Source organism: Cupriavidus alkaliphilus, assembly GCF_014191175.1.
GTDB lineage: Bacteria > Pseudomonadota > Gammaproteobacteria > Burkholderiales > Burkholderiaceae > Cupriavidus > Cupriavidus alkaliphilus.
Genome location: NZ_JACHWE010000002.1, coordinates 450519 through 506489 on the forward strand (window position 1 = coordinate 450519; position 55971 = coordinate 506489).

A 55971-nucleotide genomic window follows, 5' to 3' on the forward strand; every position below is an offset into this window, starting at 1 on the left:
GCGGACATGGCGAGTCGCTCAGGGGCTGTCGGTGGCATCCGGTGCCAGCAGGTCGGCGGCGCGCGAGCGCCGTGCGTCGGCAGCGCGGAAATAGCGGACCACCGTCGATACGCTGGCATGGCCGGTCATGGCCATGGTTTCAGCCAGCGGCACTTGCTGTGCCGCCGCTTCCGTGACAAAGCCCGAACGCAGCGAATGCGCGGAATAATCGCCGTCCAGCCCCGCCAGCGCGCAACGCGCCTTGACGATGCGGCTGACCGCCGCGTCCGACAAGCCTTCTCCCACATGCCCACCGCGCCGGATGCGGCGAAACAGCGGACCGTGTTCGATCCCCGCGGCGGCCAGCCACGCCTCCAGCGCCTGGCCGGCGGCGCCGGTGACGGGCTTGGCGTTATCGGCGTGATCGCTGCCTGACTGGTTGGTCTTCGACCAGCCCAGCACATAGACAAAATCCCCAGGCCCCACGCGCGTAAGGTTGGCCATGGTGGCGCGCGCGACTTCGGAGCGGCGACGCCCGCCGCTGGCCCACGCGAACAGCAGCAGCGCGCGGTCGCGCAACCCGGCCAGCGAGCCATCGCAGGTATCGAGCAGGCGCAGCAGCGGCGCGCGCGTCAGGGCGGCCTTGCGTGCCTGGCGGTGGCCGCGGCGCGCATAGGCGCGCCGGATGCTGGCCATCAGTTCGCGCACGCCGGCATCGGCGCATGGGTTGGGCAGGCCTTGCAGCTGGTGGACCTTGGCGATGACCGCCAGCCGGTGGGTCAGCGTGGACAGCGCGGGCGGGCCGGGTCGTGCCTTGCATCCGTCAGCGACCAGCGCCTGGTCGATCGCCGCGGGCATCTCGCAGACAGGGCCTTGCGGCGTCTGGCGCGTGGCGTGGTCGACGATGAACTGGATAACGACGGCGGGCGCAAGCGGTAGCCGCACCGGCTGCCGATAGCGCAGGGCATACCAGGCAGACCAGTAGCGCAGTGCGGACCGGTAGCTTGCCACCGTGTTTCGGGATTCGCCTTCCTGGCGCAGCGCGTTGGCCGCCTGCTCGGCGAGAGGATCCAGTTGGGACGTGCGGAGCGGGGCCGGTAATTCGACATCGGAAGGAATCGGTGGGAAGTAGGCCTCGTGGGCGTCTCGGATTCTGATCATATTAAATATGATGTATGCTGTAATATATCATACGCAAATAAGGGATAACAACCGATAAGTCTCCATTATCGAACCTTATTTGTGATTTTTCAGGAACCGCTGGACCACACCCATGGAAACGCTCCGCAGCCGAGGCATCACCCGCGACGACGTCTGGCAAGCCGCCGACAGCCTGCTCAAGGCCGGCCAGCGGCCGACCATCGAACGCATCCGCCTGCATCTGGGGCGAGGTTCGCCGAACACGGTCAGCCCGCACCTGGATGCCTGGTTTGCTGCGCTGGGCGGGCGAATCCAGGATCCGCAGGGTTTTGCGCCCGCGCCAGGCTGCCCGGAGCCCGTCACGGAAGCCGCGCGCTACCTGTGGGAGGCGGCGCTGCAAAGCGCCAGCGCCTCGGCCGAGGCCGCGTTGGCGCAGCGGGAAGCCGCACTGGCGCAAGCCAGCAAGGCGCTGCAGCAGGAGCGAGAAGCGCTGGCGCAGGAACGACAGGTCATGCAGGCGCGGCTCGAAGGCGCAGAGGCTGCCATGGCGGAACTGACGCGGGCCCGCGACGACGCGGCCGAGCGCGCCGCGCGTGCCGAAGCCGCTGCAGCCGCGTGGCAGCAGCAAGCCGAAGCGCTGCGCGCCGAGCATGCCGCCGCGCTGGCCGCGCGCCAGGCCATGCAGAACGATTTCGATGCCCGGCGCGCGGCATGGGATCAGGAGCGCGAAACGCTGATGCAGCGCACCGCCGCCAATGAGCGCCGCATGGCGCTGGAACTCGATGCGGCGCGGGTGGCCACCAGGGAGGCGCAAAAGCTGATCGAGGCCGAACGCAAGGCGGCGGTCGAGCGCCTGAGCCGGGCCGCGGAGGCGGCGTCGCGCCAGGGCAGCGAGATGAGCCGGCTTGGTCAGGCGATTGCGGTGCTGGAAGAGCGGGTGCGCCAGCGGGAAAGCCTGCTCGCGGAGTACCGGGAGCAGGCCGGCGCGGCACCTGCTGAATCCACGGCCGCCACCGGGACGCCGTCACGGCGGAGCCGGCCGGCCCGCGTTGCATTGTCCGTCGGCAGGGGGCGACGGCGTGGCCGCGGGCGGTAGGCGCATTCCTTTGTGCCTTCCCAGCAAAAAGCGCAGTGCAGTTCACGTTGGGCGTAAATCAAGTGAGCTAAACTGAAAGCTCATTTGATTTGATGAGCTCTTGCCATGCCACGCATGCTCACGCCCAAGGGGCGTTATCCGCTCGCACCCGAACGCCGGCCCGCTCGCGAGCTCAGCGTCAACAGCTACTTGGCCGTCTACGAGGCCACGCTGTCGACCGAAGGGGCCATGGCGGTGATCCACGCCATCCGCGAGGGCGTGCCGGCTTCCGACCTCAGCCGGCTGGCCGAATCCATGGGTACGAGCAAGGAACAGCTGATGAAGACGCTGGACTTGCCGCGCGCCACCGTTGACCGCAAGGCGCGGGCGCACCAGAACCTGTCGAGCGAGCAGAGCGAGCGCGTGCTGGGCATGGTGCGGCTGATGGGCCAGGTGCAGGCGCTGGTGGAAAGCTCGGGCGATCCGCGCGGCTTCAATGCGCCACAATGGGTGGCGCAGTGGCTGGAGCAGCCGTCTCCGGCGCTGGGCGGGCAACGTCCCGCCGAGTTGATGGATACCGTCGCGGGCCAGCGCATCGTCTCCGACCTGGTGGCGAGGATGCAGAGCGGGGCCTACGCTTGAAGCCGGCCTGGCGCATCGCCACCGACACACCCCTCTACACCGCGGACGATGCCAGCGGCGCCGGTGCCAGGGCCACCGGAGGGCGCTGGAACCGGCAGGGAACGCCGCTGCTCTATGCGGCGTCCAGCATCGCGCTGGCTTGCCTGGAAACGCTGGTCCACCTGGGCTCGGCCGGGCTGCCGCTGAACCGCTACCTGGTCCGAATCGATATCCCTGATGACCTGTGGGCCGCGGCACGGCACCTGACGGCCGCCAGCGCGCCGGTCGGCTGGGATGCCATTCCCGCCGGCAAGACCAGTCTCGACACCGGCGAGGCCTGGGTCCGCGAGGGCGCCAGCGCCTTGCTGCTGGTGCCCTCGATCGTGATTCCCGAAGAGTTCAACGTGCTGGTCAATCCCTTGCACGCAGCTGCCCGGCGGCTGGCCTATACCAAGGTACGCCGCTGGCAGTACGACGCCCGCCTGGCCTGAGTCACGATCAGGCCGCGCCGCCCGCGCGCAGCAGGTGTTTCTGGATCTTGCCGCTGGTAGTCTTGGGCAGCGCTTCGACGAAATGGTAGCGGCGCGGGCGCTTGTAGGCGGCAAGCCGGTCGCCTTGCAGCAGGAAGGCATCGAGCTGTTCCGCGCTCAGTGCGGCCTCGCCGCGCGCCACCACGTAGGCGCCGACCACCTGGCCCCAGGTGGGATCGGGCTCGCCCAGCACCGCGACTTCCAGCACGCCGGGATGTTCGATCAGGGCGTCTTCCACCTCGCGCGGATAGACGTTCTCGGCGCCGGAATTGATCATGTAGTCGATGCGGTCGCGGATCCACAGGTAGCCGTCGGCATCCACGCTGCCGAGGTCGCCGGTGTGGTACCAGCCGTGCGCCAGCCCGCGCGCGTTGGCGTCCGGGCGGTTCAGGTAGCCCTGCATCATGCACGGTCCGCGCACCAGCACTTCGCCGACCTCGCCCGGCGCGCACGGCTGCGACGGGTCGGTCGGTGCGCCGTCCTCGCGCAGCCTTGCCACCACCAGCTCGTGGCCAAGCGCGGGCAGCCCGGCCGAGCCCGCGCGGCTCAGTTGTTCGTGCGGGTAGAGCACCGACATGCACGGTCCCATTTCCGTGGTGCCGTAGACCTGCACCAGCCCGGCGCCGACCTTGCGGTCCCATTCGCGGATCAGGTGCGGCGCCATCGATGCGCCGCCGTACTCCACCAGCCGCAGCGAGGACAGGTCACGGGTTGCTGCGTCCGGATGGTCGAGCAGCATGCCGACCATGGTCGGCGCGGCGAAGAAGTGCGTGACGCCCTCGGCTTCGACCAGCTGCCAGGCCTCGCCCGCATCGAAGCGGCGCTGCAGCACCTGGGTAGCGCCGACCTGCAGGCGCGGCAGGAAACTGGTGTGCAGCTCGGCGGCGCGATCGACAGGCCCACATCCTCGCGCGACAGCATCATGGCCTGGTGCATCATCGCGTTGTGCTGCAGCTTGCTGCGATGGGTATGCATGACGCCCTTGGGCCGGCCCGTGGTGCCGCTGGTGTACATCAGGATGCAGGGATCGTTCTCGCCGACCGTCACCGTCGGCGGCGTGTCGGGCTGCTCCGCCGCCAGCGTGTCGAGCCGGTGCGTGGCGAAGGCGGGCGCCGGGTCGGCGTCGGCATAGAGGCGCAACGCGGTGCCGGGCGCCAGTTCGGCGGCTTTTTCCACGACGGCCGCGCCTTCCCGTTCGAACAGCAGCGCCCTGGCCCCGCCGTCGTTCAGGATGTAGGCCAGCTCCTGCGCCGCCAGGCGATAGTTGACCGGGTTGAAGACCGCGCCCAGGCGGGCCGTGGCCAGCAGCGCAAAGACGAAAGCCGGTGTGTTATAGAGAAAGGCCCCCACCACGTCGCCCTTGCCGATGCCGAGCGACTGCAAGGCATGCGCGTGGCGGTTGACCTCGGCATCCAGCTGCGCAAAGGTCCACGCGCGCCGCCCGGTGCCGATGCCGCTGACCAGCGCGGTCTTGTGCGGCAGGTTGCGCGCGGGCCAGGTCAGGGTGTCGCCAAGGGTGATGCCACAGGTCAAGGTCGGGCTCCGGTCGTGTCCGCTGCCGGGCAGGCAGGCACTTGTTGTCTTGTCAGCCGGACAATATAGAGCGGCGCGTGGGGCACATGGAAATAACGATTTGCTCTTTCTTTATGCCCGTTGGGCGATAAGGGCGTTCCCCGGCCGGGGTGCTACTGTATATTTATACAGTTTTCGCTGTACCCATTGCCTGTGTCCGCCGTCATCGCGCCCCCTCCCGTCTTGCCCGCACCGCCCACTGCGCCAGCGCAGCCGACGTACGTCGTCGCCGTGCGCGCGCTGTGCGAGTTCACCGCCAAGGCGGGCGACCTGGACCTGCGTTTCGTGCCGACGCCGTCGGCGCAGGAAGGCGTGGCCGGCCATGGCGTCGTGACCGGCCGGCGCGGGGCGGGCTATCAGGCGGAAGTGGCGCTGTCCGCGGATTTCGGTCCGCTACATGTCCGTGGCCGTGCCGACGGTTACGATCCCGCCGCCAACCGGCTCGAGGAAATCAAGACGGTTCGCGGCGACGCCGCCGTGCCGGACAACCACCGCCACCTGCATTGGGCCCAGGCCAGGATCTATGGCTGCCTGCTGTGCCGCAAGCTGGGACTGCCCGGGCTCGAAATCGCGGTGGTCTATTTCGACATCGTCAGCCAGCGCGAGCACCCGGTGGTGGCGCACTTCGACGCGCCGGCACTCGAGGCGTTTTTTGTCCAGTCCTGCGAGCGCTTCCTGCACTGGGCCCGGGCCGAACTGGCGCACCGGCAGGCGCGCGATGCCGCGCTGGCGCAGCTGGCGTTTCCGCACCAGGGCTTTCGCCCGGGCCAGCGCGAACTGGCGCAGGCGGTCTACAACGCCAACCGCGCCGGGCGCCACCTGCTGGCGCAGGCACCCACCGGCATCGGCAAGTCGGTCGGGACGCTGTTCCCGGTGCTCAAGGCCATGCCGGGCCAGCGGCTCGACAAGGTGTTCTTCCTGTCGGCGCGTTCCACCGGGCGCGGGGTGGCGCTGCACGCCGCCCAAGCCTTGCGCAGCCACGGCGCGCAGCCGCTGCGCGTGCTCGAACTGACTGCGCGCGACAAGGCCTGCGAGCATCCGGAGCTGGCCTGCCATGGCGAATCGTGTCCGCTGGCGCGCGGCTTCTATGACCGCCTGCCGGCCGCGCGCGAAGCGGCACGCGCCGTGCCGGTGCGCGACCGCGCCGCGGTGCGCGAACTGGCGCGGGAACATGGCATCTGCCCTTACTACCTGGCCCAGGAGCTGGTGCGCTGGAGCGATGTGGTGGTGGCCGACTACAACTACTACTTCGACCGCAGCGCGATGCTGTATGCGCTGACCGTGGCCAATGGCTGGCGCGCCAGCGTGCTGGTGGACGAGGCCCACAACCTGGTCGAGCGCGGCCGCGCGATGTACACGGCGGAACTGGATCCGCAGGCGCTGCGCGAGCTGCGCCGCGGTGCCCCGGCGCCGCTATCCCGGCCGCTGGCCCGGCTGGCGCGGCAGTGGAGCGCCCTCGCGCGCCAGGGTGACGATGCCTACGAGGTCCTGCCGGAGGTGCCCGCGGCCTTTCGCCGCGCGCTGGACGAATGCTGTGCGGCGGCACTGGCCTACATGACCGAGCATCCGGGCGCGCACGATCCGGCGCTGCAGCGATTCTACTTTGACGCGCTGCATTTCGCCCGCCTGGCCGAACAGCTCGATGCGCATTCGCTGTTCGATATCCAGCGCACGCCGCGCCGGCGCGACCACCACGCCCGGCTTTGCCTTCGCAACGTCATCCCGGCCCCGTTCCTGCGCCCGCGGCTTGCCGCCGCGCATTCGGTCACGCTGTTTTCCGCGACCCTCGATCCCGCGGACTATTACCTGGACACGCTGGGCCTGCCGGCCGATTGCGCGCGCGTGCAAGTGCCATCGCCGTTTAGCGCCGCGCAGCTGTCGGTGCGGATTGCCTCGCGCATCTCCACCCGCTATGCGCGGCGCGAGCAGTCGCTGCCGGCCATCGTGGCGCTGATGGCGGACCAGTTCCGCGCGCGCCGCGGCAACTACCTGGCTTTCTTCAGCAGCCACGAATACCTGCAGCAGGCCGTCGCCCGCTTCGCCGGGTCGCATCCGGACATCCCGCATTGGGTCCAGGCGCGGGGCATGGACGAAGCCGCACAGGCGGCATTCCTCGAGGCTTTTACGGAAGGCGGCGCGGGCATCGGTTTCGCGGTGCTCGGTGGCGCCTTTGCCGAGGGCGTCGACCTGCCGGGCGAGCGCCTGATCGGCGCCTTCGTCGCGACGCTGGGGCTGCCGCAGTTCAACGCCGTCAACGAACAGTTCCGTGTACGCATGGAGCAGGCGTTCGGCCGGGGCTACGCCTATGCCTACCTGTATCCCGGGCTGCGCAAGGTGGTGCAGGCGGCGGGCCGGGTGATTCGCACGCAGCAGGACCAGGGCGTGCTGTATCTGATCGATGACCGCTTTGCCGCGGCGGAGGTGCGCGGCTTGCTGCCGCCATGGTGGGAAATCGCGCCGGCGGCGTAGAAATTACACGCTGGCGCCGCAAGTGCGGCATGCTGCGGCCATGGCTGGCTTCACGCTAGCCTCAGGCCGGCCTCGCGCCGTCCGCCTGGAACGAATCTGGCAGGCAGACCAGACGCGCCCATTGAAAGGAAAGACCATGCCGATGACCCAACACTACGCCGCCACCGAACCGACCCGCACCGAAGTGGATACGCTGTCCGGCGCCACCGTGCTCGAGTTCGGCGCGCCCTGGTGCGGCTACTGCCAGCGGGCCCAGCCGGCGCTGGCCGAGGCGTTTGCCGTCCATCCCGACTTGCGCCACCTGAAGATCGAAGACGGCAGCGGACGGCCGCTGGGCCGGTCGTTCCGCATCAAGCTGTGGCCGACGCTGGTATTCCTGCGCGACGGCCAGGAAGTGGCCAGGCTGGTGCGCCCGACGGAAGCGGAGCCCATCCGCGAAGCGATGCGCCGCATCGCCTGACCGCCGCGGGGGCCGGCTTATTTCGCGAATACCTGGTTCAGGTCGGCAAAGGCCTTGAACTCGAGCGCGTTGCCGGACGGGTCGAGGAAGAACATGGTGGCCTGTTCGCCGACCAGGCCCTTGAAGCGCACGTGCGGCTCGATCACGAACTGGGTGCCGGCCGCGCGCAGGCGTGCGGCCAGCGCCTCCCATTGGTCCATCGGCAGGATCGCGCCGAAATGGCGCACCGGCACGTCGTCGCCGTCGACGGCGCTGGTGGCACGGTGGCCGCATTCCTCGGGCGACAGGTGTGCCACCACCTGGTGGCCATAGAAGTTGAAATCCACCCACGCCTCGGAACTGCGGCCTTCCGGGCAGCCCAGCAACCCGCCATAGAAACGGCGCGCCTCGGCCAGGTCGCGCACGGGAAACGCCAGGTGGAACAGGGGGATGGTGAAAGTCGTGCTCATGGGGGCTTCTTATGCAGTGGGAGGTTCTGACCGGGCCGGGCACTGGCCTGCGCGTTGATTGTAGCCAGCACAACCCGTAATATGAAGCGAATCATTTTTGCCCTGAGCATCAAAGATTTCGATAGATGATCCGCTACTTCCAGACCTTCCTGACGGCTGCCGAAACCGGGTCGTTTTCGGCCGCGGCGGCACGGCTGGCGCTGACCCAGTCGGCCGTCAGCACGCAGATCCGGCGCCTTGAAGAGGACCTGGACTGCCGCCTGTTCGAGCGCACCGGCAAGTCGGTCGCGCTCAGCGAAGCCGGGCAGCGTTTGCTGCCGGAGGCGCGTCGCTTTGTCGAGCTCTATGCCGCGATGAAGGACCGTGCCGGCCCGCACGCCGAGGCCGCGCCGGTGGAGCTAGGCGCGGTGTCGACGGTGCAGGCCACCTTGCTGGCCGAGGCGATGCGGCACTTCCGCCAGCGCTTCCCGGATTCGCACGTCAACGTGGTGCCCGGCATGTCGACCCAGCTGCTGACGCAGGTCGATGCGCGCGAGCTCGACGTGGCCGTGCTGATCCGGCCGCGCCTGGGTTTGCCGCCGGACCTGAAGTGGGTGCCGCTGGTGCGCGAGCGCTTCGTCGGCATCGGGCCGGCCGGCTCGCCGCAGGAGCTGCGCGCGCTGGTGGAGGCGCTGCCGTTTATCCGCTACAACCGCCACAGCACCGGCGGCCAGCTGGTGGACCGCTACCTGAAGCGGCAGCGACTCTGGGTCAGGGAAGGGATGGAACTGGATGAGCCGGCGGTAATCCTGCAGATGGTGGCGGCGGGCCTGGGCTGCGCCATCATTCCGGCCGAGCTGGTGCCGCTGCGCGAGACGGCCGGCGTGGTGCAGGTGCCGCTGCCGGGCGGGCCGCTCTATCGCGAGGTCGGCGTGCTGGTGCGTGAAGCGGCGCTGCGCCGCGCGCCGGTGGCGGCGCTGATCGACGCCTTCGTGGCGGCGAGCGCGCGCTGGCAGCCGGGCGAGGTTTAGGGAAGGCTCAGAGGCTGCCCGGCAACACCATCGTCACCAGCACCGAGGCATCCGACACCGCCGTCACGTCGTAGCGCACGCAAGGCCCCAGGTACAGCAGGTCGCCCTGGTGCAACTGGCGTTCGGAGCCGTCCACGCGCACGCGGACCTCGCCTTCCAGACATTGCACGGTCATGGGTCCGTCCACCGCATGAGGGGGCACATGCTTGCCGGCCTTCAGCACCAGCCGCATCACTTCGAGGGGACCTTCCTTGAACAGGGCCTGGGTGGCGGTCTGGTCCAGCCGCACGCCCAGGGGCAGCACGCTGGCGATTTGTCCGGAAGCTAGATGGGGAAGGGACATGCGCGGCTCCTCGCGTCTGGTGGGGTGTCTAATCAGGCGCGCCGACGCCAGGCGGCGGCACGCCTTCTCAATCTAGCACCGGAGCGCGCACATCAGTAGCACGCAGCGTGGTGCCGCCGCCAGATCAGGCCGCGGCGGCGGCGCGTGCGCCGCGATGGGCCGGCGCCGCGGAGACGCCGCTGCGGTCCAGGCCTGCAACTTCCAGGCCGGTGGCGCGGTTGGCGCCGTCGGTGAACGGGTCACGCTGGTCGTTGACGCGCGCGCCATCGGTGAAGGGGTCGCGCTTGTCGTGGACACGCGCGCCGTCGGTGAACGGATCGCGCTTGCCGTTGTGCAGGGCGTACCCGTAGCGGTCACTGGCAACGCCGCGATCGTTCAGGCCTTGTGCCATGGCGGAGGTGGCGGCGCTGATTGCTGCGAGGGAGAGAGTCGTGGCAAGAAGGGCTTTGAGAGCGTTTTTATGCATGTCTGCTGATTTTTTCGTTTGGAGGACGGCTGGCCCGTGCAGGGCCGCGCAAGTCTGGCGGGTTTGCCCCCTGCGCCGTCCGGATTCGCCTTTTGGGCGGTGCCGCGCCTGGGTGTCTGCACGGCACGGGACGAAGTGTAGTCATGCGGCACTATTCCTGTGATGATTTAACTTTCCATCATTCAGTCGTTTTTTTCATTCATCGATCCGGATACGGCGGCCAGCTTGCGCGCGGTCTGCCAGCCGCCGCCGAGGGCCAGGAACAGGTCGACCTGCCGCATGGCAACCTGGCCCGCGGACACCGCCAGCGCGGCTTGCGCGGCGGCGAGATCGCGCTCGGCATCGAGATGCGCCAGATAGGGCAGGCGCCCCGCCTCCCATAGCCGGCGCTGCTGCCGCGCGGCTTGCGCTGCGTGTTCGCCGGCGGCGTGCAGGGCCGCGTGGCGTTCCAGTTCGCGGGTGTAGGCCGACAGCGCGGTCTCGGTTTCCTGCAGCGCGCGCAGCACCACGGCGTCGAAGCGCGCCAGGGCGGCATCCGCGTCGGCTTCCAGGCCATGGATGCGATGCCGCACGCCGTTGGTGGGCCAGGTCCAGCTCAGCAGCGGCCCCAGGCTCCAGCGCGCCGTGGGCCCGCTGCCAAGGTGGCTCAGCACGCCGGTCAGCCCGGCGCTGGCGCCGATGCGGATCGACGGATACAGGTCGGCCGTGGCCACGCCGATGCGCGCGGTGGCGGCCGCGAGTTCGCGCTCGGCCTGGCGGACATCGGGCCGCCGGCGCAGCAGCGCGGCGCCGTCGCCGACCGGCAGCGGCGCGCGCAGCGCGGGCTCGGCCTCGCAGGCCACGTCGGCCTCCGGCAGCGCCGCTGGCGCCTGGCCCAGCAACATCGCCAGCCGGTATCGCGCCGCACTGCGCGCGGCCTGCAGCGGGGGCAGCGTCGCGCGCAGCGCTTCGCTGCGGGCACGTTCGCGCGCCACCGCGGCCGGGCCGGCGCGGCCCGCGGCGTGCACGCGGCGGGTGGCATCCAGCGTGCGCTGCTGCACCGCCAATTGCTGCGTGGCGGCGTGCAGGTCATGCGTGGCGGCGCACCCTTGCACGTAAGCGCGCACGGTCTGCGCCGCCACGGTGACGCGCACCATGTCCAGGGTCGCCTGGCTGGCCTGCGCACCGGCCAGCGCGGCCTCGTCGGCGCGCGCCAGCTTGCCGAAGAAGTCGATCAGGTAGGACGCGCCCAGGCCCACGTCGCCCAGGTTGAACACCGGTGGCTGGGCTTGCTGCAAAAAGCTCTCCCCCGACAGCTGCGCGCGCGACACGCCCGCGCCGGCGCTGCCCTGCGGCAGGTTTTCGGCTTCCACTTCGTGCAGCAACGCCAGCCCGCGCCGCAGGTTGGCGCTGGCGGCGCGGATGTCGGTGTTTGCGGCCAGCGCCTTCGTGACGAGCCGGTCGAGCCGTTCGTCGTCATAGAGGCGCCACCAGTCGTCGGGCACGGGCGCGATCGCCACGTCCGGCGCCTGTGCGGACTGCAATGGGCCATTGGCCGCGGTCGCGCGTACTGCCGCTTGATCTGGCACGCGATAGTCCGGTCCCACCGTCGTGCAGGCACTCAGGCATGCGCACAGCCATGCCGCCCACGTACGGCGCGGCCTCACGATCGCGGCCCCGCGCGGCGCGCGGCGCCCTGGTCCGCGGCCGGCTCGCGCACCGCCACCGTGGCGGTGCGCCCCGAGACCAGGCGCACGTCGGCCGGCACGTCTTCCAGCACGATGCGCACCGGCACGCGCTGCGCCAGCCGCACCCAGTTGAAGGTGGGATTGACGTTGGGCAGCAGGTTGGAACCCGCGCTGCGGTCGCGGTCCTCGATGCCGGCGGCGATGCTGTGCACGTGGCCGCGCAAGTGGCGGGGCTCGCCCATGATATGCACGTCGACCGGGCTGCCGATGTGGATGCGGTGCAGCCTGGTTTCCTCGAAATAGCCTTCGACGTGGAAGGAGCCGGCGTCGACCATCGACAGCACCGGTCGCCCGGTCGACACGTAGTCGCCCAGCCGCGGCAGCCGGTCGTTGAGGTAGCCCGCCACCGGGCTGCGCACGCTGGTGCGTTGCAGGTTCAGCCGGGCCAGCCGCACCGCGGCTTCGGCCTGCGCCAGCGCGGCCTGGCCTTGCTCGACGCGCGCACGCCCTTGCTCGGCGACTTCGGCGGCGACCACGCCGTCCAGGCTGCGGTTGCGCGCGGCTTCGCGCCGCGCCTGCGCCAGCGCGGCACGCTGGGTCGCCAGCGTCGCCAGTGCCTGTTCCAGGGCGAGCGCGTAGCGGTCGCGGTCGATCTCGAACAGGACTGCGCCGGCCTGTACGTACTGGTTGTCGCGCGCCACCACGCGCGTGACCAGTCCGGATACGTCGGGCGCCACCTGGACGATGTCGGCACGTACGTGGCCGTCGCGGGTCCAGGGCGCGGCGGTGTAGTAGTCCCAGAGGTAACGCAGCACCAGCAGCGCGGCAATGGCGGCCAGCAGCGTCGGCAGCACGGGAAGCAAGGAGCGGAATCGGAAGGTCATGACGGTAGTCCGGGCACTACGGCAAATACGGCGGCCACGGCGCCCAGGACGATCACATAGAGGAAAAGGTTGAACAGCGAGCGGTGCCAGATATGGCAGTAGCAGCCCAGTGCCGCCAGCACCATGCGGATTGCCGCGGTCACGGCAAAGGCGAGTACGGCCAGCACCAGCACGCCGGGCACGAACACGCCGTAGAGGTCGATTTCACTAAGCATGAGGCGCAGCGCAGAGGACGTGGATCAGCGGGACAGCGACGAGGCCGGAGCCGGCAGCAGCGTGACCTGCAGCACCACCAGCGCGCCCAGTGTGCCGCGTTGGCCGGCGCGGCCACTGCCCGCCACCGCGGCCATGGCCTCGCCCACGGCGGCTGCCAGGCGCGCCGGTACCGGTACGCGCCGGCCCGCGCGCCCTTGGGCGCGGAAATGCCGCGCCACCGCGGCCAGCACCCGGCGCACCGGCTTGCGCGCCGGCGGCGGCAAGTCCGGCAGCGCCTTGTGCAGCGCCAGCGCGCAATAGCCGACCTGCAACGCATGGAAGCCGTCCGTGGACAAGGGATCGCCGGCGGCGCCAAGGCGCGGCACCAGTTGGCCCAGCCGGTCCAGCATGCGCGCGCCCAGCCGCGCATCGCCATCGCTGGTGCGCAGCGTGGCAGCCTGCGCCAGGTCGTGCCAGCTGGCGCGCACCAGCCGCCGTGCCGCCACGCGCGCGCCGAACGGGCGTGCCGCCACCGACCACAGCGGTGCGAACACCATGGCCGCGGCGCTGGCCAGGCAGGTATTGAAGAGGGCGAGGAAATCCGCGTCGAACACGGCCTGCACGTTGGCAAACGCGGCGGTGTTGACCGACAGCAGCATCGCGATCAGCTGGAACCCCGGCCGCGCCACCAGCAGGCCGATGCCGAGATAGGGCAGCGCCAGCAGCGCGGCCAGCGCTTCGAAGGTGTGCGCATGCGGCACCACCAGGAACAGGTAGCCGGACGAAATCAGCAGGCAGATCGCGCTCCAGCGCACGAAGGCCCCGGCCATGCGCCGCGGCTCGTCGACGGCGGCAAAGAAGCAGCACGCGATCGAAGCCACCACCACCGCGCCGGCGCCGTCCTCCCAGCCCGAGAAGATCCACAGCAGCCCGGCGCAGAACACCGCCAGTCCGCTGGACACCGCGCCGAACAGCAGCATGCCGTGGTCGTGGTGATGGCCGGCAGCTTGCGCCCCGCGTTCGCCGCGTGGCAGTGGCGTGGCGGCGCGGTGGTCGCCGATGCCTTGCTGCAACGCGCGGCATTCGCCGTACAGGGCGCACAGGCGCTGCAGCTGGTCGGCCGCGGTGGCGGCAAGCCGGTCATGCCAGCCGCTCGCGTCGGCTGGGGGCGCGGCCGCCCAGCCTTCGGGCGCTGCGCATGGCGCCGTGGCCGCGTTGTCGTCGAGCCATGCAGCCGTGGCAGCCAGCGCTGCGCGCAGGCCCGGCGGGATGCCGCCGGCGTGGCAACGCAGCGCCTGCAGCACGCTCTCCAGCGACGACAGCAGCGGCATCAGCATGGTCATGCGGCGGCGCAGCGCGCGCGCGTGGCGCAGCGTGTGGCTGCCTTCGGTGTCGTAGGCGAGCTGGCTGATGAGCTGGTCCAGTTGCAGGATGTCGGCGGCAAGCCGGTGGCGGCCGTGGTCGGCGCGCGGGCTGCCCAGCAGGAGGTCAGAGGCCCACGCCGCGGCGTCGGCCAGCCACGAATCGGCACGCGCGCGCAGCGCCGGCGCGACCTTTGCCGGGAACACCACCGAGCCCACCAGCCCGGCGCAGACGATGCCGATCACGATCTCCTCGATCCGTGCCACGGCGATGTCGAATATCTGCGCCGGCTGGCTGACCGCCGGCAAGGCCACGATCGGCAGCGTGTAGGCCGCCAGCAGGCACACGTAGCTGCGCGGCGTGCGCTGCAGCAGTGACAGGTACACCAGCACGCTGATCCACAGCGCGATCGCGCCCAGCAGCACGATCGGCATGTTGACCAGTTGCGGCACCGTCGCCACCGCGGCGGTGGCGCCCAGCACCGTGCCGGCAACGCGATACGCCGCCTTGGAGCGGGTCGCGCCGGTGAGCGGATGCGAGACGAAATACACCGTCGCCATGGCCCAGTACGGCCGCGCCAGCCCCAGCGCCAGCGCGATGTAGAGCGCGAGCATCGCGGCGGCGAATGCCTTCAGCGAGAACAGCCACTGTCGTGCATTCGGCCAGCTAGCCATGGAACGGGGTCTTGAAGGGGAGGTTGGGGGCGCTTGCCGCCGCCTGCCGCTCCGCGCTTCATCGGGGGCGCGGTTTGGGCAGGGGCGACATGTTGGGAGCGAAGTGTAGCCGCACCTTTCGCATTCCATTCATGATTTAATATTGGCTTTTCCATTCGTGATATTCATGGAGTCGCGAGCACCCCCGGTCGTCATCGCCGGCGCACGCACCGTCCACGCCACCATGCCCATCGATATCCGCGCGCTGCGCTATTTCGTCGAGACTGCGCGGCTGCGCAGCTTTACCCAGGCCGCCTCGTCGCTGTTCGTGACCCAGTCGACCATCAGCAAGATGGTGCGCCAGCTCGAGGACGAAGTCGGCCAGCCGCTGCTGATCCGCGAAGGCAAGAGCGTGCGCCTGACCGACGTCGGCCGCGTGGTCTACGAGCGCGGCCAGGAGGCGCTGGGCGTGGTGCACCGGCTGACGCTGGAGGTCGCCGACCTGTCTTCGCTGGGGCGGGGGCAGTTGACGGTCGGCATTCCGCCGATGGTCAACCTGTTCTTCTCGCCGGCGGTCAGCGCGTTCCGGCAGCGATATCCCAACCTGTCACTGACGCTGGACGAACACGGCGGGCAGGTGGTGGAGCAACTGGTGGCCAGCGGCGAGCTGGAGGTGGGAGCGACGGTGCTGCCGGGCGACAGCGGCCTGGCGCTGGAAACGCGCCAGTTCGGCCGCTATCCGATCTGGGCGGTGGGGCCGCGCAAGGCGGCCTGGGCACGCGGGCGCACCGTGTCGCTGGGGGCGCTGCGCGACGAGCCGCTGGTGATGCTGACCGAGGATTTCTCGCTGACGCGCAAGCTGCGGCAGGCCTTCGTGGAAGCCCGCATCGAGCCGCGGGTGGTGGCGCGCAGCGGGCACTGGGACTTCCTGGCGTCGATGGCGGCGGCGGGGCTGGGCACCACCTTCCTGCCCCAGCCGCTGGCCGAGCGCCTGCAGGCGCAGGACACGCTGGCCATGGCGCGCCTGACCGAACCCGCGGTGGACTGGACCATGGCCCATATCTGGTCGCCGGGGCGCTACCTGTCGCACGCGGCGCGGGCGTGGCTGGCGGTGTGCGAAGAGGTGCTGGGTAACGGGAACGGGCGGGCGGGCTGAATCCGTCGCCTCACTTGCCGCGGCACTGCTCGGGCGGGATGTCGAGCAGCACCAGCGGCTTCTGTCCGGCCGCATAGTGATAGCGCAGCCGGATCCCCAGCTTGCCCAGCACCGGCACGTCCGGATTGCGGCAGATGCCGCGTTCCAGAATCGGCTTGGCCGTGGCCATGAAATCACGGGTGTCGTCGCGGCTGGCATCGATGCCGGAGACTTTCAGGTGGAAGTCGACGATCTTGCCGGGCCGCGCCACGCAGCCGTCGAAACGCGTGGTGTCGTCGAGGTCGACCGGGCCCGCGCGCATCAGCTCCTGGCAGGCCAGGCGCAGTTGCCGGTCGGCGTCGCCGGTGGTCAGGCGCGTGACCCCGTGCATGCCGGTCGGCTTGCCGCGCACCGTGCCCAGCAGCAATGTGGCAAGCTCGGACAACGGCGGCGCGGACATGGTGGCTGCCTGCGTGGCGGGAACGGCAAGTGTCGTGGCCACCAACGACAAAGTCAAAAGCACAGCGGTACGGCGCCAGCGGCGATGATCAGCGGTGGGAACGGCGTGGACGGCGGCGGGATCAGGGGGCATGAGGCAAACAGGGCGGGGGCGGCGGTTGCGCTGCTACTTTAGCCCTGTGTCCTTGCGGCCGTTGTCAGGTTTTGTCCTACGTTGCAACGGCGCGCTTGCCGTGCCGGTGCCGGTATGCCAGCGGCAGCATCGCGGCTTGCCCGAAGCGCTCGCCGCAACGCCTCGCCATGTCCGTGCAGATCCGTCCCCGGGTACCTGCCTTCAACGCCACGGCCAGTGGCTGAAGCGCTTAAAGCTCCAGCACCAGCCGGCCGCCGCTGCAGGCGCGCGAGCAACACGCCATCATGCGGTGGTTGGCGTCGCGCTCGGCGCGCGTGAGCACCACGTCGCGGTGGTCGACCTGGCCGGCCAGCACGCGCACCTCGCACGAGCCGCACAGGCCTTCCTCGCAGTCGCTCTGCACGTCGATATTGGCGCCGCGCAGCGCGCCCAGCAGGGTCTGCCCCGCCGGCACTTCCAGCACCAGGCCGGAGTCCTTCAGTTCCACGGTAAAGGGCTGCTCCTTCGACGCATCCAGGGTGCCCAGCCTGGAGACGAAATGCTCCACGCGCAGCGCGTCTGCCGGCCACGCGGCGCAGCATCCGGCCAGCGCATCGAGCAGGCGCTGGGGCCCGCAGGCATAGATCTGTGTGTCCGCGTCAGGCTGCCCCAGCAGCTTGCCGAAGTCGGCGCGCCGGCCTTCGTCGCTGGCGTGGACGTGCAGCCGCGCGCCGTGCAGCGCCTGCAGTTCGTCCAGCATGGCCATGGCCTGGCGCGAACGCCCGCAGTAGTGGAAGGTGTAGTCGATGCCAAGCGCGCGGGCGCGCCGCGCCATCGCGCTCACCGGCGTGACGCCGATGCCGCCGGCGATAAAGATGGCCCGCCGGCATTGCTCGTCGAAGCGGAAATGGTTGCGTGGGCCGCGGATGCGCAGGCGGTCGCCGGCACTGACGCTGCCATGGACCCAGGCCGAGCCGCCGCGGCTGGCGGGATCGCGCAGCACCGCGATCTCCAGCGCCGCCGCATCGTCCGGATCGCCGCACAGCGAATACTGGCGCGACAGCCCGGTATCGCCGCATTCCACGTCGATATGCGAGCCGGGCGCCCAGCGCGGCAGCGGCTTGCCGTCGGGCGCCACCAGGCGCAGCCGGAGCACGCCGTCGGCGGCCGCGATGGCGCGCTCGACCACCACCGTGCGGGCGATGGTGTGCGCCGACGGCTCGCCGATGCGCACCGGCTGGCGCACCGCCAGCAGGGCCGGGTCGCGGCGCTCGGGGTTCTGGGCGGGATCCCATTCCACCAGCAGGTGCTCCGGCCCGCGGAACGAGGTGTTGGGCACGTAGGTAAAGGTCTGCGCGGCCAGGCGCATATGCGGCAGCCGGCGCGTCAGCTCTTCCAGGAAGACCTGCATCTCCATGCGCGCCAGGTTCTTGCCCATGCACTGGTGCGAGCCGTAGCCGAAGGTCAGCTGCTCGCTGGCGTTGTCGCGGCGGATGTCGAACAGGTCGGCATCGGCGAAATGGCGCTCGTCATGATTGGCCGACGAGGTCACGATCAGCAGCTTGCTGCCCGCCGGCAGGCGGATGCCGCCCACTTCGGTGTCGCGCGTGACCAGCCGGCGCCACGCTGCCACCGAGCCGTTATGGCGCAGGCATTCCTCGACCGCGTTGGGGATCAGCGCGGGGTCTTCGCAGAGCTCGCGCCACGCGTCGGGATGCTGCAGCAGCAGCTTGATGGCGTTGGCCGAGGCGTTGGCGGTGGTTTCGTGCGCGGCGACGATGCCGGCCATCATCATCGAATGCAGGTAGGAGTCGGTCACCACCTCGGGCAACTCCTTCTGCTTGCGCAGCCCGTACTGCATCCAGCCGGGACCGGACGGGTCTTCGCGCATCTTGTCGAGGATGCGCCCGGCCAGCTGCCAGAAGTTGCCGACGGCGTGCGCCACCGCCACTTGTTCCTCCGGCTTTGGCCGGCCCCAGGTGTTGACGGTATGGGCAATGGAGTACTGGCGCAGCAGGTCCATGTCCTCCTCGGGCACGCCCAGGAAATGCAGCGCCACCGTCAGCGGCACCTCCCACAGCATCTGGTCGACCAGGTCGGCGCGGCCATCGTCGATAAAGCGGTCGACATACTCGCGCGTCAGGCGCCGCACCAGCGGCTCGTGGTGGGCCAGTTCGGCGGGCGTGAACGGTGCCATCAGCGCACGACGGCGCGGCATGTGGGCGGGCTCGTCCTCGTTCACCAGCGTGCGGTTCATGGCGTAGCCGTAGCTGGCCAGCACGGCGTTGGCCTCGTCGCCGGTGGGGGTGATCTTCTCCAGCGCGATCGACGGGCTGAAGGTCAGGTTGTCGCGGAAGATGGCCTTGATGTCGTCGTAGCGCGTGACCACCCAGTAGCCCAGCTGCGGGCTGTAGAACACCGGCTCCTGCTCGCGCGACCAGCGCACGTATTCGGGCGGGTCCTGCTGGTAGCCGTCGCCGAAGGGATCGAACTGCGCCGCGTTGTGGCTGACCGGGCAGCCGTTGGGCGCGCTCAGCGTGCTGTGGTCGAGCGGGCAGCCGCCGCGCGCGGCGCCGGGGGAGGGGATGGTCATGCTACGTACTCCTGGCAGACATCGATGCCTGGCAAAAAGCGCTGCCGTCCGGGCGCGCCGGACGGCCCCGCGGTGTTGCGGCCGGACTCAGTTGTCCAGCGTGATCTTCAGGTCGCGGATCAGCCTGGTCCAGCGGCCGGACTCGCTGCGCAGCAGCTCGCTGAACTGCGCCGGCGTATTGCCCACGGGCTCTACGCCAAAGTCCACCAGCCGCTTGTTGACCGCCGGCTCGCGGATGGCCGCGACCACGTCCTTGTTCAGCGTGTTGATCACCTCCGGCGGCGTGCCGGCCGGCACCACCATGCCCACCAGCGCGGCGGCTTCGACGCGCGGGTAGCCCAGCTCGGCGAAGGTCGGCACGTCGGGCAGCTGCGGCAGGCGGGTGGCATTGGCCACTGCCAGCGGGCGCACCTTGCCGCCCTTGATGAAGCCGGCGCCGGCGGCGTAGTCCACCATCATCGCGCCGACCTGGCCGGCGGCCACGTCGGACAGCGCCGGCGCGGCGCCGCGGTATGGCGCATGGGTCATCGGCAGGCCGGCTTCCACCTTCAGCAATTCCATCGCCAGGTGGTGCGGGCTGCCCGCCCCGGCCGAGCCGTAGTTGATGCCGCCCTGCGTGGCCTTGGCCTGCGCGATGAATTCCTTGGCGGTCTTGGCCGGGCTGGCGGCGCCCACCACCAGGATCATCGGGAAGCGGCCCAGCAGCGTCACCGGGGCCAGGTCCCGGGCGGGATGGTAGGACAGCGACTTGTACAGCACGGGATTGAACACCAGCGTGCCGTTGTCGGCCGACAGCACGGTATAGCCGTCGGCAGCCGCGCGCGCGGTCTCGGCCGCGCCGATGGCGGTATTGCCCCCGGGCTTGTTGTCCACCACCACCGGTTGCCCCACCTTGGCCGACAGGCCCTGGCCGATGGTGCGTGCCAGGAAATCCGAACCGCCGCCCGCGGCATACGGGACGATCCAGCGGATCGGTTTGGCGGGATAGGCGTCGGCAGCGTGGGCTGGGCCGGCGGCCAGCACCGGCAGGGTCAGCGCGCCAAGGGCCAGGCGCACGGAAAGGGCAAAGCGGGGGCGGGGCATGGGTCTTTGTCTCCTGATGGGTGGACCGGTGTCCTGGCACCGGCGTTTTCTATTTTGCGTAAATCATATACGCATTGCGTAACAATTGAATACGGGTTAACCTTGAACCGGCCCCGCGTCACGGTGTGGCATCGTCCGCTGTCGCCGTGAAGCCCCGTACCCCGTCGCGCAGCTCCGTTCCGCCATGCCCCGATCCAAAGCTCCCGAACCCATCCCTGAAGCCACCCCGGCCCGCGCCCGTGAACGGCGCCAGCGCGTGCAGTCGGCCGTCACCGGCATGGCCGTATTGAAGGGCCTGGCGCGCCTGGGCGGGCGTGCCAGCCTGACCGCGCTGGCCGCGCATATCGACGAAAGCCCGGCCAAGGTCCACCGCTACCTGGTCAGCCTGGTGGAAGAAGACCTGGTGGCGCAGGAGCCGGGCACGCAGCAGTACCACCTTGGCTTCGAGGCCCTGCAGATCGGCATGGCGGCGATGCGCCAGGCCGACCCGATCCGGCTGGCCGAGGCGTCGCTGGTGCGCCTGCGCGAGACCCTGGAGGTGACCTGCTTCATCGCGGTGATGGGCAACAAGGGGCCGACCATCATGCGCTTCGAGGAACCGGGCCTGCCGGTGACGGTGAACGTGCGCGCGGGCTCGGTGATGCCGCTGCTGTGGTCGGCCACCGGGCGCGTATTCCTGGGCCTGCTCGATGAAAAAGGGATCCTGGCGCAGGCCCGGGAAGAGCTTGCGGCCGCCAGCCCGGCGCGGCTGGCGCAGCTCGATGCCAGCGACCCCATCGGCGCGTTGCGCCGCGCGGTGCAGGCCGATGACTGCGCCTGGGTGCGCGACACCAACCTGACCGGCATCAGCGCGGTGGCGGCGCCGGTGCGCGACTACACCGGGCGGGTGTGCGCGGTGCTGACCGCGCTGGGCGCCACCGGCGGCTTCGACCCCGCCATCGACGGACCCATCGGCAGCGCCGTGCGGCGCGAGGCGCGCGCGGTCAGCACGGCGCTGGGGTTCAACCCCGCGGCGTGACGCCGGGCGCCGGACGCTTGTCTGCGTCCGGGATTGCCGCAGAGGTACCCGCACGCAACGCCGGGCAGGCGCTTGCCACCTCCGCGTCGACGCGTTCCGGCCGGCCCAGCAGCGCGATCAGGCCGCACGCCAGCGTGCCGCGCCACTGCAGGTAGTCGTGCCCGCTGGCATGCTCGGCATGCACCACCGGATAGCCCTTGGCGACCAGCACGTCGCGCATATGCCGCGTGGTGGTCAGGATGTTGACGGCACCGCGGCCGTCCTCGAAACGCCCGGCTTCCAGGTAGAAGCGCAGCGGCAGCCGCGGGCTGGCGGCGTATTCCCGGATCAGCCATTGCGGCTGGCGCGGCGGCTGGTCCGGCGCGCCGCCGGGTCCCCACCAGAATGAGCCGGACTGGCTCAGCACCAGCCCGAAACGCTCCGGATGGCGCAGCCCCGCGTACGCCGCCGCCAGCCCGCCGTAGCTGGACCCGGCGACCACGGTGCGCTCGGCCGGTGCCGACAGCCCGAGCGCGGCGGCCCAGGGCATCAGCTCGTTGGCGAGGAAGTCTGCGAAGGCCGGGTTTGGCGGCAGTTGCGCGGCCCGCGCCGCGGCGCTCGGATTGGCCACGATCAGCGCGGCGACGGGCGGCAGCAGGCCCGCGTCGATCAGGTTGTCGAGCAGGGTGGGGGTGGGCACCAGCGACAGGTAGGCGTGGGCGTCGAACAGCACCAGCGTGGCCGTGGGCCGGGCGCGAGCCGGGCGGTAGACGTAGATGTCGCGTGCCTCGCCGAGGAGGCGGCTGTCGATGCGGTAGGGCGTGACCGTGCCCGCGGGCACGCCCGCGCGCGGCGCCAGCCACGGCTGTGGCGGGGCGGCCGGCAGCTCCAGCACGGACTTGAGCTGGAACGGATCCGCGCCTTGGTCCGGGAACGTGCGCGGATTGAGCGGATCGCGCTGCACCGTGGCCAGGATCGCGCGCCGGCGCTGCGGGGCAGGCTGGTCGAGCACGGGCACGTCCGGCGCCAGCTGGTAGCTCATGCGGGTGGTTGCCGGCACGCGGTAGCTGCGGTACCAGACGTCGCTGTCGCCCAGGCGCAGCAGCGCATCATGGTCGCCGGCGGGACTGCCGAGCAGGCGCACGTTCTCGCGCGCGCCGCGCCACAGGAAAGTCACGCGCACCATCGCTTCCTGCCCGCCGCCGGTTGCGGGCAGGGGCTCCACCAGGGGCGTGCCGCGCCGGGCCATGTCCTGCCAGAACGCCTCGGTGTTGCCACCGTCGGTGAGGGTCTGCGCCAGCTCGCGCAGGGCGAGGCTGTCGGGCAGGTCAGCGGGCGCGTGCTGGGCGGCTCGCGGCACGATCTCGTCGATGCGCAGCACGTAAGGCGCGCCGGGCAAGGGCCGCCCGCCGACCGCGCCGGGCACGTCGGCGTGGTCGCCGCTGACGGTGAGCCGGTACGCGCCGCTGCCGGGGGCCACGAACAGGAAGCTGCGCGACAGCGTGGTCGGCCCCAGCAGCCGGCGCACCGGCTTGCCGGCGGCATCGGCGAGGTCGAGCGTCGCCGCCGGTCCGTCGAGCAGTCCCCGCACCACGTCGCCTGCCTGAAGAGACAGCGTGTAGTGCAGCGGTGCGCCGGGCTGCCAGACGCCGTGCGCGGGCTGGCCCACGGCCAGGGCGGGAGCGGATGCGGCAGCCGGCGTGGCGATGGCGGCGAGCGACAGCATCAGGGACGCCGACAGCCAGGCGGCGCGGCGCCGGATCAGGACAGGGAAGCGCATCAGAAATCCACCGAGGTTGTGAACTTGAACAGGCGCGGCGCGTTCTGCGTGACGTAGCCGTCGTTGAACGAGCCCGCCCAGTAGCTCTGGTTGAACAGGTTCTCGACGCTGGCGTAGAAGCCCACGCGCTTGCCCTGGATTTTGGTCACGTAGCGCGCACCGATGTCGTAGCGGGTCCAGCTGTCGATCTTCTGCGTGTTGGCGGTGTTGACGTACTGCGAGCCGGTGTAGGTCACGCGGCCGCTGACGGTCAGCCCCGGTACCCAGGGCAGGTCCCACTCCGCCCCCAGGTTGCCGGACCAGGTGGGACTGCCGAACGCGGTGTTGCCGTCATAGGCGCCGTTGGCCGTTCGCGTCAGCACCGCGCGGGTATAGGCGATGCCGCCCAGCACGCGCACGCCGCGGCCGGCTTCGCCGTAGACGTTCCACTCCACGCCGCGATGCCGGCGCTCGCCGTCCGGGCCGTAGGTATTGGTGGCGCCATCCTTGATCAGCGTCGGACGCGTGATCTGGAACGCGCTGAGGGTCTGCGTCAGCCGCCCGCTGTCCCACTTCACGCCCAGCTCGCCCTGGCGGGTCTTGTAAGGCGCGAACACCTGCTGGTAGTTGCGCGCGGTCACGTCGGTCACGGTATCGCCCTGGCTCAGCCCTTCGACGTAGTTGCCGTAGAGCGCCAGCTGCGGCCCCCACGGCTTGAGCACCAGGCCCACCGAGGGCGTGACGGCGCTTTCGTCGTAGTCCGCGGTGCGCGCGCCGGTGGTCGCGCTGAAGCTCTGCGCCTGCACGCGCTGGTGGCGCAGGCCCAGGGTCAGCTGCACCTTGTCGTCGGCAAAGGCGAGCGTGTCGGCCAGCGCCAGGCTGGTCAGCGTGGTGTCGGCGGTCCTGGGCACGTTGCCGGGGGATGCCGCCAGGATCGGCGTGACCGGGGCGTAGATGTTGGACAGGAACGACCGGCTGGCCACGTTGACCGTGCCGCTGCGCAGGCCCAGGTAGGTGTAGCCCAGCACCAGGCGGTGCTCTACCGGTCCGGTACGCACGGTGCCGCGCACGCCGGCCTCGGCCGAGACGGTATCGGTGTAGCCCTTCTGGTTGTAGGTGATGCCGGTGTAGTCTCCGTTGGGCCGGACATTGTTGGCGCGCGTGCCGTTGATAAAACCGCTGTACTTGTAGTGCAGCGTGCCCAGGCCCGCGTACGCGGTCCAGTCGCGCGCGAGGTCGACCTCGCCGCGCGCGACCACGGCGTTGTTGTCGAGCCGGCCATGGGTGCCTGGCAGGATATTGGTGCCGGCCTTGGGCGGAGCCGGCACGGTGCTGGCGAACGAGGCCATCCAGGCGCTGCCGTTGCGCACTTCCTCTTCACTGGCGTAGGCGTCGAGCGAGGCCCGCACGCGCTCGCCGGCATAGTCCAGCGCCACCGCGCCCAATGCGCGGCGCCTGGATTGCCCGTCGAGGCCGGTGCGGCCATTGCCATAGGCGCCGTTCACGCGCACGCCGAAGGCATGGTCCGGACCGAAGCGGCGGCCGATATCGACGCTGGCGCCGGCATGGCCTTCGGACAGATAGTTGGCCGACAGCCGCGTCAGCGGCGTATCCGCGGCGCGCTTGGGCACCAGGTTGATGACGCCGCCAACCGCGCCGCTGGGTGCCATGCCGGTCAGCATGGCGGTGGGGCCGCGCAGCAGTTCGACGCGCTCGACGAATTCCGTGGGGGCATGCCCGTAGGGCGCCAGCCCATACATGCCGTTCAGGGCGAGGTCGCTGGACGAGATATCGAAGCCGCGCACGGTGCAGTTCTCGTACAAGTGCCCGGCCGAGGTGGTGAAGCGCACCGTCGGGTCGTTGGCCAGCACGTCGCCGATGGTGCGGGCCTGCTGGTCCTCGATGGCCTGGGCGGTATAGGCCGCGCTGCTGTAGGGCGAGTCCATGGCGTCGGCATTGCCCAGCAAGCCAAGCCGCGCCCCGCGTGCTACCTGCCCGCCCGCGTACGCCGGCGTCAGCGCTTCGGCGTCATGGCGGGCGGCGGTGACGGTCACCGCGGGCAGGGTGGCGCCGCTGGCTTCCGGGGTGGCGGCTCGCGCGGTTTTGACGGCAAAGCCGTTGGGTACGCGCACCGCGCGCAGGCCAGTGTTGCGCAGCAGGGCGGCCAGCGCGTCCTCGGGCGCGTAGCGGCCCTGCAGCCCCTCGGTGCGCCGGTCCGCCAGGTCGGCGGCGTCGTAAGACACCAGCACACCCGATTCCAGGCCAAAGCGCGTCAGCGCCGGCTGCAGCGCGCCGGCCGAGATCGCGTAGCTGCGTGCCGCGGCCGCCGGTGCCGGCACCGGTTCCGCGGCAAAGGCAGCGAGCGGCGCCGCGGCGGCCGTCAGGGCCAGCGCCTGGCCCACGGCCAGCACGCTGCGGCGGATGCGCAGCGCAGGGTGCCGGCGCGTGCCGGCGGGCGGAGATGGCAGATGAAGCTTGCCCATGAAACAGTCCTTTCAGATTGCGGCCGGAAATCAGCCTTTCCTCTGTCAGGCCACTTGAAACAGGCAAACCCCTCAGTTCAGCGCAACAAAAATTTCTATTGGCGATGCCGGCTGATAGATGTCCGGCCCGGACTCACGCCCTGCGCCGCACGCTGACCCAGTAGCGCGTCCAGCGCTCGACGCTCACTGGCAGCAGGTGGGGCAGGGCATCGAGCACGCGGTCGGAGTCGTCCAGCGGGAAGATGCCCGACACGCGCAGGTCCGCCGCATCGCCGCTGCAGCCCAGCCGGCCATGGCGGTAGCGTGCCAGTTGCGCCAGGAACCGGTCCAGGCGCATGTCGTGCACGGCCAGCATGCCCTGGGTCCAGGCGGTATCGGCAACGTCGCCGGCCTCGGGCGGATCGATCTGCGCGCGGCTGAAGCGGGTGCGTTCGCCGGCCTGCAGCACGCGCGGCGCCGCGGCCGGATCGGCCGGGCGAATCTCGACGGCGCCCACCTGCACTGCGACGGCGGTCGCATCGTCGTGGATCTGCACGGTGAAGCGGGTGCCCAGCGCGCGCAACGTTCCCTGCGCGGTGCCGATGCGGAAAGGCCTGGCCAGCACGTCCGTCCCGGTTGCCACGGCGATGGCGCCGCGCAGCAGCGTGACCCGGCGCTCGGCGGCGCCGTAGTGCACGGCAATGGCACTGTCCGTATCCAGGTCGATCTCCGTGCCGTCCTGCAGCGTCACGCGCCGGCGCTCGCCGATGCCGGTGGCATGGTCGGCCCGCCATGCCAGCAGCGCACCGCCGCGCTGCCATTGCCAGGAGCCGGCGGCAACCGCGGTGACGGCCATCAGCGCGATCGCACGGCGCCGGCCGCGCCGCGGGGGCGGGCTTGCCAGCGCTGCCCGCGCCACGCCGCGCGGCATCGAAGCCAGGGCGGCGCTGCAGTCGTGCAGGTGTTGCCACGCGCGCTCATGGTCGGGATGCTCGGCACGCCAGCGGGCGCAGCCGGCGCGGCTGGCCGGCGAGGCCTCGGGCGACTGCAGCGTTAGCCACCACTGCGTGGCGCGCAGCGTGATGGCGGCATCGATCGGCGGGTACGGTGCACCGGGTAACGACATGCGGCGCGGCTCAGGCGGAAAAACAGCACTGGTGCAGCGCCTTGACGATATGGCGCTGCACCGTGGCCACCGACACGCGCAGTTCGCCGGCGATGGCCGCCTGCGGCATGCCGTCGAGCTGGAACAGCAGGAAGGCGCGGCGCACCGCCGCGGGCAGGGTGTTCAGGCGCCGGTCGAGCTCGGCCAGGGTCTCGAGCAGCAGCGCACGCGTTTCCGGGTCCGGGGCCTCGGCTTCGGGCAGCGCCGCCAGTGCCTGCTGGTAGGCGGCCTCCAGTGCTTGGCGGCGATGGAAATTCGCCACCAGCCCGCGCGCCACCGTGGCCAGGAAAGCGCGCGGCTCGCGCGCGGCGATCGGCGCCTCGCGCGCCAGCAGCCGCACGAAGGTGTCGTGCGCCAGGTCGGCCGCGTGCCCCGCTTGCCCCGCGCTCGCCAGGCGCCGGCGCAACCAGCCATGGAGCCAGCCGTGATGGTCTAGGTACAGCGTGCGGACTTCATCGTTGAGCGTAGGCTCGGCGGCGGGCATGGCGCGGAAAACTCGGGCACGGACAAACAGCCTCGCATTGTATGCTCAAATGATAATGATTCGCAATACGAGGCAAACTCGATGGCCGCGCCCGGCCCGCTCATGCCACCTCGCGCAGCACCGTCCGGCGCGGCACGGCCGCATCGCCGGCGGGCCGCAGCGACGGATAACCCGCCGCAAACACCAGCCGCCCGCGCGACCACGTGTGCGTGACCATCGGCTGGCCCGCCACCTCGGACACCGCAATCACGTCGGCGCGCAGGCCCGGCGCCAGGCGACCGCGGTCGGCCAGCTGGCAGGCATCGGCGGGGTGGGCGGTGACCAGCGCCAGCGCCTGGTTCAGCGGCAGGCCGGCCTGGCGACCGGCGGCATACGCGGCGGCGATCAGGGTGGAGGGCTGGTAGTCCGAGCACAGGATGGTGCCGGCGCCGGCCCGGATCGCGTCGATGGCGCGCATCGATCCGCTCTGGCTCTTGCCGCGCAGCACGTTGGGCGCGCCCAGGATGGTCGGCAGCGCACGGGCGCAGGCGGCCTGCGCGGTCTCCAGGTTGATCGGGAACTCGCTCATGCGCACGCCCAGCGCGTGCATGGCGGCGATGCGCTGCGGCGAATCGTCGTCGTGGCTGGCGGTGGGAATGCCCAGCGCGTGCGCCGCGGCCACCAGCCGGTCGATGCGCTCGTGCGCGCCCTCCAGCGCGGCGGCCTTCTGGCGCGCGGCATCGGCGGCGGCGTCGCGGCTCATGCCGTGGTTGCCCATCATGTAGGCCAGGTAGGCGTCCATGGTCTTGAACTGGCCCTGGCCGGGCGAGTGGTCCATCACCGAGAGCAGGTCGACCACGCCTTCGGCCATCAGCGCTTCCAGCACCGGCACGGCACCGGCGTCGGTGACCTCGTAGCGGCAATGGATGCGGTTGTCGACCAGGCTGTGCTGCCGGTAGGCGGCGATCGTGCGCACCACCGTGGCGGCGGTGTCGACGTTGCGCACGCCGAACTGGTTGCCGGCGAACGACAGCGCGTGATAGGGCGTGGTGATGCCGGCCGCGGCGTTGCGGCGATCGACCTGCGCCACCGCGAAGTCCAGCGGGAACAGCACGCTGGCGCGCGGCTCCACCTCTTTCTCGATGGCGTCGCAATGCACGTCCACCAGGCCGGGCATTACGGTGTGGCCATGCAGTTCGACCACGGCGGCATGCGCGGGCACGGCCCCGGGTGCCGGCTCGATCGCCGCGATGCGGCCATCCTCGATCAGCAGCGCGCTGTCATGCAGCACGCGGTCCGGCAGCACCAGGGTGGCATGGGTCAGGTAGGTCGCAGGCATGTCTGGCTCCGTTCTGGGCGGTTCGGTTCAGGCGAGGGCGGTAGCGGGGTGCAGCGGCAGCAGGCGCGTGGCCACCGCATCGCGCACGGCTTCGTCGTGGAAAATGCCGACCAGCGCGCGGCCCTCGGCCAGCGCTTCGCGGATCAGCGCGACCACCACGGCGCGGTTTTCAGGGTCCAGCGAGGCGGTGGGCTCGTCCAGCAGCAGGACGGGATGACCGCCGATCAGGCCGCGCGCGATATTGACGCGCTGTTGCTCGCCGCCCGAAAAGGTGGCGGGCGGCAGGTCCCACAGCCGGCGCGGCAGGTTCAGCCGCGCCAGCAGTTCAGCCGCGCGGGCGCGTGCCTCGTCCTCGCCGGCGCCGCGCTGCCGCAGCGGATCGGCCACCACGTCGAGCGCGCCCACGCGCGGGATGGCGCGCAGGAACTGGCTGACATAGCCGATCACGTCGCGGCGCAGCTGCAGCACGCGCTGCTCGCTGGCGTGGCCCAGCTCGACCCACGGCGCGCCGTCGGCGCTGGTGTCGCGCAGCCGGATGCTGCCTTCGGTGGCAAGGTAATTGCCGTACAGGCAGCGCAGCAGCGTGCTCTTGCCGGTGCCGGACGGCCCGGACAGGACCAGGCATTCGCCGCGCGCGGCATCGAAATCGATCGCGCGCAAGACCGGCAGGCGGATGCCGCCCTGGTTGTGCAACGTAAACATCTTGCCGAGGCCGCGCACCTCGACCAGCTTCTGTGGTTGTTCTGCGTGCATCGTGCTCAGCCCTGCAGGATGGAAGAAACCAGCAACTGCGTGTACGGATGCTGGGGATCGTCGAGGATCTGGTCGGTCAGGCCCTGCTCGACCACGCGCCCGCCCTGCATCACCAGGGTGCGGTGCGCCAGCAGCCTGGCGACGGCCAGGTCGTGCGTGACCAGCACCGCGGCCAGGTCCAGGTCCGCCACCAGGCGGCGCAGCAGGTCCAGCAGGCGGGCCTGCACCGACACATCGAGCGACGCCGTGGGCTCGTCCATGAACACCAGGCGCGGATGCGTGACCAGGTTGCGCGCAATCTGCAGCCGCTGCTGCATGCCGCCGGAAAAGGTGCCGGGCACGTCGTCCAGCCGCGCCAGGTCGATCTCCATCTTCTCCAGCCAGCTGCCGGCGACTTCGCGCAGGTTGCCGTAGTGGCGCTCGCCCACGGCCATCAGCCGTTCGGCGATATTGGCGCCGGCGCTGACCTGCATGCGCAGGCCGTCGCGCGCGTGCTGGCGCACGAAGCCCCAGTCGGTGCGCGCCAGCAGCCGCAGGCGCGCGCTGGACAAGGTGGCGAGGTCGGTCAGGCCGGACTCGCGCATGGCGTAGCTGACCGTGCCGCGCTGCGCCGGCGCCTGCATCGACAGTGCCTGCAGCAGCGTACTCTTGCCCGAGCCCGATTCGCCCACCACGCACAGCACTTCGCCGGGATACAGGTCGAAGCTGACGTCATGGCAGCCGTGCAGGCCGTCCCAGGTGCGCGTCAGGTTGCGCACCGACAGCAGCGGGGCGGCGCTCATTGCGCACCTCCGGCAGCGCTCTCGACGGCTTGCGCGGCCTGGCGGCCGGCGCAGTACTCGGTATCCGAGCACACGAACCGCCGCGTGCCGGCGTCGTCGGTGATGATCTCGTCCAGGTAGCTGTCGGTGGCGCCGCACTGCGCGCAGCAGTTAGACCATGACTCCACCGTGAACGGATGGTCGGCAAAGTCCAGGCTCTTGACAGCGGTGTACGGCGGCACCGCATAGACGCGCTTTTCCCGGCCCGCGCCGAACAGCATCAGCGCCGGGCTGCGGTCCAGCTTGGGGTTGTCGAACTTGGGGATCGGCGAAGGCCGCATCATGTAGCGCTGGTTGACGATCACGGGGTAGTCGTAGGTGGTGGCGATGTGGCCGTGGCGGGCGATGTCCTCGTACAGCTTGACGTGCATCGCCCCGTATTCCGCCAGCGCGTGCATGGTGCGGGTCTCGCCTTCGCTCGGCTCCAGCCAGCGCAGCGGCTCGGGAATCGGCACCTGGAACACCACCGTCTGCCCCGCGCGCAGCGGGGTCTCCGGGATCCGGTGGCGGGTCTGGATAATGCTGGCCTCGGTGGTGCGCTCGGTGGTCGGCACGCCGGTGACGCGGGCGAAGAAGCGGCGGATATTGATGGCGTTGGTGGTGTCGTCCGAGCCCTGGTCGATCACCTTGAGCACATCGTCCTTGCCGATGATCGCGGCGGTCACCTGGATGCCGCCGGTGCCCCATCCGTACGGCAGGGGCATCTCGCGGCTGCCGAACGGGACCTGGTAGCCCGGGATCGCCACCGCCTTGAGCAAGGCGCGGCGCAGCATGCGCTTGGTCGATTCGTCGAGATAGCCGAAGTTGTAGTGTTCGTCGCGGGCGATGCCCGCGGCCAGGGTGGTGTCGGCGGCGCTCATGCCAGCGTCTCCTCTTGCGGCTGTGGCTGGGGTTGCGGCTGCGGAGGTGCCGCCGCTGTCGCAGGCATGGCGCTGTCCGGCGCATGGGCGCCCTCCGCGCGCAGCCGGCGCAGCAGCTCCAGGTTGGCCTGGAAGTCCACGTAGTGCGGCAGCTTCAGGTGCTGCACGAAGCCCGAGGCCTCGACGTTGTCGCTGTGGTACAGCATGAATTCGATGTCGTTGGCCGGCGCGTCGGCGGCCTCGCCGAGCGCTTCGGCGCGCATGGCGCGGTCGGCCAGTGCCATCGACATCGCCTTGCGCTCGTTGTAGCCGAACACCAGCCCATAGCCGCGCGTAAAGCGCGGCGCCTCGTCGGCATTGCCGGCAAACTGGCTCACCATCTGGCATTCGGTCAGCTCGATCTCGCCAATGGTGACGGCAAAGCCGAGCTCTTCGACGAACAGCTCCACCTCGGCCGTGCCGTAGCGGATCTCGGCCGCGAACGGGTGCGAATTGCCGTAGCCGCGCTGGGTCGAGTAGCCCATCGACAGCAGGAAGCCCTCGTCGGCACGCGCCAGGTTCTGCAGGCGCGCGGCGCGGCCGGCGGGGAAGGTCAGCGGCTCGCGCGTCAGGTCGGGCGGCGCGGGGTCGCCGGCGGGAATCTCGTCGGCCTCGACCAGTTCGTCCGCTTCCAGCAGGCTGGTCACGCGCGGCATGGTGTCGGACAGCGGTTCCAGCTCAGGGGGCAGCGGCTGGGGCGCGCGGCCGGCTTCGAGCGAGAAGTCCAGCAGCCGCTGGGTGTAGTCGTAGGTGGGCCCCAGCACCTGGCCGCCGGGCACATCCTTGAAGGTCGACGAGATCCGGCGCTGCAGGCGCATCGCGCCGGTATCGAGCGGCTGCGTATAGCCGAAGCGCGCCAGCGTGGTGCGGTACGCGCGCAGCAGGAAGATCGCCTCGATCTGGTCGCCGGCGGCCTGCTTGAGCGCCAGCGCCGCCAGGTGCGGGTCGTACAGCGAGCCCTCGGCCATGACGCGCGCCACCGCCAGCGGCATCTGCTCGCGGATCTGTGCCAGCGTGAGTTCCGGCACCGCGGTGTCGCCGCGGCGATAGGCGTCGAGCATCCGGTAGGAATTGAGGATGGCGCGTTCGCCTCCTTTGACGGCTACGTACATGTCAGTCCTCCACGATGGTGGTGCGCGTCAGCGCGCAGAACCGGTCGCCGCTGCACAGCAGCAGGTCCACGCCGAGCGGGAAGCCGGCGTTGTTGGCGCGCCAGGCCGCGCGAAAGTCCGCGGGCAAGCCGGTAACGCGCAGCACTTGGGTGTGCTCGATGCCGGGACCGCGCAGCGTCAGGGTGTCGCCGTCGGCGAGCGAGGCCACTTCCACCAGCACCGTGGCCGAGCGGTCAGGGAAGGCCGGGTCGCCCTGCGCGCAGTCCGTGAGCGCCGGCATGGCATGGCCGGCCGGCACGCAGACGAAGGCCGCGGCGCCGGGATCATCCGTCAGCCGGCAGCCGCAGTGAAAGCGCAGGAAGGCACGCGCCGCGGCCGGCACGGCGGCGGGCAGCCAGACCGGCGTATCGGCATCGGCCAGCGTCAGCAGCAGCGCCGCCAGCGCCGACGACAGGCCCTCGGGCAAGCCGCTGCGGGCCGGCAGTGCCTGCAGCTGGCCCGGGTGGGCAAACGCCTGCAGCGCGGCACGGAACACCTGCTGGGCATCGTCGACCGGATCGTCGAAGCCGGGCAGCAGCGCGGCGGCCGGCGTGGATGGCATCGGTTGGGTGGTGTTCATCTCAGTCTTCTCCGCGGACCATGGTGAAGAACTCGACGCGCGTCTGCGCGGCCGTGGCCGCCGCGTGCGCGGCGCGGCGGGCGTGGGCCTCGGCCAGCGGCGCGAGCACCAGGTCCTGCACGCGCTGGTGCCAGGCCGGACGCTGCAGCAGCGCGTCCAGCACCGCGGCCTGCTCGGCATGGCGCTCGCTGCGGCCCTGGACATAGGCAATGCCCGCGGCAGCAGCTCCGGCAACATCGGCGCCGTCAGCCTCGAGCACGACCGCGCAGCGCGTCACCGTGATTTCCCCAAGATTGAACTGGGCCCCGGTGCCGCCGGCACGGCCCCGCACCATGGCCATGCCGGCCTCGGGCTTGCGCAGCAGCCGGTAGGGGGGCAGGGCCTGCGCTTGCGCAAGCCGTTGGTAGGCGCCGTCGAGTGCTTCGTCTGGCGCGGTCGCCAGGATCCGCAGCCAGGCGGCGCGGGCAGCATGGGCTGCGGGCGCATCGGGCAGCGCGTTTTCGCTTTGCATCATCACCCCTATACGTCTATACGTTTAGATGTCGTTGCTGGAACACGCAGCTACTAGACCACAGCCAAATGAATGTTTCATGACGGGGCAGGGGATTGCTCGGGCACGCTGCCAGCGCGGCATGACTCAGGCACAATCGCACGGCATGGGTTAACGCTTGATGACAAGAGGACAGCGCAAGATGTCTGATCGAGAAGTGGAACGGGGTTCGGGCGTCGCGGTGTGGCGCCAGATTGGCGAGGCGCTGGCGGACGACATCCGCAAGAAGCTGTACCTGCCGGGCGAGCAATTGCCGCCGGAGCCGGAGCTCGCCAACCGCTTCGCCGTGAACCGCCACACCATCCGCCGCGCCATGGGCGAGCTGGAACTGAGCGGGCTGGTGCGCATCGAGCAGGGCCGCGGCACCTTCGTGCAGGAGCACGCGATCGACTACGCCATCGGGCGCCGCACGCGCTTCTCGCAGAACCTGGCGGCGCAGGGCGTGCGCGGCCATACCGAAGTCGTCGCCAGCCAGGTGGTGCGCGCGCCGGACGTGGCCAGGCAGCTGGGGCTGGCACGCACCGCCGAGCTGCTCCATGCGCAGATGATCGGCAAGGCCGAGGACCGCACCATCGACGTGGCCGAGCACTACTTCGACCTCAAGCGCTTTCCCGGCATCGACGAGGTGCTGCGCGCCAGGCAATCCGTATCGCGCGCGTTGGCGCACTACGGCATTGCCGATTACACGCGCAAGTGGTCGCGCATTACCGCGGCGATGCCAAGCGCGCCGGTGGCGCGGATGCTGAACCAGCCCAAGACGCGCCCGGTGCTGCAGGTCGAGGCGCTGAACGTCGATATCGACGGCAACCCGGTGCAGTACAGCGTGGTGCGTTTCGCCGGCGACTGGGTGCAGCTGACGGTGTCCGACCGTGACTGAGGCGGCCGCGCGGGATTGGTCTAGACATCCGGCTGTCATCTGCCTGCGCTACTGTCTGCGGTCAACCCCACCAAACCGGGGCAGCCTGCGCCTGCGCGCGCGTGATGCCGCTGGTAACCTTGCCGCATGACTCAAGCTGCGTACCGCTACGCCATCTACCTGTCGCCATCCGGCCCGCTGGGCACCTTCGGCAAACATTGGCTGGGGCGCGACGCCGACACCGGCGCCACGCTGCCTCCGCCCGGCGACATGCCCGCCGCGCCGGCGGATTGGATCAAGGCGCCGGCCCACTACGGCCTGCATGCCACTCTGAAGCCGCCGTTCAGGCTTGCCGACGGCGCCAGTGGGGCGATGGTCGATGCCGCCGCGCGGGAGCTTGCGCGTCGGCAAACGCCGTTCGATGCAGCGCTGGCGCTGCGCGCGCTGCGGGGTTTTATCGCGTGGACGCTCGCGGATGGCGGCTCGCCGCCGATGCAGGCGCTGGCCGATGCCTGCGTGCTGGCTTTCGATCCCCTGCGCGCGCCGCCTTCGGCACAGGACCTGGCCAGGCGCGCGCCGGACCAGTTGAGCGATGAAGAGCGCCGCATGCTCGACGCATGGGGCTATCCGTATGTGTTCGGCACCTTCGTGTTCCATATCACCCTGACCGGCATGCTCGACGTCGCCAGCCAGCGCGCCGCGATCGCGCAACTGGAAGCAGCCAGCGGCAAGCTGCTGCAATCGCCATTGCATGTGGACCGCGTCAGCGTCTTCGTGCAGCCCGCCGCGGGCGAGGATTTTGTCGTCGCCCGCCATTACGGCTTCGACGGCAGCACCGTGGACGGCGCCGGCGCGGCGTACCTGGGCACATGAGCGCCGCGACCGTGGCCGACGGAGACGGCCTGTTCTACCTGATGGGACCGTCCGGCAGCGGCAAGGACTCGCTGCTGCGCGCGCTGCGCGAGCGCCTGTGCGCCGATCACCGCATCGTCATCGCGCATCGCTACATCACCCGCGCCGCCGACGCCAACGAGGCCTCGGTGGCGCTGACGCCCGAGGAATTCCACCGCCGCCGGGCGCTGGGCTGCCTGGCGCTGGACTGGCACAGCCACGGCCTGCACTACGGCATCGGCATCGAGATCGAGCAGTGGCTGGCGCGCGGCCTGACGGTGATCGTCAACGGCTCGCGCGAGTACCTGCCCCAGGCGGTGGCACGCTACCCCAGGCTGTGCGCGGTGCACGTACGGGTGCAGCCCGAGGTGCTGGCCGCGCGGCTGCGCCAGCGCGGACGCGAAGCGGAAGACGCGATTGCCAGACGGCTGGCCCGCGCGCGGCAGGCGTTCGCCGTGCCGGCGGGATGCCGGCTGGTCGAGATCGACAACAGCGGCGGGCTGGAGAGCGCGGTGGCGGCGCTGGCGCAACTGGTGGGTGCGGCACCGGGCGCCTCACCTGCAGCGGCACGCCAGGCCTGATTCAGAGCGCGATGCTGAAGCTGATGCCGTGCTCGGTAAAGCCGAGCTGGCGATAGAACTGGTGGGCGCGCAGGCGTCGCGCATTGGATGACAGCGCCAGCTTGGCCGCACCGGCCTCGCGCGCCAGGCGCATCGCCTCGCGCATCATGGCCTTGCCGATGCCCATGCCGCGCGCGGCCGGTGCCACCACCACCGCTTCGACAATCGCCTCGGGGCGCCCGTCGTGGACCATCACCGGGAACACCAGCAGGCTGAAGGTGCCCAGTGGCACCTCATCGGCGCCCACCATCATGTAGCAGCGGTAGTCAGGATAGCGTCGCATGGTCGCATAGCGCTCGCGCATGGTGGCGAGCGGCAGCGGCGCCTCGCCGTCCATCGCGGCCAGCAGCGCGGACAGGTGCAGCAGCTCGGCGTCGGAGCCGCGCACTTCGCGCAGCGCCAGCGAGACTTCGGTGGTCGGCATGGTGTTCAGACCAGCACCTTGCGGATCTGGGCCGACAGGATGTCGATGGCCGAGACGAACACGATGATGATGATCATCACGGCACAGGTCTGCCCGTACTGGAAGCTGCGGATGATTTCCCACAGCACGGTGCCGATGCCGCCGGCGCCGACGATGCCCACCACCGACGCCGAGCGCACGTTGGACTCGAAGCGGTACAGCGCGAACGACAGCCACAGCGGCAGCACCTGCGGAATCACGCCGTAGACGATCTCCGCGACCGGGCCCGCGCCGGTGGCGCGCACGCCTTCGACCGGGCGCGGGTCGATGGCTTCGACGGCTTCGGCAAACAGCTTGGCCAGCACGCCGGTGGTATGGATCCAGATCGCCAGCACGCCGGCGAACGGGCCCAGCCCGACGGCGACGATGAACAGCATGGCGAACACCATTTCATTGATGGCGCGGCACGCGTCCATGACGCGGCGCGCGGGCTGGTAGACCCAGGCCGGCACGATGTTGGCCGAGCACAGCAGCCCCAGCGGCACCGCCATCACCACGGCCAGGGCCGTGCCCCACAGCGCGATCTGCACGGTGACCAGCATCTCGTCCAGGTAGTGGCGCCAGTCGCGGAAATCGGGCGGGAAGAAATCCGCCGCGAACCTGGCCATGTTGTCGGAATCGCGCAGCAGGTCGAGCGGACGCATGTCGGCGCCTTGCCACGAGAGGGCCAGCATGGCCAGCAGCACTGCCCAGGTCAGCGGCACGGCAAGGGATGTGCGCGGCGGGCGCACATGGCTTCGGGGCGAGGGAGGGAGGCCAGGCGTGGCGGTGACTGTCATGGAACGGTCCGGATGCAACGGGGAATGGGAATGCGGGGGCGAGGCGGGCGGCGACGGGCCCCCGGCCTCGGTGAGACAGGATGAACAGTGTGGCAGCGGCGATCGGATTACTGCGTGCTGCTGGCGCTGCCGGCGGCCTTGTCCAGCTCAGCCAGGCGGCGGGTCACGTCGGACAGGCGTTTTTCCTTGTCGGCGGCGGCCAGCGTGGTATCCGATTCGATCTTGGCCTTTTCGCGTGCCAGCTCGATCTGGCGGATCGGCACCAGCTGCGCATCGCTCGAGGCGCGGAAGCCCTGGTAAGTCAGGCCCGCCAGCACCTGCTTCTCGCGCGCCGCGTCGGTGCCCTTGCCGTAGTTGACGAAGAAGGTCTGGATCTTCTTCTTCAGTTCGGGCGCCAGGTCCTTGCGGTAAACCATCGGGTCGGCCGGGATCAGCGGCGACTTCCACAGCACGCGCACCTGGTCATAGGCGTTCTTGCCCGTGTTGATGCGGTAGCGCTCCATGTTCTCGGTGTTGTTGACGGCCACGTCGACCTGCTTGTTCAGCACCGACAGCAGGTTGGTCTCATGGTTGCCGATGCGCACGGCCTTGAACAGCGTCTTCGGCTCGACCTTGTTGGCGTTCCACAGGTAGAAGCCCGGCACCGCCGTGCCCGAGGTGGAGTTGGGGTCGCCGGCGCCGTAGGTCAGGTCCTTGCCGCGCTTGATCACGTCCTCGACGCTCTTCAGGTCGCTGTCCTTGTTGACCACCAGCACCGACCAGTAGCCCGGGTTGCCGTCCTTGTCGATCACCGACGCAAAGACCTCGCCGCTGGCGCGGTCCACCGCCTCCATGGCCGACTTGTTGCCGAACCAGGCGATCTGCACCTTGTTGAAGCGCATGCCTTCGATGATGCCGGCATAGTCGGAGGCGAAGAACGGCTTGATGGGCACGCCCAGGGTCTTGCTCAGGTCGTCGATCAGCGGCTGCCAGGCGGTCTTCAGGTTCGACGACGATTCGGTCGAGATAAAGCCGATGCTCAGGCTCCTGGCCTCCTGGGCAAAGGCGGGCAGGGCGGGGAGGGCAACCGCGGCCGAGGCCGCGACGGCGATGAAAATTCTGCGAAGCATGGGCAACTCCCGGTGGAATGCGGTTTGGGGTGAATGGGTCTGCGGCAACCGCTCAGGCGGCGGCCAGGTTCATCGTGACCAGCGCCGGCGCCGGCATGGGCGCGGTGGCGTCGTCGTCTTCCGGCACGGCATCGCGCAGCAGTTCGTCGGCTTCGGTGCCGTAGAGGTCGCGCAGCATGGCCGGCGTCAGCGCCGCCGACGGGCCGTCATAGACCACCTTGCCGTGGCGCAGCGCGACCACGCGCGGGCAGTAGCGCATGGCCACGTCCACCTGGTGCAGCGACACCACCACCGCCACCTTGCGGGTGCGGTTGATCTGCCTGAGCAGCGACATCACGCGGCGCGACGATTCCGGGTCGAGCGAGGCGATCGGCTCGTCGGCCAGGATCACGCTGGCGTTCTGCACCAGCGTGCGCGCAATCGCGGCGCGCTGCTGCTGGCCGCCCGACAGCGTCGAAGCCCGCTGAAAGGCATAGTCGTCTATACCAACTTGCGCAAGGGCATCGAGCCCGCTGCGGATTTCATCGGCCTTGAACACGCGCAGCAGGCCGCGCCACTTCGGTACGCGCGACAGCATGCCGACCAGCACATTGGTGATCACCGGCAGGCGGCCCACCAGGTTGAACTGCTGGAACACGAAACCGATCTCGCGCCGCACCTGGCGTACGTTGCCCGCCAGCCGGCCGTTGCGCTGCACGTGGCGGCCGTTGACCAGGATCTCGCCGGCGCCGGCGTCGCCGGTGACGAAGCCGGCCACGTGGCGCAGCAGCGTAGACTTGCCGGATCCGGACGCGCCCAGCAGGGCGACCATCTCGCCCGGTGCGACCTGCAGCGTGACATCGTCAAGCGCCTTGCGGTCCGCACGGAACGATTTGCTCAGCCCGCGGACTTCAATTGCGTGCGTCATGTCGACTCCCCTGACTTGAATGACCTGCGCATTCTGGCGGGGGTGGATGACAGAACGATGACTGGCGGACCGATCGGGAGCGGTCATCGGACACCGATTTCCCCGGGGCCAGGCCAGGGACCCGGTAAAGTCTCGTTTATTTCGCTGCGCTGGCTACGCTGGTTTGCCGGCACACCACGGTCTCGACGATCTGATATGAACAAAACTCTTCAAAGGGCAATGCAGGGCATTGCCGCCGCTGCGGCGCTGCTTTGCGGCGCCAGTGCCCATGCTGGCGTCGATGCCGGCGCGCTCAAGCGTGTCGTCGACGCGGCGGTCCAGCCGGTGATGCAGGCGCATGACGTGCCGGGCATGGCCGTGGCCGTCACGGTTGGCGGCAAGCAGTACGACTTCCACTACGGCGTGGCCGACAAATCCGATGGCCGCAAGGTCGACGCCGACACGCTGTTCGAGATCGGCTCGGTCAGCAAGACCTTCACCGCGACGCTGGCCGCCTATGCGCAGGCCCGCGGCGACCTGTCGCTGGCCGACAATGCGGCGAAGTACCTGCCGGAACTCGCCGGCAGCAGCGTGGGCGCGACCAGCCTGCTGCACCTGGGCACCTATGCGGCCGGCGGGCTGCCGCTGCAGTTTCCGGCGGCCGTCACCGATACCGGCAAGATGGTCGACTATTTCCGCAACTGGCGCCCCCGCTACGCCCCGGGGACCTACCGGCAATACTCGAATCCCAGCATCGGCCTGTTCGGCTTCCTGGCCGCGCGCAGCATGGGGCAGCCGTTCGACGTACTGATGGAGACGACCCTGTTCCCCGCGCTGGGGCTGCGCAGCACCTACATCACGGTGCCGAAAGCGCGCATGGGTGACTATGCCTATGGCTACGCCAGGGACGGCAAGCCGACCCGCGTGACGCCCGGCGTGCTGGATGCCGAGGCCTACGGTGTGAAGACCACCTCGGCCGACATGATGCGCTTCGTCAGGGCCAACATCGACAGCACCGGGCTCGACGAGACCCTGCGGCGCGCGCTGGCCGCGACCCGCACCGGCTACTTCCAGGTCGGCGACATGGTGCAGGGGCTGGCCTGGGAAATGTACGCCTGGCCGGCGCAGCGCGACAGCGTGCTGGCCGGCAGTTCGCAGCAGGTGGTGTTCGAGGCCAATCCGGTGGCGCGGCTGGAGCCGCCGCAGGCCGCGCGCAGCGGCATGCTGGTCAACAAGACCGGCTCGACCAATGGCTTTGGCGCCTATGTCGCCTACGTGCCGTCGCAACGCATCGGCATCGTGATGCTGGCGAACAAGAACTACCCGGTCGCGGAACGGGTGAAGGCGGCGTTCCAGGTGCTGACATACCTGGACGGCCAGGCCGCGGGGGAGCGGAAGCCTTGACAGAGGCTTGCCAATAGCGGCCCAGGCTCCGCAACGCCGGAAGAATTTTTTGGTGGGGGCGGAATAATCGTGGCGTCCAGCGTGTATACGCAGATAACCGCCCGGGCCCAGGCACACGCCAGGCCCGGCCAACCGGAGACCCGCGATGCAACGGAGTTCCTCACGCCATGGCGCCGCCACCGCGGCACGCGCCCTGGCGGCGCTGTGCCTGTCGGCCGCCAGCTTTGCCGTGCCGGCCGAGAATGCCCACCAGCACCCCGCCCACGCGGCGGCATCGCCGCCCTTTGTGGCCAGCACCGCAAAGCCCTACGCCGGCCTGATCGATGACGCCATGGGCGTGATGCACCACGGCATGACCCAGGCGCCGACCAATGGCGTGCCGGACCATGACTTCGTGGCCATGATGATCCCCCACCACCAGGGCGCCATCGACATGGCCAAGGCGTTGCTGCTGTACGGCAAGGATCCGGCGCTGCGCAACCTGGCCCAGGCCATCATTACCGAGCAGCAGAACGAGATACGGCTGATGCAGGCGTGGTTGCAGCGCCACCAGGCGCAGCCGCCCCAGGCCACGCCGCGCTGACCACGCCAATCCCGCCACCGAGCCAACCGCATCCAGTTCCATGACCGCCATGAAGAAGAAAACGCTTGTCGCCCTGGCCATCTCGCTCGGCGCGCCGCTGGCCGGCGCCGCCCCGCAACCGCAGGACCGCGTGTACACCGCGGACCAGAACAGCAACACCGTGTCGGTGATCGACCCCGCCGGCAACCGGCTGCTGGGCCAGATCCGGCTGGGCAATGCACGGCCCGACGTGCTGTCGCCGCTGTACAAGGGCGAACTCAACGTACACGGCCTGGGGTTCTCGCCGGACCACCGGACGCTGATCGCCATCTCCAATGGCTCCAACTCGGTCGCGTTCATCGATACCGCCACCAACCGGGTCAAGGGCATCGCGTATATCGGCCGCTCTCCGCATGAGGGCTTCTTTACCGCCGACGGCAAGGAGGTATGGGTGGTGGTGCGCGGCGAAGACTACATCTCGGTCATCGATCCCGCCACGTTCCGTGAAACCCGCCGCATCCCGACCACGGCGGGGCCGGGCATGGTGCTGTTCCATCCGGCGGGCAAGCTTGCTTTCGTCGTGTCCAGCTTCAATCCGGTGGTCGACGTGATCGACGTCAGGGCCCGCAAGGTGGTGAAGCGGCTGGACGTGGCCAGCCCGTTCTCGCCGTTCCTGCAATTTACGCCGGACTTCAAGGAGGTCTGGATGACGCACAAGGACGTGGGCAAGGTCACGCGCATCGACACCGACAAGCTGGCCGTCAAGGGCGTGTTCGACACCGGCTTCATCACCAACCACGTGGCCTTTGCCCGCACCGCCCGCGGCACGCTCGCCTACGTGACGGTGGGCGGCGAGAACGTGGTCAAGGTGTTCACCACCGACGCCACGCCCACGCTGGCCGCGACCATCCCGGTCGGCGCGCTGCCGCATGGCATCTGGGCCGCCGATGACGGCTCGCGGATCTATGTCGGCCTCGAGAACGGCGACGCGGTGGACGTGATCGACACCGCGGCCAACCGCGTCACGGCGCGCGTGCCGGTGGGCCAGGCGCCACAGGCGCTGGTCTATGTCAGCAATGCGGTGCCCGCCGGAGCCGGCACCGACAACCTTGTGCCGCGGGCGAACAGCGAACCCGTCAACGTTGCGCTCAGGCCGCCCCGCGGCGAGGCCAAGGGTTTCGTGGTGGCGCGTAACCTGGGCGTGGTCGACGCGCTGGAGGTTTCGCTGTTCAAGCTGAAGCCGGAAACCAGCTACAGCGTCTATGTGGGCGCGCAGAAGGCGCCGGTGGCCAGCTTCAGGACCAACCCGGCCGGCATGGCCAATGGCACCGCCATCGGTCCGCTGCGCGAGGTGGTGTCGACGCTGTCGCCACAGGCGCCGTCACCGGTGCAACTGATGGTGATGGAGGGCAACGCGCCGCCGGACCCGGCCGCGGCGGTGCTGCTCAGCGCGCCGTAACGGCTGGCGGCACTGCGCCGCCTGCGGGCAGCCGGGCAGGGCGCTCAGGGGACATTGCTCTGGGTGAAATCGAACGGCTTGCCGGGCACGTCATAGGCGCCGCCAAACTCGAACGGCGCATTGCCCGACTTGCCGACGCCCATTTGCAGCGGCGTATTGCCGCCTTGCAATGAGATCGGCGCGTAGCGGTAGTTCATCACCTGCCTGCCGGTGTAGTCCGTAATGGTGATCACGCTGGTCAGCAAGGGGTTCTGCTGGGTCTCGTCCACCGCGATGGGATCGACGATGCGCGAGTCCTGCAGCGTCTTTTCCACGGTCAGGCCGACCATGTCGACCAGCTGGATCTTCTGCGCGCCGCGCGAGACCACCCACAGCCGGGTGTTGGAATTGCCCAGCCCCACGTTGACATGGTGCTTCATGCTGGTGGGATTCTTGCCGACCTGCACGCTCAGCATCTCCTCGATCAGCCTGGGGTCCGGATTGCGGCCGGACTGCAGCCCCGCCACGGAGAACGCGCGGATCTTGCCTTCCTCTGTCGCTACCCAGGCGCGGCCGGGAAGCGGCAGGATCGAGATCCTGACCGCCGTGGGCTTTTGCGGCAGGCGGACTGACTTGACGATGGTCGGCGCGTAGTTGTCGACGGCAAACACTGGCGGCCACTGTGCATCGCCAAGGCCGGTGTTGGCCAGCGTCGATTGCAGCGCAGCATGGCTGGCTTCGAAGTAGGTCCGGTTGACCTTGTCGAACAGCGGCTTCAGGTCCAGGAAAACCACCTTCTTCTCGGACTTCGAGATCACCGCGGCCACGCCCGCGCGTGACACCAGCTTGCCGTTGATGCCGGCACGCGTGAAGCTCCTCTGGTTCACGCTGCTGGTGGCGGGGTTTACCTCGGTCATGGTCAGGCTGGCACCGCGGCGGCCGACCGGGTCGATCAGCCAGCCCTGCGTGCTGTTGTCCTGCATCACGGCAAAATCCGTCACCGCCGAGACCTCCGTCGGCGCCACCATCCCGGGCAGGTCGACAAAGCCCAGCAGCTTGATAAAGACAAAGTTGGATATGTTGCGCAGGCCGGGGTAAAGGCCTGGCCACGAGCCCGCGCTGGGGTCATAGGGCCCGCCCACCTTGCTGCCATCGGCCAGGCTGCCCAGCGCCAGCACGGCCACCTGGCCCTTGAAGCTTACGGTATCCCATACCGTGACCAGCGCGAATTCCGAATTGGTCGTGATCGCAATCGCCGTTGGCACCTTGCCCGCAGGCAATTTCACCGCGGCGGAGTGCGAGGCGGTGTTGCTGCCGACCGAGGCAATCAGGCCGTTCTGGAAAGCGATCAGGGCCTGGGCGCAATCGTGCTCGCTGCAGCGCCCCATGGCGATCGGGCGCCGGGGCAATACGCCGCCATTGGCCGCAACATGATTGTTCAGCTGGGGGTCGGTCGCGACATGCCCGTAAACCCACGGCAGTTGCGGCTTTTCGGCAATCGTCCCGGCACTCAGGGCCAGCGTCAGCAGCGAGGTGACTCCAGGGTCCGACGCCGCATCGGCGCGATAAATGACATCCCCCATATTGCTGCCGTAATCATTGCGCGCGCAATCCAGCTGGCCCAGCTGATAGATGACCTTCAGGTTGTAATCCGGCTCCGCCTTCGGAAATTCCTTCTGGTAGCAGGGATTGGCGTGCGGATAGAAGGTCTTGTCGTTCGGCTGCCAGTGAGTTGGCGCCGTCGCCACCGGCCTGGTATTGGCCGCGCCATAACGATAGGCGATGGCCTCGTCGCTGCTGTAATCGGAGGCAATGGCCAAGTAGGCTTCCCGCACCAGCTTGCCTTCGGCGTCCAGGATGTCGTCGAACCATGGCCGCGGCGGTGCTGCCGGGACTGGCGGTGCGGGTGGCGCCTGTTCGGTGGGCACCTGCGCGGGCACCGGCCTGGTCGCCGCCGCCACCGATGCGGTGCCCGTTGGCACCGGCGCCGTGGCGCGGCGGTCGGCTTCCCGTTCGCAGCCGGCCGTCGCCAGCACGACGGCGCAGGCAGCCAACGTCAGGTTCACGGCCCGGCGCGTGGCAGTGTCGGGCGATGGCAAGCGTTTTCCAGGCATGAGTCTCTGTGCGGCGCAACGGAAAATCGTGGGGGCGCAAACATCCGCCCGGTGGACTTTGGCAGCTTTCCGGCCGCGGCTTAGTACGCCAGCACATATTTCCAGTGTATTTCCTCGCGCGCGCGGCCCATGTCTGCATTGTTATCGGTAGTCGCCCCAATCGACGTTTTGTCGCGCTTGCATCCTGGGCAGCGTGCTCCGGCACGCTGCTTGCTTTTTGCCATAAAACGTCATAGGTTTCCTCATGCATATCGGTTGAGCCCATCCGTTCGCCGGCTGCATCAGGGGTCGAGAAACCACCCGGCAAAGCGCGGCACCAGAACGCGCGTACGAGGCGGTTTCGATAAATCGAATTGGGAGGAATCGATTTGTCGTGGCGGCGTCGGCGTTCTCGCCAGCGCCGCTTCGGTGTTTCGTCGGCGGCCTTGCAGTCGGTACGCCAGCCCGAGTATGACCGGCTCCCCTGGGCCCCCGCGATGATCCAATTGCCCCCGCGCGTGCAAAGCGTGACGATCCGCATGAGAACGGTTGCCCTGGCGGCCGCCTTCATGCTGGTGGTCTTTCTGTTGGTAACCTGGGCGGTCTCGTACCAGATGGTCAGCCATGCCCGGCAGGACCGCAAACAGGTCCAGGCCGTCTACGTGGCCAGCAAGGAAAAGGAGCTGCGCCACTACGTCGAACTCGGCCATGCCACGCTGGCGCGCATCGCGCAGGGCAGCGGCGAGGAAACTGCGCTGCAGCAGCAGGTGCTTGCCGCACTCTCGCGCATGCATTTCGGCAATGACGGCTACTTCTTTGTCTACGATCGCTTCGGCAACGTGCTGCTGAACCCGGGCAGCATGGGGATCGACGGGGTGGACTTCTGCGATCCGGCCGATACCGGCAGCGACCAGGCCAGGATGCTGATCAACCAGGCGCACGCCGGCGGCGGCATTGTCCGATACAACTGGATCAAGCCGTCCTCCCGGGCCGAGGCGCCGAAGATGTCGTATGTGAAGACGGCCGACAGTTGGGGATGGATCATCGGCGCCGGCCTGTACATGGACGACATCGAGCGTGAGCTGGCCGCCTTCGATGCCAATGCCGCGCGCACGCTGCGCGATACGCAGATACGGCTTACCGCCTTCGCGATCGGCTCGGTCATGCTGATCAGCCTGGCCGGGCTGGCCTGGAACCTGCGCAACTCCCGCATCTCCGGCGAAAAACTGCGGCGCCTGGCACGGCGCGTGGTGAGTTCGCAGGAAGAGGAGCGCGCGCGCGTGGCACGCGAGCTGCATGACGGCGTGGTGCAGGTGCTGGTGTCGTCCAAGTACCTGCTTGAGACCGCTCAGGTGCATCTGGAACAGGACACGGAAAAGGCCCGGCAGCAAGACCAGGCGAAAGACCACCCGCCGTCGCGCCGCCACGCCCCGCAGGCACTGCTGGCGCAGGGCCTGGGCCGCCTGCAGGAGGCCCTGGTCGAGATCCGGCGCGTCTCGCACGGCCTGCATCCGGTCTTGCTGACCGACCTGGGACTGGCGGCCGCACTGCGCATGCTGGTCGAGCAGTTGCGGCCGCAGCGTGCCGTCGACCTGCGCTTCACCGAGCAGGGCGCCATGCCGGCGCTGTCGCAGGCCCAGCGCACCGCGTTGTTCCGGGTCGCGCAGGAGGCCTTGAACAATGCCCTCACGCACGCGCAGGCCGGCTGGGTGCAGGTCACGCTCGCCGGCGGCGCCCATCATGTTGCGCTGACGATCGAGGACAACGGCCATGGCTTCGACCTGAACAAGGTCCGCGCCGACGGCAAGGGCGGTATCGGCCTGCGCAATATGCGCGAGCGCATCGAAAGCCTGGAAGGCAGCGACTTTGCGGTGCATAGCGGCACCGACGGCACGCGTGTCGAAGCACGGCTGCGCCTGCCGCCGCCAGAGCCCGAAGTACCAGTCAGGACCCGGCCAGAACGCGGCCTGGGCCATCATTCCCCCGCAAGGAGGCCTGCCGCATGACCCCAACCCTTCGTGTGCTGCTGGTCGATGACCATCCGTTTGTGCTGGACGGCGTCCGCCTGCGCCTGGAGGCCACCGGGGAAATGACGGTGGTGGGCCAGGCGGCGAGCGTGGAAGAAGCCGTCGTCCTGGCCGGACAGCATGGCCCGGACCTGGTGGTATCCGACATCCACATGCCCGATGCCAACGGCCTGCAGCTTGCCACGCGCTTTGCCGAACGCTTCCCGTCGGTGCGCGTGATCGCGCTGTCGATGCACAAGGATCCGGAATACGTGCGGCGCGCCTTTGCCCTCGGCGTCGCCGCCTACGTCCTCAAGGAAGCCCCCGCGAGTGAGTTGGTGACCGCGATCCGCACCGTCGCGGCCGGCGGCACCTACCTCAACGCCGAACTGCAAGCCTTCCTGCAGACCGATGAGCCCCCGCCGTCTTCGCGCCGCACGCTCACGCCGAAGGAAGCCACGGTGCTGAAGCTGCTGGCCGAGGGCCGCTCCAACAAGGAGATCGCCGAGCGGCTCGGCACCTCGGTGCGCACCGTCGAAACGCACCGGCTGCACCTGCGCCGCAAGCTGCAGGTGGGCGGCCGCGCCGAGCTGGTGAAGTACGCGGTCCATTTCTCCGACCTGCACGCGATCCAGCTGGCCGACGCCGCACTGGCCGCGGACTGCTGACTGCCCTTTAGCCGTGCGATGTGTTCATGCCTGGTGCGCCTGCACCGCGGCAGGGCGGTGGTGCGCACCATCATCGCCGCGCAAAACGGGCTCTCTGTATTACTGCGTAGGGGAAAGTCGTGCTGCTGTTGCCGCGGTTGTTTGCATAGACTTTTCCCCAGAACAGGCGACAGGCATGCGGGCATGCTGGCCGGCCGATGCGCCGAACGTAGGACACAACGGGAGAGCACCATGGACGAGCTGAAGCAAAAGCAGAGAGCGGCTGTCGCGACGCCACCGCATCCGGAAGAGCTGGCGACGTGGACGCCCAAGCGGCGCGATTTCCTGCGCATGCTGGCCTACGGCGCCGGCTCGCTGGCGCTGGCGCCGCTGATCAGCGCCTGTTCGGACGACGCCTCGGCGGCATCGTCTGACCTGCGTTCGCAGCTGGCGCAGGACGAAGCCTTCTGGAACGAGGTGCAGGGCATGTTCGTGCTCAAGCCCGAGAAGGTCTACATGAACATCGGCACCGGCGGCTCGATGCCCAAGGTGGTGCTCGACGTCTTCAGCCAGGAAAACCTGGCCAAGGCCGCGGATTCATCGAGCGGCTACGGCAACCTGGCCGACCTGCGCGCGGCCGTGGCTAAGGGCTTCGGCGTCGACGGCGACGAAGTGGCATTCTCCGGCAATACCTCGTCGGGCATGTGCCATGCGATTCTCGGCATCAAGTGGGAGCCGGGCGATGTGGTGGTCACCACCAATCACGAACACGGCGGCGGCCTGACCCCGCTTAATATCGCCGTGGACCGCTACGGCATCGAGGTCTCGACCATTGCGCTGCCGGTGGGCAACAACCAGACTGCAAGCACCTATGTCCAGCTGTTCGACGAGCGCATCCGCGCGCTCAAGGGGCAGGGCAAGCGGGTGCGCGCGATGATGTGGTCGTCGCCAACCTACAAGACCGGCACCATGCTGCCGATCGCCGACCTGATGCAGGTGGTGAAGGCCCACAGCCTGATCAGCATCGTCGACGGCGCCCACCTGCCTGGCATGATGGCGTACGACTACGGCGCGCTGGGCATGGACTTCATGTCGGGGGCCGGCCACAAGTGGCAGTGCGGCCCGGGTTCCACCGGCATCCTGGTGATCCGCAACAAGATGCGCCCGTCCAATCCGCTGCCGCTCCCGGAATGGTATCCGATCCATACCAGTTCCTATGTCCGGCAGGCGCGCGGTGCCTATGACATCGCCGCCACGGTGACGTCCTGCGGCAGCCTTCACGTGCCGATGTTCCGTGCGCTGGCCCGCGCCTGCGAGATGTGGGACACCATCGGCAGGAAGAAGATCGAGACCTACGACCTGACGCTGTCGTCGTACCTGAAGGAGAAGATCGTCGAGCGCTGGGGCGTCGAATCGCTGTATTCGCCCAAGGACGATCCGAAGCTGCTGTCCGCGCTGACCTGCTTCAACCCGTTCCGCAATCGCGACGATGCCATGAACCAGCAAAAGGCCACGCTGTTCGTCAACCGCATGCTGAGCGACTTCGCCCCGGGCTTCGTGATCCGCTCGGTGAACTTCGAGGTCATCGGGGCGCCGGCCCAGCACTACGGCATCCGCATTTCCACGCACCTGTGGCACGACGCGAACGACATCGACCGGCTGGTCGATTCGATGTGGACCCTGTCCGGCGCCATGGCGTAACCGGTCCCGTTTCAACACGACAAGAGTCAAGCCCATGAAACGATCTATTGCTCTGATGGCCGCGGCGCTGTGCGGCGTGGCATCGCTCTCGGCCTGCGCCCAGCACGGCGGCACGCTGCGCGCCGTCGCCTCGGCCGATGCCCCCAAGGCCATCGGCCCATACTCCCAGGCCGTCCGCGCCGGCAACGTTCTGTACCTTGCCGGCCAGATCCCGATCCATCCGAAGACCGGCGAACTGCTCAAGGATGCCCCCATCGAAGCCCAGACCCGGCTGGTGCTCGATAACCTGAAGGCCGTGCTGGCAGCCGACGGCATGACCATGGCAGACGTCGTTTCCACCACCGTCTACATGAAGGACCTGAACGACTTCGCCAAGATGAACGAGGTCTACGGGACCTACTTCACCGGCGTCGCCCCCGCACGGGCAACGGTGCAGGTCGCGCGCCTGCCGCGCGACGTTGCCGTGGAGATCGGGGCGATCGCGGTCAAGCCCTGAGGTTTTTTTGGGGGGAAGAGGGCAGCGGGGTACGGTTTTGGCCGTCCCCGCTGTTGGTGTTGGGATTGCATCGCGGTGGCAAGGGCGCGCGCGGAGCCAGGATGTGCGTCACCTTTACAATGTCGCAAGCCGCATCCATTGCCTTGCGAGAACACCAGCAGGCGTGGATGCGCCCGCACGAATGGCGGTGGCGCCAGGAGACCTTCAGATCGGAGCAAGGATGCAGCCGGGTATCGAAACATCAGACCGCGCTGCGGCATCGGCATCGGCTTCGGACAAGCCAGGCCGCAGCGACGCCTTCAAGGCCGGCATAGCGATCGGGATGATCGTTGGCATCGCGACCATCATGGTGATCGCCCTAGGCGAAGTCGACCCGTATCCGTTGGGTGGAAACCAGAGCCTGCGCTGGTGGTTGCTGCGATTTCCGCTGGTGTTTGCCGGGCTGTTCATCTTCGTCGCCGCTCAGACCCTTTTGGCCGCAATGATCCGCCCCATCGGCACACAGATCAGCGAGCTTGGCAGCGGCCTCTTGTACTTCCTGTTTCCCTGCGCCCTGGTCCTGGTGGCATTCGAGGGAGCCACCGTCATGAATCTCTACAACGCCGCCTACGGCACGCCATCGTCAGTGACTGCGCAGCGTTGGACCACCATCGTTCAGCCGTCTGCGCATCGGACGCCTGCCAGGACCTACGTTCAATACAAGGTCCTGACGGGGCCGATGAAGGACGAAGTCTTCTCTGTCGGCCGGGATGGATCGATTGGCCACGGGAGCCATGGAGATAATGGCAAGCCGGCCGTCCTCTACCTGAGAAGAAGCTGGATGGGGGCGTCAGTCGTGCGCGTGAAAGAGTAGGGCGCACGCCGGTCATTCAGGGTTCGCGAACATGGCTCGGTTCCTGTGAATCCGATGGCTTCAAGCCCAGCGGCCACCATTCCCGTCGCGCTTTATCGCGATTCGAGCCAGCACTGGCCAGGGCAAATTCAGCGAAACTGTTCATGTCTGACATCGCCCCGCGCTGCTAGTCTTTTCAAGATTACGAGACCCGTTGCGCAAGGAGAAGCGGAACATGAAGACCATCGGCCTCATCGGCGGCATGAGCTGGGAATCCTCGGCCGAATACTACCGACTGATCAACCAGGAAATGAAAGCACGGCTAGGCGGCCACAACAACGCCCGCAGCCTCATGGCCACCGTCTGCTTCGACGAGATCAAGGCCTTGCAGCACGCGGAGCAATGGGACGAGCTTGGGCGCCTGATGCAGCAAGCGGCACGGCAGGTCCAGGCTGGCGGCGCCGATTTCGTGCTGCTCTGTACCAACACCATGCATCGGGTAGCGCCGGCGATCGAAGCGGCGCTTGCCGTCCCGTTCCTCCATATCGTCGACACCACCGCGCACGCGTTGCAAACGGCCGGCATCCGACGCGTAGGCCTGCTTGGCACCCGCTTCACCATGGAGCAGGACTTCTACCGCGGACGGATGCGCGACATGCACGGGATCGACGTCGTCGTGCCGGACCTGGCCGGGCGCGAACGGGTTCACGCAATCATCTATGAAGAGCTCTGCCACGGCATCGTGCGCGACGACGCCCGGGCTGACTGCCAGCGCATCATTGGCGAACTCGCTGCGCAAGGCGCCGAAGGCGTGATCCTTGGCTGCACGGAAATCACGCTGCTGATCGGCCAGGGGGATGTAGCGCTGCCGGTGTTCGATACCACGGCGCTCCATGCGCAGGCTGGGGTGGCGCTGGCGCTCAGCTGAGCGGGCCGATGAAGTGCGCCGACCTCGGGTCCCGGACATGCGGAAGTCTGCCCAAGCTGGGTGGGGACATCAGTCGTGAGCGTGTAGGAGTAGGGATCCCCAGTTCGTTGATTTTGCCCTGTGGTCCGACGGTTCCGGTCACCACCCGACCCTTCACAATTACTTAACACGTCTTAATCGCCGTCACCTTTCGTCTCCGTCGGGCCTTGCATACAGTCGAGCCCACAAGGAGATTCCCCATGAAAGATGTGCTGGTGATCGGCGGCGGCAATGCCGCGCTGTGCGCCGCGTTGATGGCGCGCGAAGCGGGTGCCTCGGTGCTGCTGCTGGAAGGCTCGCCGCGCGAATGGCGCGGGGGCAATTCACAGCACACCCGCAACCTGCGCTGCATGCACGAGGCGCCACAGGATGTGCTGGTCGATGCCTACCCGGAAGAGGAATACTGGCAGGACCTGCTGAAGGTGACGGGTGGCATCACTAGCGAGCCACTCGCGCGCATGACGATCCGTGCATCGTCGCGATGCCGCGGCTGGATGCGCCGACACGGCGTCCATTTCCAGCCGCCATTGTCAGGGGCGCTGCACGTGGCGCGCACCAATGCCTTCTTCATGGGCGGCGGCAAGGCGCTGGTCAACGCCTATTTCCGCAGCGCCGAGGCACTTGGTGTCGAGATCCGCTACGACACCCCGGTTACCGCCATCGCGCGCGACGGGGACCGTTTCGTCGCCGCCTTGACCGCAACCGGCGAACGCATCGAGGCCAGGACCTGCGTGCTGGCCGCCGGCGGTTTCGAATCGAACCGGGACTGGCTGCGCGAAGCCTGGGGCCAGAACGAACGCGGCGAATGGCCGTCGGACAACTTCCTAATCCGCGGCACGCGCTTCAATCAGGGCGTGCTGCTGCGCCATATGATCGACGCGGGGGCCGATGCGATCGGCGATCCAACCCAGGCCCATATGGTGGCGATCGACGCACGCGCTCCGCTTTATGACGGCGGCATCTGCACGCGGATCGACTGTGTCTCGCTCGGCGTGGTCGTCAACCGCGACGGGGAGCGCTTCTACGATGAGGGCGAGGACTTCTGGCCCAAGCGATATGCGATCTGGGGACGCCTGGTCGCGCAGCAGCCGGGGCAGATCGGCTTCTCGATCATTGACCAGAAGGCCATCGGCCGCTTCATGCCGCCGGTGTTCCCGGGTACGACCGCCGATACGCTGGACGAACTGGCGCGCAAGCTGGGGGTGCCGGAAGCCACCTTCGTGCGGACCGTTGAAGCCTTCAACGCCGCTTGCCGGCCCGGTACCTTCGACCACACGGTGCTGGACGATTGCGCCACCGACGGCATCGCACCGGCCAAGACGCACTGGGCCCGGCCGCTCGATACGCCTCCCTATATCGGGTACGCGCTGCGTCCCGGCGTGACCTTCACTTACCTCGGCCTCAGGGTCAACGAGCGGGCGCAGGTCCACTTCGATGGCAGGCCTAGCCCGAACCTGTTCGTCGCCGGCGAAATGATGGCCGGCAACGTGCTGGGCAAGGGCTATACCGCGGGCGTCGGCATGGCGATCGGCACGGCCTTTGGCCGCATCGCCGGCGTGAGTGCCGCGCGTGCCTGTGATTTCCGACATCCCGATTTCGACATGGAGCAGTCCGATGCCATCGCTAGCTGAACTGGTCGATCAGGCGCATGCCGACGCGCAAGGCGTGGGTGGCAATGACCGACGCGTGATTCCGATCCATCCCGTATTGCCGCTGACGGCTACAGAGGGCGAAGTCGCGCGCATCCTGCAGATCTGCAATGCCTGCCGCTATTGCGAAGGCTTCTGCGCGGTGTTTCCCGCCATGACGCGGCGGCTCGAATTTGGCCGTGCCGACGTGCACTATATGGCCAATTTGTGCCACAACTGCGGGGCATGCCTGCATGCCTGCCAGTACGCGCCGCCGCACGAGTTTGCCGTCAATATCCCGGTGGCGATGGCGGAGGTCCGTGGCCAGACCTACCAGGACTATGCGTGGCCGCCAAGGCTCGGCGCGCTGTACCGGCGCAATGGCCTCACCTTGTCGCTGGCCCTGGCTCTCGGCCTGACGCTGTTCCTGCTGTTGGCCGTGGCGCTCAACGACACCTTGTGGCCCGGTCCGGCCACTGGCAACTTCTATGCGTTGTTCCCGCACAACCTGCTGGTGTCGATGTTTGCGCCGGTGTTCGGGTTCGTGGTGCTTGCACTGGCAATGGGGATACGCAGGTTCTGGCGCGAAGTCACCCCCGCGACCAGCGGTGCCCCGGTAAGCGCCCCGGCGGCGGCAGAAGCCGCTGCTGCCGTGCTGCGGCTGAAATACCTCGACGGCGGGCATGGTGCCGGCTGCAACAATGCCGACGACGCCTTCACGCTGTCACGCCGGCGTTTCCATCACCTGACGTTCTATGGCTTCCTGCTGTGCTTTGCCGCAACTGCAGTGGCGACGGTCTATCACTATGCTTTTGGCTGGCACGCGCCATATGAGCTGCCGAGCCTGCCCAAGCTGCTCGGTGGCATCGGTGGTGTCAGTCTCGCGACCGGCACCGCGGGTCTCGGGTGGCTCAACCTGCAACGTCACCGCCTGCACCTGGCGCACGGCCAGCGGCCAATGGACCTCGGCTTCATCGCCTTGCTGTTCCTTACCGCCACCAGCGGCCTGGCGCTGTGGCTGGGCCGCGGCACGCCGGCGATGGCCATGCTCTTGTGCCTGCACCTGGGCGCGGTGATGGCGCTGTTCGCCACCATGCCCTACGGCAAGTTTGCCCACGGCGTGTTCCGCAGTGCCGCGCTGCTGCGCCATGCGGTGGAGAAGCGCCGGCCGAACCCGGTCGGGCTCGGGGCGGACTGAGCGGCTGCCCGGCAACTGGCCAGTCCCCACGCTTTTCCAGAATAACCCTTTCCAGAACGACAATACGGAGACCGATTCGATGGACCGTCGACCGACCCTGCGCGCAACCTTGCTGGCCGCGCTCTGCTTTTCCCTGTCATCGGGCGTTGCGCAAGCGCAGCCCATTGCCGGCGGCAAGCCGGTTACGCTGGTGGTGGGCTTCGCCGCCGGCGGCGCCGCCGATGCCGCCGCGCGGCTGATCGCCAAGAAGCTGGCGGACAACCTCGGCCAGCCGGTTGTGGTCGACAACCGTGGCGGCGCTGGCGGCAATATTGCCCACCAACTGGTGGCCCGCGGTCCTGCGGATGGCAGCATGTTGCTGTTCGGCTCGATCGGGCCGCTGACCATCGCCCCACATCTCATGAAGCTGCCCTACGATCCGTTCAAGGATCTGGCGCCGGTATCGGGCGGCGTGAACTTTCCCAATATGCTGGTGGTGCACAAGGGCGCCGGCGTGAAGAACCTGGCCGAGTTGGTCGCGCTGGCGAAGAAGAAGCCCGGCGCCGTGGACTATGCGTCGACCGGCGCTGGCTCTGCTTCCCATCTGGCGGGAGAGCTGTTCAACCAGCGTGCCGGTATCGAGATGGTCCACATTCCATACAAGGGCGGTGCTCCGGCACTCCAGGATCTGCTTGGCCAGCGCGTGACGTCATACTTTGCGGCCCCGCCGACCGCGATGCCGCAAGTCGAGGCCGGCAAGCTGGTGCCGCTGGCCACCACCGGTCCGGTACGGCCGGCGTACCTGCCGAACGTCCCCACCGTGGCCGAATCCGGCTACCCCGGCTTCGAGGCGCTGAACTGGTACGCCTTCGTGGCCCCGGGCACGACGCCGGCGCCCATCCTCGATCGCTGGAATCAGGAGGTCGTCAAGGTGCTGAACGATGCGCAAGTGAAAGATGCGCTGAACAAGCATGGCCTGACACCGCAGCCGACCACGCGGCCGGAACTGCTTGCCTTCATGAAGAAGGAGAGCGCAAAGTGGGCCGCGATCGTCAGGGAGCGGAAGATTACGGTCGATTGAGGCCGGCCATCGGACCATCGCGCCGGCGCGTGTGAACGGCGGTTGATTGCGGCGCGGTCGTCCCGATCTCAATCCTGGTGGAGCGTCGCGCCGAACCACGCGCCGTCGCGAACCAGGCCGCGCGCGGTGTCGGCCAGCACGACCCGCGCGGCCAGTGCCGCGGGCGATAGTTCATCATCGGAAAGGCTGGCCAGCAGGTTGTGCCGTCCAACCTGGGCGTCGACCACCAGCGAGCGGACCAGCGTCGGATCATTGAGGCGCGCGGTCGCTGCGCCCGGCTGGATGGTGGCACCAAAGCCCGCGCGCACCGCGTCCATCAGCATCGACAGGCCGTCGATCTCCACCACCACGTTCGGCGTCACGCGCACCCGCGCAAAGGCCGCGTCGAGCAGAGCGCGCAGACCGTGGGTAACGCTCGGCAGGATCAGCGGCAGCTCCCCCAGTTGCGCGAGCCGGGCACGCTGGCTGACCGGCAGGCCCGGCAAGCCCGCGGCGCCGAGCACATAGAGCTTTTCATCGAGGAGCGGCGTCACGCTCCAGCGGCGCGCGGTCTCGGTACGGAACACGATGGCCAGATCCAGCCTGCGCGCGTTGAGCATCTCGCTCAGATGCCCGGACAGCGCCTCGACCACGTGGACCCGTACGTCGGGGTAACGCGTAGCCATTGCACGCAGCAGGGGCACGCCCAGCACCGCGGCGGTAGTCGACGCCAGGCCGATGCTGACATGGCCGGAGAGCCGCGCCTGCTGCGCGGCCCGTACCGCATTGTCGGCGTGGCGCAGCGTCAGCTGGGCCTGCCGCAGGAATGCCAGTCCGGCATCGGTTGGCACCACGCCTGTGGATTGGCGCTGCAGCAGGCGCGTGGACAGTTCGCGTTCGAGCCTGCTGACCTGCTGGCTGAGCGCGGAGGTCGCAAGTCCCAGTTCGAGCGCTGCCTTGCCGAAGCTGCCGAGCTCGCAGACCTTGGCGAAATAGCGGAGTTGACGCAGTTCCATGGAATATCTGATGGCATCGCACCACGCGGTCGCCGCAGCGACGGGTGACTGGCTATCTGTCTTTCTGTACAGAATGCCGCGCAATGGTAGCACCGGGCAGGCGGGGCGCGCGCGGGGAGGATAGGCGCCGTCGGCTACATCGCT

The 55971-nt window shown here is 69.0% G+C and carries 52 protein-coding genes and 1 pseudogene; 23 read left to right on the top strand and 30 right to left on the bottom strand.

Going from position 1 to position 55971, the window contains the following annotated elements:
• Positions 1–18 precede the first annotated feature (18 nt).
• Positions 19–1140, bottom strand: coding sequence for a site-specific integrase (locus tag FHX60_RS08640; RefSeq protein ID WP_183283080.1), 1122 nt, complete (start codon positions 1138–1140; stop codon positions 19–21).
• 112 nt (positions 1141–1252) lie between these two features.
• Here FHX60_RS08640 and FHX60_RS08645 point away from each other — a divergent pair, with 112 nt between their 5' ends.
• The 3 genes from FHX60_RS08645 (at position 1253) to FHX60_RS08655 (ending at position 3306) form a co-directional block, all read left to right on the top strand.
• Positions 1253–2215, top strand: a complete 963-nt coding sequence (locus tag FHX60_RS08645; protein WP_183283081.1) for a DNA-binding protein — start codon at positions 1253–1255, stop codon at positions 2213–2215.
• 105 nt (positions 2216–2320) lie between these two features.
• Positions 2321–2836, top strand: a complete 516-nt coding sequence (locus FHX60_RS08650) for an Xre family toxin-antitoxin system antitoxin (RefSeq protein WP_112777152.1) — start codon at positions 2321–2323, stop codon at positions 2834–2836.
• Positions 2833–3306, top strand: coding sequence for an RES family NAD+ phosphorylase (locus tag FHX60_RS08655; RefSeq protein WP_112777153.1), 474 nt, complete (start codon positions 2833–2835; stop codon positions 3304–3306). Before FHX60_RS08650 ends, FHX60_RS08655 begins: the two co-directional genes overlap by 4 nt.
• Before the next feature lie 7 nt (positions 3307–3313).
• Here the strand turns inward: FHX60_RS08655 and FHX60_RS28030 are convergent, their stop codons facing one another.
• Positions 3314–3751 carry an AMP-binding enzyme gene (locus FHX60_RS28030; protein WP_446333867.1) on the bottom strand — a complete coding sequence of 146 codons (438 nt, stop codon included), beginning with the start codon at positions 3749–3751 and terminating at the stop codon, positions 3314–3316.
• Positions 3752–3793: 42 nt separating this feature from the next.
• A pseudogene (locus FHX60_RS27905) lies at positions 3794–4878 on the bottom strand (AMP-binding protein); the annotation flags it as partial.
• 222 nt (positions 4879–5100) lie between these two features.
• Between FHX60_RS27905 and FHX60_RS08665 the strand changes: the two are divergent.
• Together FHX60_RS08665 and FHX60_RS08670 are read left to right on the top strand one after the other, a co-directional pair.
• Positions 5101–7386, top strand: coding sequence for an ATP-dependent DNA helicase (locus FHX60_RS08665; RefSeq protein ID WP_183283082.1), 2286 nt, complete (start codon positions 5101–5103; stop codon positions 7384–7386).
• A gap of 136 nt (positions 7387–7522) precedes the next feature.
• Positions 7523–7846 carry a thioredoxin family protein gene (locus FHX60_RS08670; RefSeq protein ID WP_062803140.1) on the top strand — a complete coding sequence of 108 codons (324 nt, stop codon included), beginning with the start codon at positions 7523–7525 and terminating at the stop codon, positions 7844–7846.
• Positions 7847–7863: 17 nt separating this feature from the next.
• On the opposite strand, the gene FHX60_RS08675 is transcribed toward FHX60_RS08670, so the two are convergent.
• A complete protein-coding gene (locus FHX60_RS08675) occupies positions 7864–8295 on the bottom strand; it encodes a VOC family protein (protein WP_183283083.1) in 432 nt (143 codons plus the stop codon).
• Positions 8296–8420: 125 nt separating this feature from the next.
• Between FHX60_RS08675 and FHX60_RS08680 the strand changes: the two genes are divergently transcribed.
• Positions 8421–9305 carry a LysR family transcriptional regulator gene (locus tag FHX60_RS08680; protein WP_092316976.1) on the top strand — a complete coding sequence of 295 codons (885 nt, stop codon included), beginning with the start codon at positions 8421–8423 and terminating at the stop codon, positions 9303–9305.
• A 7-nt stretch (positions 9306–9312) separates the two neighbouring features.
• On the opposite strand, the gene FHX60_RS08685 is transcribed toward FHX60_RS08680, so the two are convergent.
• From FHX60_RS08685 to FHX60_RS08710, 6 genes are all read right to left on the bottom strand, one after another.
• On the bottom strand, positions 9313–9648 hold the full coding sequence (locus FHX60_RS08685; protein WP_062803137.1) for a cupin domain-containing protein: 336 nt from the start codon (positions 9646–9648) through the stop codon (positions 9313–9315).
• A 124-nt stretch (positions 9649–9772) separates the two neighbouring features.
• On the bottom strand, positions 9773–10114 hold the full coding sequence (locus FHX60_RS08690; RefSeq protein WP_183283084.1) for a hypothetical protein: 342 nt from the start codon (positions 10112–10114) through the stop codon (positions 9773–9775).
• A gap of 182 nt (positions 10115–10296) precedes the next feature.
• Complete coding sequence (locus FHX60_RS08695; protein WP_183283085.1) at positions 10297–11760, bottom strand: efflux transporter outer membrane subunit; 1464 nt, start codon at positions 11758–11760, stop codon at positions 10297–10299.
• Complete coding sequence (locus FHX60_RS08700) at positions 11757–12665, bottom strand: efflux RND transporter periplasmic adaptor subunit (protein ID WP_183283086.1); 909 nt, start codon at positions 12663–12665, stop codon at positions 11757–11759. Before FHX60_RS08700 ends, FHX60_RS08695 begins: the two co-directional genes overlap by 4 nt.
• The gene (locus FHX60_RS08705; protein ID WP_183283087.1) at positions 12662–12880 is read right to left on the bottom strand and encodes a DUF1656 domain-containing protein; all 219 of its coding nucleotides are present in this window, start codon (positions 12878–12880) and stop codon (positions 12662–12664) included. The genes FHX60_RS08700 and FHX60_RS08705 overlap by 4 nt, the downstream gene beginning before the upstream one ends.
• Positions 12881–12904: 24 nt before the next feature.
• Entirely contained in the window at positions 12905–14896 is a 1992-nt protein-coding gene (locus FHX60_RS08710) for an FUSC family protein (protein ID WP_183283088.1), read from the bottom strand.
• 223 nt (positions 14897–15119) lie between these two features.
• On the opposite strand from FHX60_RS08710, the gene FHX60_RS08715 reads away from it, so the two are divergent.
• The gene (locus FHX60_RS08715) at positions 15120–16031 is read left to right on the top strand and encodes a LysR family transcriptional regulator (protein WP_112777162.1); all 912 of its coding nucleotides are present in this window, start codon (positions 15120–15122) and stop codon (positions 16029–16031) included.
• Between the two features lie 10 nt (positions 16032–16041).
• Here the strand turns inward: FHX60_RS08715 and FHX60_RS08720 are convergent, their stop codons facing one another.
• From FHX60_RS08720 to FHX60_RS08730, 3 genes are all read right to left on the bottom strand, one after another.
• Positions 16042–16470, bottom strand: coding sequence for a hypothetical protein (locus FHX60_RS08720; protein WP_243419767.1), 429 nt, complete (start codon positions 16468–16470; stop codon positions 16042–16044).
• 361 nt (positions 16471–16831) lie between these two features.
• Entirely contained in the window at positions 16832–19174 is a 2343-nt protein-coding gene (locus tag FHX60_RS08725) for a cytochrome P450/oxidoreductase (RefSeq protein ID WP_183283089.1), read from the bottom strand.
• An 87-nt stretch (positions 19175–19261) separates the two neighbouring features.
• Complete coding sequence (locus FHX60_RS08730) at positions 19262–20257, bottom strand: Bug family tripartite tricarboxylate transporter substrate binding protein (protein WP_112777165.1); 996 nt, start codon at positions 20255–20257, stop codon at positions 19262–19264.
• 184 nt (positions 20258–20441) lie between these two features.
• Here FHX60_RS08730 and FHX60_RS08735 point away from each other — a divergent pair, with 184 nt between their 5' ends.
• On the top strand, positions 20442–21275 hold the full coding sequence (locus FHX60_RS08735) for an IclR family transcriptional regulator (RefSeq protein ID WP_183283090.1): 834 nt from the start codon (positions 20442–20444) through the stop codon (positions 21273–21275).
• Here the strand turns inward: FHX60_RS08735 and FHX60_RS08740 are convergent.
• From FHX60_RS08740 to phnG, 11 genes are all read right to left on the bottom strand, one after another.
• The gene (locus FHX60_RS08740; protein WP_260163787.1) at positions 21259–23034 is read right to left on the bottom strand and encodes an enterochelin esterase domain-containing protein; all 1776 of its coding nucleotides are present in this window, start codon (positions 23032–23034) and stop codon (positions 21259–21261) included. The two genes, FHX60_RS08735 and FHX60_RS08740, sit on opposite strands and share 17 nt — an antisense overlap.
• Positions 23034–25496 (bottom strand): TonB-dependent receptor, encoded by a 2463-nt coding sequence (locus FHX60_RS08745; protein ID WP_183283091.1) that lies wholly within the window; start codon positions 25494–25496, stop codon positions 23034–23036. The genes FHX60_RS08740 and FHX60_RS08745 overlap by 1 nt, the downstream gene beginning before the upstream one ends.
• A gap of 133 nt (positions 25497–25629) precedes the next feature.
• Positions 25630–26601 (bottom strand): FecR domain-containing protein, encoded by a 972-nt coding sequence (locus FHX60_RS08750; RefSeq protein ID WP_183283092.1) that lies wholly within the window; start codon positions 26599–26601, stop codon positions 25630–25632.
• Positions 26602–26611: 10 nt separating this feature from the next.
• Positions 26612–27124, bottom strand: coding sequence for a sigma-70 family RNA polymerase sigma factor (locus FHX60_RS08755; RefSeq protein WP_183283093.1), 513 nt, complete (start codon positions 27122–27124; stop codon positions 26612–26614).
• A 100-nt stretch (positions 27125–27224) separates the two neighbouring features.
• Positions 27225–28442, bottom strand: a complete 1218-nt coding sequence (locus tag FHX60_RS08760; RefSeq protein WP_183283094.1) for an alpha-D-ribose 1-methylphosphonate 5-triphosphate diphosphatase — start codon at positions 28440–28442, stop codon at positions 27225–27227.
• Positions 28443–28469: 27 nt separating this feature from the next.
• Positions 28470–29195 carry a phosphonate C-P lyase system protein PhnL gene (gene phnL, locus FHX60_RS08765; protein WP_112777171.1) on the bottom strand — a complete coding sequence of 242 codons (726 nt, stop codon included), beginning with the start codon at positions 29193–29195 and terminating at the stop codon, positions 28470–28472.
• 5 nt (positions 29196–29200) lie between these two features.
• Positions 29201–29977, bottom strand: a complete 777-nt coding sequence (phnK, locus tag FHX60_RS08770) for a phosphonate C-P lyase system protein PhnK (protein WP_111521615.1) — start codon at positions 29975–29977, stop codon at positions 29201–29203.
• On the bottom strand, positions 29974–30876 hold the full coding sequence (locus FHX60_RS08775; RefSeq protein WP_092316926.1) for an alpha-D-ribose 1-methylphosphonate 5-phosphate C-P-lyase PhnJ: 903 nt from the start codon (positions 30874–30876) through the stop codon (positions 29974–29976). Before FHX60_RS08775 ends, phnK begins: the two co-directional genes overlap by 4 nt.
• Positions 30873–32027, bottom strand: coding sequence for a carbon-phosphorus lyase complex subunit (locus tag FHX60_RS08780; RefSeq protein WP_183283095.1), 1155 nt, complete (start codon positions 32025–32027; stop codon positions 30873–30875). The genes FHX60_RS08775 and FHX60_RS08780 overlap by 4 nt, the downstream gene beginning before the upstream one ends.
• 1 nt (position 32028) lies before the next feature.
• The gene (gene phnH, locus FHX60_RS08785; RefSeq protein ID WP_183283096.1) at positions 32029–32646 is read right to left on the bottom strand and encodes a phosphonate C-P lyase system protein PhnH; all 618 of its coding nucleotides are present in this window, start codon (positions 32644–32646) and stop codon (positions 32029–32031) included.
• A 1-nt stretch (position 32647) separates the two neighbouring features.
• The gene (phnG, locus tag FHX60_RS08790) at positions 32648–33160 is read right to left on the bottom strand and encodes a phosphonate C-P lyase system protein PhnG (protein WP_183283097.1); all 513 of its coding nucleotides are present in this window, start codon (positions 33158–33160) and stop codon (positions 32648–32650) included.
• A gap of 178 nt (positions 33161–33338) precedes the next feature.
• On the opposite strand from phnG, the gene phnF reads away from it, so the two are divergent.
• The 3 genes from phnF to phnN all read left to right on the top strand — a co-directional run bounded on the left by phnF (position 33339) and on the right by phnN (position 35524).
• Complete coding sequence (gene phnF, locus FHX60_RS08795) at positions 33339–34073, top strand: phosphonate metabolism transcriptional regulator PhnF (protein WP_112777175.1); 735 nt, start codon at positions 33339–33341, stop codon at positions 34071–34073.
• Positions 34074–34199: 126 nt separating this feature from the next.
• Complete coding sequence (locus tag FHX60_RS08800; RefSeq protein ID WP_183283098.1) at positions 34200–34925, top strand: DUF1045 domain-containing protein; 726 nt, start codon at positions 34200–34202, stop codon at positions 34923–34925.
• Complete coding sequence (gene phnN, locus FHX60_RS08805; RefSeq protein WP_112777177.1) at positions 34922–35524, top strand: phosphonate metabolism protein/1,5-bisphosphokinase (PRPP-forming) PhnN; 603 nt, start codon at positions 34922–34924, stop codon at positions 35522–35524. The genes FHX60_RS08800 and phnN overlap by 4 nt, the downstream gene beginning before the upstream one ends.
• Position 35525: 1 nt before the next feature.
• Here phnN and FHX60_RS08810 read toward each other — a convergent pair whose 3' ends face one another.
• The 4 genes from FHX60_RS08810 to phnC all read right to left on the bottom strand — a co-directional run bounded on the left by FHX60_RS08810 (position 35526) and on the right by phnC (position 38821).
• A complete protein-coding gene (locus FHX60_RS08810; protein WP_183283099.1) occupies positions 35526–35987 on the bottom strand; it encodes a GNAT family N-acetyltransferase in 462 nt (153 codons plus the stop codon).
• Positions 35988–35992: 5 nt separating this feature from the next.
• Positions 35993–36805, bottom strand: a complete 813-nt coding sequence (gene phnE / locus FHX60_RS08815; protein ID WP_112777179.1) for a phosphonate ABC transporter, permease protein PhnE — start codon at positions 36803–36805, stop codon at positions 35993–35995.
• Positions 36806–36912: 107 nt separating this feature from the next.
• Positions 36913–37914 (bottom strand): phosphonate ABC transporter substrate-binding protein, encoded by a 1002-nt coding sequence (gene phnD / locus FHX60_RS08820; RefSeq protein ID WP_183283100.1) that lies wholly within the window; start codon positions 37912–37914, stop codon positions 36913–36915.
• A 52-nt stretch (positions 37915–37966) separates the two neighbouring features.
• Positions 37967–38821: a phosphonate ABC transporter ATP-binding protein gene (gene phnC / locus FHX60_RS08825; protein WP_092316897.1), complete on the bottom strand. Its 855-nt coding sequence runs from the start codon at positions 38819–38821 to the stop codon at positions 37967–37969.
• Between the two features lie 195 nt (positions 38822–39016).
• Here phnC and ampC point away from each other — a divergent pair, with 195 nt between their 5' ends.
• The 3 genes from ampC (at position 39017) to FHX60_RS08840 (ending at position 42225) form a co-directional block, all read left to right on the top strand.
• Positions 39017–40204: a class C beta-lactamase gene (gene ampC, locus FHX60_RS08830; RefSeq protein WP_112777181.1), complete on the top strand. Its 1188-nt coding sequence runs from the start codon at positions 39017–39019 to the stop codon at positions 40202–40204.
• 145 nt (positions 40205–40349) lie between these two features.
• Positions 40350–40787 (top strand): CopM family metallochaperone, encoded by a 438-nt coding sequence (copM, locus tag FHX60_RS08835; RefSeq protein ID WP_183283101.1) that lies wholly within the window; start codon positions 40350–40352, stop codon positions 40785–40787.
• A 49-nt stretch (positions 40788–40836) separates the two neighbouring features.
• Positions 40837–42225: a YncE family protein gene (locus FHX60_RS08840; protein WP_183283426.1), complete on the top strand. Its 1389-nt coding sequence runs from the start codon at positions 40837–40839 to the stop codon at positions 42223–42225.
• Between the two features lie 44 nt (positions 42226–42269).
• Here FHX60_RS08840 and FHX60_RS08845 read toward each other — a convergent pair whose 3' ends face one another.
• Positions 42270–44303 carry a hypothetical protein gene (locus FHX60_RS08845; RefSeq protein WP_260163793.1) on the bottom strand — a complete coding sequence of 678 codons (2034 nt, stop codon included), beginning with the start codon at positions 44301–44303 and terminating at the stop codon, positions 42270–42272.
• Between the two features lie 533 nt (positions 44304–44836).
• Between FHX60_RS08845 and FHX60_RS08850 the strand changes: the two genes are divergently transcribed.
• From FHX60_RS08850 to FHX60_RS08890, 9 genes are all read left to right on the top strand, one after another.
• Positions 44837–46303: a cache domain-containing protein gene (locus tag FHX60_RS08850; protein WP_260163794.1), complete on the top strand. Its 1467-nt coding sequence runs from the start codon at positions 44837–44839 to the stop codon at positions 46301–46303.
• Complete coding sequence (locus tag FHX60_RS08855) at positions 46300–46971, top strand: response regulator (protein WP_183283103.1); 672 nt, start codon at positions 46300–46302, stop codon at positions 46969–46971. Before FHX60_RS08850 ends, FHX60_RS08855 begins: the two co-directional genes overlap by 4 nt.
• 231 nt (positions 46972–47202) lie before the next feature.
• Positions 47203–48651, top strand: a complete 1449-nt coding sequence (locus tag FHX60_RS08860; protein ID WP_112777186.1) for an aminotransferase class V-fold PLP-dependent enzyme — start codon at positions 47203–47205, stop codon at positions 48649–48651.
• Between the two features lie 34 nt (positions 48652–48685).
• Positions 48686–49147, top strand: coding sequence for a RidA family protein (locus FHX60_RS08865; protein ID WP_092316874.1), 462 nt, complete (start codon positions 48686–48688; stop codon positions 49145–49147).
• Positions 49148–49367: 220 nt separating this feature from the next.
• Positions 49368–50000 carry a hypothetical protein gene (locus tag FHX60_RS08870; protein WP_183283104.1) on the top strand — a complete coding sequence of 211 codons (633 nt, stop codon included), beginning with the start codon at positions 49368–49370 and terminating at the stop codon, positions 49998–50000.
• 214 nt (positions 50001–50214) lie between these two features.
• On the top strand, positions 50215–50907 hold the full coding sequence (locus FHX60_RS08875) for an aspartate/glutamate racemase family protein (protein ID WP_183283105.1): 693 nt from the start codon (positions 50215–50217) through the stop codon (positions 50905–50907).
• A 239-nt stretch (positions 50908–51146) separates the two neighbouring features.
• Positions 51147–52577, top strand: coding sequence for an FAD-dependent tricarballylate dehydrogenase TcuA (tcuA, locus tag FHX60_RS08880; protein ID WP_183283106.1), 1431 nt, complete (start codon positions 51147–51149; stop codon positions 52575–52577).
• A complete protein-coding gene (tcuB, locus tag FHX60_RS08885; protein WP_183283107.1) occupies positions 52561–53772 on the top strand; it encodes a tricarballylate utilization 4Fe-4S protein TcuB in 1212 nt (403 codons plus the stop codon). The genes tcuA and tcuB overlap by 17 nt, the downstream gene beginning before the upstream one ends.
• Before the next feature lie 79 nt (positions 53773–53851).
• The gene (locus FHX60_RS08890) at positions 53852–54832 is read left to right on the top strand and encodes a Bug family tripartite tricarboxylate transporter substrate binding protein (RefSeq protein ID WP_183283108.1); all 981 of its coding nucleotides are present in this window, start codon (positions 53852–53854) and stop codon (positions 54830–54832) included.
• A 68-nt stretch (positions 54833–54900) separates the two neighbouring features.
• Here FHX60_RS08890 and FHX60_RS08895 read toward each other — a convergent pair whose 3' ends face one another.
• Positions 54901–55827 carry a LysR family transcriptional regulator gene (locus FHX60_RS08895; RefSeq protein WP_112777192.1) on the bottom strand — a complete coding sequence of 309 codons (927 nt, stop codon included), beginning with the start codon at positions 55825–55827 and terminating at the stop codon, positions 54901–54903.
• Positions 55828–55971: the final 144 nt, after the last annotated feature.

Coding starts and splice junctions, on each gene's coding strand:
- phnD (WP_183283100.1), bottom strand. CDS start 37,914: ATGCTTCGCAGAATTTTCATCGCCGTCGCGGCCTCGGCCGCGGTTGCC.
- FHX60_RS08735 (WP_183283090.1), top strand. CDS start 20,442: ATGCCCCGATCCAAAGCTCCCGAACCCATCCCTGAAGCCACCCCGGCC.
- phnE (WP_112777179.1), bottom strand. CDS start 36,805: ATGACAGTCACCGCCACGCCTGGCCTCCCTCCCTCGCCCCGAAGCCAT.
- FHX60_RS08870 (WP_183283104.1), top strand. CDS start 49,368: ATGCAGCCGGGTATCGAAACATCAGACCGCGCTGCGGCATCGGCATCG.
- FHX60_RS08865 (WP_092316874.1), top strand. CDS start 48,686: ATGAAACGATCTATTGCTCTGATGGCCGCGGCGCTGTGCGGCGTGGCA.
- FHX60_RS08780 (WP_183283095.1), bottom strand. CDS start 32,027: ATGTACGTAGCCGTCAAAGGAGGCGAACGCGCCATCCTCAATTCCTAC.
- FHX60_RS08860 (WP_112777186.1), top strand. CDS start 47,203: ATGGACGAGCTGAAGCAAAAGCAGAGAGCGGCTGTCGCGACGCCACCG.
- copM (WP_183283101.1), top strand. CDS start 40,350: ATGCAACGGAGTTCCTCACGCCATGGCGCCGCCACCGCGGCACGCGCC.
- FHX60_RS08645 (WP_183283081.1), top strand. CDS start 1,253: ATGGAAACGCTCCGCAGCCGAGGCATCACCCGCGACGACGTCTGGCAA.
- tcuB (WP_183283107.1), top strand. CDS start 52,561: ATGCCATCGCTAGCTGAACTGGTCGATCAGGCGCATGCCGACGCGCAA.
- FHX60_RS08700 (WP_183283086.1), bottom strand. CDS start 12,665: ATGACCTTCCGATTCCGCTCCTTGCTTCCCGTGCTGCCGACGCTGCTG.
- FHX60_RS08750 (WP_183283092.1), bottom strand. CDS start 26,601: ATGTCGTTACCCGGTGCACCGTACCCGCCGATCGATGCCGCCATCACG.
- FHX60_RS08725 (WP_183283089.1), bottom strand. CDS start 19,174: ATGACCATCCCCTCCCCCGGCGCCGCGCGCGGCGGCTGCCCGCTCGAC.
- phnH (WP_183283096.1), bottom strand. CDS start 32,646: ATGAACACCACCCAACCGATGCCATCCACGCCGGCCGCCGCGCTGCTG.
- FHX60_RS08840 (WP_183283426.1), top strand. CDS start 40,837: ATGAAGAAGAAAACGCTTGTCGCCCTGGCCATCTCGCTCGGCGCGCCG.
- FHX60_RS08705 (WP_183283087.1), bottom strand. CDS start 12,880: ATGCTTAGTGAAATCGACCTCTACGGCGTGTTCGTGCCCGGCGTGCTG.
- FHX60_RS08755 (WP_183283093.1), bottom strand. CDS start 27,124: ATGCCCGCCGCCGAGCCTACGCTCAACGATGAAGTCCGCACGCTGTAC.
- FHX60_RS08685 (WP_062803137.1), bottom strand. CDS start 9,648: ATGTCCCTTCCCCATCTAGCTTCCGGACAAATCGCCAGCGTGCTGCCC.
- phnC (WP_092316897.1), bottom strand. CDS start 38,821: ATGACGCACGCAATTGAAGTCCGCGGGCTGAGCAAATCGTTCCGTGCG.
- FHX60_RS08850 (WP_260163794.1), top strand. CDS start 44,837: ATGAGAACGGTTGCCCTGGCGGCCGCCTTCATGCTGGTGGTCTTTCTG.
- FHX60_RS08710 (WP_183283088.1), bottom strand. CDS start 14,896: ATGGCTAGCTGGCCGAATGCACGACAGTGGCTGTTCTCGCTGAAGGCA.
- FHX60_RS08640 (WP_183283080.1), bottom strand. CDS start 1,140: ATGATCAGAATCCGAGACGCCCACGAGGCCTACTTCCCACCGATTCCT.
- FHX60_RS08680 (WP_092316976.1), top strand. CDS start 8,421: ATGATCCGCTACTTCCAGACCTTCCTGACGGCTGCCGAAACCGGGTCG.
- phnK (WP_111521615.1), bottom strand. CDS start 29,977: ATGAGCGCCGCCCCGCTGCTGTCGGTGCGCAACCTGACGCGCACCTGG.
- FHX60_RS08890 (WP_183283108.1), top strand. CDS start 53,852: ATGGACCGTCGACCGACCCTGCGCGCAACCTTGCTGGCCGCGCTCTGC.
- phnG (WP_183283097.1), bottom strand. CDS start 33,160: ATGATGCAAAGCGAAAACGCGCTGCCCGATGCGCCCGCAGCCCATGCT.
- FHX60_RS08740 (WP_260163787.1), bottom strand. CDS start 23,034: ATGCGCTTCCCTGTCCTGATCCGGCGCCGCGCCGCCTGGCTGTCGGCG.
- FHX60_RS08650 (WP_112777152.1), top strand. CDS start 2,321: ATGCCACGCATGCTCACGCCCAAGGGGCGTTATCCGCTCGCACCCGAA.
- FHX60_RS08855 (WP_183283103.1), top strand. CDS start 46,300: ATGACCCCAACCCTTCGTGTGCTGCTGGTCGATGACCATCCGTTTGTG.
- FHX60_RS08720 (WP_243419767.1), bottom strand. CDS start 16,470: ATGTCCGCGCCGCCGTTGTCCGAGCTTGCCACATTGCTGCTGGGCACG.
- FHX60_RS08760 (WP_183283094.1), bottom strand. CDS start 28,442: ATGCCTGCGACCTACCTGACCCATGCCACCCTGGTGCTGCCGGACCGC.
- FHX60_RS28030 (WP_446333867.1), bottom strand. CDS start 3,751: ATGATGCAGGGCTACCTGAACCGCCCGGACGCCAACGCGCGCGGGCTG.
- ampC (WP_112777181.1), top strand. CDS start 39,017: ATGAACAAAACTCTTCAAAGGGCAATGCAGGGCATTGCCGCCGCTGCG.
- FHX60_RS08730 (WP_112777165.1), bottom strand. CDS start 20,257: ATGCCCCGCCCCCGCTTTGCCCTTTCCGTGCGCCTGGCCCTTGGCGCG.
- FHX60_RS08800 (WP_183283098.1), top strand. CDS start 34,200: ATGACTCAAGCTGCGTACCGCTACGCCATCTACCTGTCGCCATCCGGC.
- phnN (WP_112777177.1), top strand. CDS start 34,922: ATGAGCGCCGCGACCGTGGCCGACGGAGACGGCCTGTTCTACCTGATG.
- FHX60_RS08670 (WP_062803140.1), top strand. CDS start 7,523: ATGCCGATGACCCAACACTACGCCGCCACCGAACCGACCCGCACCGAA.
- FHX60_RS08775 (WP_092316926.1), bottom strand. CDS start 30,876: ATGAGCGCCGCCGACACCACCCTGGCCGCGGGCATCGCCCGCGACGAA.
- FHX60_RS08690 (WP_183283084.1), bottom strand. CDS start 10,114: ATGCATAAAAACGCTCTCAAAGCCCTTCTTGCCACGACTCTCTCCCTC.
- FHX60_RS08810 (WP_183283099.1), bottom strand. CDS start 35,987: ATGCCGACCACCGAAGTCTCGCTGGCGCTGCGCGAAGTGCGCGGCTCC.
- FHX60_RS08895 (WP_112777192.1), bottom strand. CDS start 55,827: ATGGAACTGCGTCAACTCCGCTATTTCGCCAAGGTCTGCGAGCTCGGC.
- tcuA (WP_183283106.1), top strand. CDS start 51,147: ATGAAAGATGTGCTGGTGATCGGCGGCGGCAATGCCGCGCTGTGCGCC.
- FHX60_RS08875 (WP_183283105.1), top strand. CDS start 50,215: ATGAAGACCATCGGCCTCATCGGCGGCATGAGCTGGGAATCCTCGGCC.
- FHX60_RS08745 (WP_183283091.1), bottom strand. CDS start 25,496: ATGGGCAAGCTTCATCTGCCATCTCCGCCCGCCGGCACGCGCCGGCAC.
- FHX60_RS08675 (WP_183283083.1), bottom strand. CDS start 8,295: ATGAGCACGACTTTCACCATCCCCCTGTTCCACCTGGCGTTTCCCGTG.
- FHX60_RS08715 (WP_112777162.1), top strand. CDS start 15,120: ATGCCCATCGATATCCGCGCGCTGCGCTATTTCGTCGAGACTGCGCGG.
- phnL (WP_112777171.1), bottom strand. CDS start 29,195: ATGCACGCAGAACAACCACAGAAGCTGGTCGAGGTGCGCGGCCTCGGC.
- phnF (WP_112777175.1), top strand. CDS start 33,339: ATGTCTGATCGAGAAGTGGAACGGGGTTCGGGCGTCGCGGTGTGGCGC.